This window comes from Salinicoccus sp. RF5, from assembly GCF_020786625.1.
Taxonomy (GTDB): Bacteria; Bacillota; Bacilli; order Staphylococcales; family Salinicoccaceae; genus Salinicoccus.
Genome location: NZ_JAJGRC010000004.1, coordinates 230,687 through 285,184, shown reverse-complemented (window position 1 = coordinate 285,184; position 54,498 = coordinate 230,687). Strand labels below are relative to the sequence as shown.

The following is a 54,498-nucleotide window of genomic DNA, read 5'->3' as shown; positions in this document are numbered from 1 at the left end:
GTTGTCGGCCAGCGTCACCAGTTGGATCGTTTCCGGATAGATTGTGAATACACCGCTGTAATTCTCAAGTGGCTCTTCGAACATGTTCGTACCTTCTGCACCATAATAGGCGATGTCATTCTGCACGAGTGCAAGCTGAGCTTCCCCGTTGTTGAGTTGTTCCGCATTGGATACGGAAGCACCGGAAGATACACCTGTTGCAGAAACATCCTCCAATTCGGAGTCAATGATATCCGCCATTGCTACACCCAGTGGGAAGTACACCCCTGCTTCTCCACCTGTCAGAATGGTAATGTTTTCAACCCAGTCTTCACCGGAAGCACCATCGCCGGAAGATTCACCTTCCTCAGTCGTTTCGTCTTCAGTCGTCTCTTCTCCGCCATCACCGCCGCTATCTCCACCGCATGCTGCAAGGACAAAGGACAACGTAAGCGTCAGTACCAGTAACCATGAAAATTTTTTCATACCCTACTCCCCTTTGTAAATTTCTTCTTTACTTACTGATTATTGTAACATAAAAACGCTTGCAATAAATTAAATATTAAAAATTATTGACTCATTAAAAAAAGCACCCGCTTTCCGGGGTGCTTCATTTGGATGTCGTCGTCCATTCCTTGCTGTTCCGATACCTTTTTGTATGGGCGTATATGTTATCCCCTGCGTAGTCCTCATTCGTATAGACCGTGATATCGAAATATTTTCCCTGCTCGGAGAAAGGCTCCTCCATATATACGTCCTTCAGATGGCTGAAGAGACTCTTCATCCCATCCATCTTCAGGCTCGGATATTCCCTCAGGACCCGCTTCTGGAGCTGGCCGTTGTGCTCGGTCACTTCCTGGACGACGATGACGAAAGTCTCATCCTCCCGGATCACATCATCAAAAATATTGGTCTGTCCGTAATCCCGCATATTATCATTCCCCCCTATAGTTCCGATCTCAGTTCCCATAGTTCCTTGAAGAAATAATCATCAATCACACGCTTCAGGTAATTGACACCGGAGCTGCCTCCAGTCCCCTTTTTGAAGCCGATGATGCGTTCGACCGTCTTCATGTGCCTGAACCGCCACTGGCTGTACAGATCTTCCACATCCACAAGTTTCTCCAACATCTCATAGAGCTCGAAATATTCATCGGTGTTCAGGTAGATCTGCTTGAACGCCTCCTTGACCGACGCGTTCGGCACATAGGACTCCGTCACATCACGCTCAAGCACTTCCTCGTCTATCACGAAGCCGGCCCTGGCGACAGCCCGGATGGCCTCATCATAGATGCTCGGTTTGTTGAGCTGTGCCTTCAGCATATCATGGACGATCGAATCCTTCTCATATATCTTCAGGGCGTGTGTCGTCTTATAGCCGAGACTGAACTCCATCATGCGGTTCTGGTACGACTGGAAACCTGATGCGTTGCCAAGGCTGTCGCGGAATTTCAGGTAGTCGCTCGGCGTCATGGTGGAGAGGACATCCCACGCTGAAATGATCTGCCTCTGGATGTTCGTCACCCGTGCCAGCTTTTTGAATGCCATCCTGAAGTCGTCGTCCTGAATATCGGATATTGCGGAGTTTATTTCATGGATGATCAGCTTCATCCATAGTTCCGATACCTGGTGGATGATGATGAAAAGCGTCTCATCATGCTGTTCAGTCATCGTATTCTGTGAAAATAGAATGCGGTCGAGGCTCAGATATTCGCTGTATGTCATATCCTTCAGGAAATCCGTCTTTACATCTTCCCCATTGATTGTATGGTCCTGATAGTCACTCATCGCCGAAACCCCCTCTATACCGCAGTGCTGCACGTACAGGTGACCCATCGGCGCCCTGGATCTTCAATGGCAGTGCCACAAAGTCATAATACCCCGGCTCTATCTCATCCAATACTGCATTCTCCAGAATCATGATATCCCGTTCATACAACAGATGGTGGATATCCAGCGTCTTCGAATCGATTGCGTCAACCGAAGTGACGTCAATGCCAAAGAGCTTGATGCCACAGGAAGCCATGTACTCGACCGCCCGCTTCTCAAGGACCGGAATCGATTCGGGAAAGACAGTACGCTCCGTCTGCTGTTTCGTTTTGAGCAGCAGCGTGGTCCCTTCAATCCTGTAGGGTTCAATGGCCTCCAAGGTGATGGCCTCCCCTTCGCCCACTTCAATTACGGTTGCCCCGCCGATATAACGGTTGATATCCAGCGCCTCGACCGTCGCACCTGCATCATCAAAATGGAACGGTGCATCAATGTGGGTCCCGATGTGGGTGCTCGCCTCAATCTTTCCTATATTGACTGACCCGCTCTCCGCCTTCGTCACCGTGCGTGCGTAACTGAACGGCGTATCCTCGGGCCAATGGGCGATCCTGTCATCGAGCGTCTGTGTAATGTCCTGCCACATCATGCAATCACCCCCCGTTTGTTATCAAATTGTTCGTACAGCCGGTCATCCATGATCTCCTTCAGGATCATCACGGTATGATGGACATCTTCAAATGAATTGTATAGCGCAACCGGCGCAATCCTCACGTAGCTTGGTGCCCTGAAATCGGGAATCACACCCTTCGACTTCAGTGCCGCATTGATGCCCGCTGCCTGCGGGTGGCCGATCAGTATGTGTCCGCCCCGGGCGTCATGACTCTTTGGCGTAACGATGTCGATATCATGATCCTTGAGGACGTCTTCAATCATTCCGATCATGAAATCCGTCAGTTCGAGGGACTTTTGTCGTATATTTTCGATTCCGGCTTCGTCGAACATTTCCAGTGCACCGAGAAGCGGCGCCATGGAAAATATATGCGGCGTGCCTACCTGGTATTGGCTGATGTCTGTGGCCTGGTCGAAAGTGTGCTTCATGTCAAATTGTGTCTCCTTGTTGTTGCCGAACCATCCCTTCAGGCTTACCGGATGGTGGTGATGTTTCTCATTCACGTACAGCCCGGCCACAGACCCGGGTCCGCCATTCAGATGCTTATATGTACACCATACAGCGAAATCCACATCCCATGCTTTCAGCTGGTGCGGGACGGAACCGATGGAGTGGCAGAGGTCGAACCCGATGACGATCCCTTTTTCATGTGCTTTCCGTGTCAGCTTTTCCATCTCCAATACTTGACCGCTGCGGTAGAGTACAGAGGGCAGCAGTATCAATGCGATGCTCTCGTCCATCATATCGATGATCCGGTCGGTGGCCAGCAGATGCCCATCGTCAGAAGGTACCTTCACCATGCCATCCCCGTATCCGTAGTCTTCAAGTATCGACTGCACCGCGTAGATGTCAGATGGAAAGTTCAGGTCGTCGACCAATATTCTATACCGTTCATCCGTCGGACGATAGAGGGTCCGGATGGTCTGATGGATATTCATCGTCGTGGAACTGGTTGCCAGAACCTCCTGGCTTTCAGCTCCAACAAGGTCCGCCATCATCGCCCCGATCCTTTCACTCATGTAGAACCATGGCCGCTCCCCTCGGGTCCAGCCGTCAATCCCGTGATTCTTCCAGTCCGCCATCACATCAAGCATGCTCTGCTCCGAACGCCTGCTCATCAATCCGAGTGAATTCCCATCCATATAGTAGACAGCATCCCCCAGATAGAATTCCTCCTTGTACTTTGCCAGTGCATCCCGTTCATCCTTACGGCGCGCCTTTTCCAGCCATTGATTCATATAATACCTCCCAGTATCTTTAGCATGTAAGCCTTTTCTTTCATTATACAGTGATTTTATCACATGAAAAGCCTCATGAGTGCCTGCTTCCCATGTCTTTGATACAATGAAAACATAAAACTGTTGATAAGGAGAATCCATCTATGCAGGAAATCAAAGGGAAATATGCTGTAATCACAGGGGGCACACGAGGCATCGGCCTTGCCACCGCCCACGCGCTCGCCGAGGAAGGTGTAAACATTGCCGTGATCGGACGCAATCCGGACACACTGAAAGACGCTGTCGGCGAGCTCCAGAACCATGATGTCCAGGTCGTCGCCCTGAACGGGGATGTGTCGAACAAGGAAGATGTGGACCGCATGCTGGACGAAGTCGATGACGCGTTCGGACGCATCGACATTCTGATCAACAATGCAGGCATCATGAATCACACTACTTTCCTCGACAGTTCTGAAGAGGACCTCCGCAAAATGATGGATGTGAACGTGTTCGGCATCTATCATATGATGCATGGCATCCTGCCGATGATGAAGCAGCAGGGCCAGGGGGACGTCATCAACATATCCTCCATGTCGGGACTGAAAGGAACGAAGGGCAGCTCCCTCTATTCCGCCACTAAGTTCGCTGTCATCGGCATGACTGAAGGCGTCATGCAGGAAATGCGCCAGCATAACATCCGGGTCTCCTACCTGACGCCGTCCGCAGTCCTCACGGACCTGATCGGAGAGACGGGGCTGAAGGAAGAAACGATGACCCACGCGGAGGATATGGCGGACATCATCGTCAGCCAGCTCAAACTGAATCCGAGGACCTTCATCAAGACAAGCCAGATGTGGGCCACCAATCCCACACCGAAAGACCAATAGCAAATAATCTGTAAGGAAGTGATTGTATGGCAGGACCGGCACTCAGACAACTGCATGCACATAGAGCAATCCATGACGCAAGCCTGGGAGGTGCAGAAGACCACGTCGCCGATATGAAAATCCTATTGAATAAACTCGAGCACAAGGAACTTACTGAGGAGATGCAGTCGTTCATCGAATATGTCGAGCAGCGTATACTGACCCATGCAGACAGTGAAGAAGAAGACAACGGCCTATATGAGGAGGCAGTCAACAAGAACCCGGACCTCCATGATAAGGTGCAGCATCTGACACGCGACCATGACCTGATGCGCATCATGATCGAACGCATGAAGGAAGAACTGGCGAAGGACGAAGTCGATTTCCAGAAACTCATCGACTATTCCGTTTCCATCATCATCGTGGATGAAATCCATTCACGGGATGAGGAAACGGTCCTGCTCGCAGAATAGAAATAAGCCTGATCCAAATAAATGGATCAGGCTTATTTTTTGCTTTTTCTTCCCTACTGCTGCTTGCTCACATGCCATATTTCTGTTGCATACTCTTCGAGCGTCCTGTCGGAAGAGAATTTGCCTGCGTTGGCCATATTGATGAAACCTTTTCTATAGAATGCTTTCTGGTCCTTGAAATCACTGGCGATCTGGTTCTGAGCCTGGCGGTAGCTTTCGAAATCCTCCAGTATGAAGTACTGGTCTTCTCCGGTCAGGCTGTTGTAGAGATCCTGGAACATGCCAGTATTATTGTCGTTGAAAGTACCATCGACGAGGGACTCCACCACCTGTTCCAAGCCTTCTGTCCGCTTCATCGCTGCAATAGGGTCATAGTTGCCCCGTTTTGCCACGACTTCATCCACTTCCATGCCGAAGATGTAGTTGTTCTCTTTCCCTGCCTCTTCAACGATTTCAACATTGGCTCCATCCATCGTGCCTACTGTAACGGCGCCATTCAACATGAACTTCATATTGCCTGTGCCTGAAGCTTCTTTCCCTGCAAGGGAGATCTGTTCAGATACATCTGCCGCCGGGAACAGCCTCTCAGCATAAGATACACCATAGTTTTCGACAAAGACGACCTTGATGATGCCGTTCACATCCGGATCGGTATTCACCTTGCCGGCAAGCTCATTGATGTACTTGATGATCGCTTTGGCGATGTAGTATCCGGGAGCCGCTTTTGCACCAAAGATGAATGTGCGTTTCGTCCACTCCCCATCCGGGTCCGCCTTGATGCGGTTGTACAGATCTGCAATATAGAATGCCATCATCAGCTGGCGTTTATATTCATGCAGGCGTTTGATCTGGATGTCGAAAATGGAGTCCGGATCGATGTCCACTTCTTCATGGAACTGGATGTACTCGGAAAGCTCCTGTTTCTTTTCCCGTTTGATGTCGATGAAGCGCTCCAGCACTGCCTCATCGTCCTGCATCGGTTCAAGGCCCTTCAGCTGTTCGAGTGATGTCACCCACTCCTTCGAACCAAGAAGGTCGGTGATCATACCGCTCAGTTGGGGGTTGGACTGGAGCAGCCATCTCCTCTGTGTGATACCGTTGGTCTTATTGAGTATCCGGTCCGGGAACATGTCATGCCATGATTTCAGGACATCCGTCTTGAGCAGATCGGTATGGATCGCGGCCACACCATTCACTGCCCGCGTTGCATAGATCGACATGAAGGCCATGTGGATGGAGTTGCCCTGTATGATCAGGAAGTTGTGCCATTCATCCTTGTCGACCTGCCACTCCTTCAACTCCCTCACAAGACGGGCATTGATTTCTTCTATATATGGATAAAGGTTAGGAAGCACTGATGTGAAAAGTCCCTTATCCCATACTTCCAATGCTTCTGCAAGCAGCGTATGGTTTGTATACGCCATGGATTTCTGTGTGATGTCGAACGCCCTTTCAAAATCGACGCCTTCCTTTTCGAGCAGTCGTATGAGCTCCGGTATAGCGAGTGCCGGGTGTGTATCGTTCAGCTGAATCGAATGCAGTTTGGAGAAATCATCGAAGCTCTTATGACCTTCCGCCTTGAAGTTATCCATCAGATCCTGCAGGGATGCCGATGTGAAGAAATATTGCTGCTTCAGCCTCAGTTTCTTGCCTTCATTCGTCGAATCATTCGGATACAGTATACGTGAAATCGTCTCCGCTTCGTTCTGTGCCTTGACGGAGTCGATATACTTCCCTTCATCAAAAGCCTGGAAATCGAACTTGTGGATGGCTTCCGCCTTCCATAGGCGCAGTGTATTGATTGTGTCCCCGCCGTAGCCGACGATCGGCATGTCATAAGGGACAGCCTCCACCTTGTCATTGTCGCTGAATTCGACGATTACTGCATCGTTACTGTTCTTTATCAGCCATGGATTGTCGTGCTCGAGCCATGGATCGGCCTCTTCAACCTGGAATCCGTTCACAAAATTCTGCTTGAAGATTCCATACTGGTAGAGGATGCCATAGCCGGAGAGCGGATAGTCGAGTGTCGCTCCAGAATCAAGGAAACACGCAGCCAGACGGCCGAGCCCCCCATTGCCGAGTCCTGCATCGTCTTCCGCATCCTCCAGGGCATTATAGTCGACACCCATTTCTTCGAGCGTCTGCTTGACTTCGCCTTCTATGCCGAGGTTTACGAGGTTGTTGCTCAGCGCCCGGCCCATCAGGAATTCTGCAGACAAGTAGTAGGCCTGCTTCTTTTTGCCGAACTTCCTTTTCGATTCGATCCATTCAGGAACGAGATATTCCATAATTGCATTGCCGACCACATTGAACTGTTCTTTTTCATTCAGTTCATAAAATGACTGGCCGTGGCTTTCATAGGCTTTGCCTTCAATCCTATCCTTGAGTTGTAGTGATGTCATAGTGACCTCCCGTATCGTTCATTAAGATTTTTAAGTTCCTTCCTGTGCTCCTTCTTCAGTGCATCCTGCGTCAGGCGCCATTCCCAGTTGCCTCCAATGGTCGATGGCACATTGAAGCGGGACGAGTCATCAAGGCCCAGCAGATCCTGCACAGGGATGATTGCCAGATTGGACGAGGATGCAAAGACGCCCCGGATCAGTCCGTTGACATACCCTTCCTCTTCGGTGAGGTTCAGATAGCTGCGGGCTGCTTCAACAGCTTCTTCATCTGCACTGTCAAGCCATCCCTGCATCGTTTGGGTGTCATGGTTGCCCGTATAGGCGATGGTATGTCTTGTGTAGTTGTGGGGAAGATAGCCATCTTCACCACCGAAACCGAACTGCAGCACCTTCATGCCGGGATATCCCGTCTCTTCAATCAGATCACGCACTTCCTGGGTCAGGAAACCAAGGTCTTCAGCGAGGATTTCCTTGTCTCCCAGCGCTTCCCTGATGGCCCTGAAGAGGGACATGCCGGGTCCTTTGACCCATTCGCCATTCTCAGCGGTCTCATCTTCAGCCGGCACTTGCCAATATGCTTCGAAACCGCGGAAATGGTCGATGCGTACAGCATCATAAAGACGGAAACTTTCCTCCACGCGGCGGATCCACCAGTGATAGCCCTCCTTCTCCATCTGCTCCCAGTCGTAGATCGGGTTGCCCCAGAGCTGTCCTGTGTCACTCATCATATCAGGAGGGACGCCTGCGACGACGCTCGGCTTCAAGTTCTCCTTCAGCTTATAGAGGTCCGGGCGCGACCAGACATCCGCACTGTCTGCCGCGACATAGATCGGAATATCACCGATGATTCTTATGCCTTTCCGGTTGGCGTAACGTTTCAGGTCCCCCCAATGTTCAAAGAAAAGATACTGGGTGAAGATCCAGAAATGTATTTCCTTTCTGTTCCCTTCGTAAAAAGCTTCCAGTACTTCCCTTTTCCGAAGGCGGTAGCGCTCTGGCCATTCCGTCCAGGCGACATTTCCATGCGCCTTCTTGATGGCCATGAACGTCGCGAAGTCGGGCAGCCAATCTTCATGTTCGGCCGCAAAGCCCTCCAGCTCCTTCTCTACTTCAGGATAGGCACGCTCAAACGCCTTATCGAGCAATGCCATCTTCCCTTCATATAATTTCGCATAGTCCACGTATTCCTCATCTTCTCCCAAGTCTGTACGGACAATCTCCGACTGCTTCAGCCAGCCCGCTTCCACGAGCCGGTCCAAATCTATGAAGTATGGATTGCCGGCAAAGGCGGAGAAGCTCTGGTACGGTGAATCCCCAAAGCTCGTGATGCCGAGCGGCAGTATCTGCCAATACTTCGTGCCTGTCACGGAGAGGAAATCGACGAACGCGTAGGCATTTTCTCCAAAATCACCGATGCCATATTTCCCGGGTAATGATGACACATGCAGAAGCAGTCCGCTTGAACGATTTTCCATAAGGGTCCCTCCTTTTTATGCAAACGTTTGCATTTCTTTATTCCATTATAGCATATATACTGGGGATTAAATAACCTTACGATGGAATGACCCCCATCCCCTACAGGAGGAATGACAATTGGACCGATACCATACATTGCTTTTCGATTTGGATGATACGTTGCTTGACTTCGGAAGAGCCGAGCAGACTGCACTTCGAGAGGTATTGTCCCATTTTGGCATGGAGGCCACACCAGAACTGTTTCAACGCTACAGCGAAATCAATAGAGTACATTGGGAAATGCTTGAACGCAATGAGCTTTCCAAAAATGAAGTGCTCTCCTACAGGCATGAGCGATTTTTCGAGTCGCTCGGCAAGGAGGTCGACGGCAGCATGGTCGATCAGCTCTACAGAAACGCCATTGCAGAGCATGGACATCACCTTTTTGATGGCGCGCTTGAAGTCGTGGAAGAACTTTCCCGGACATACCATCTGTTCATCATCACTAACGGAGTTAAGGAGACACAGCAGAAACGTCTGCACCGCTCGGGACTGAGATCCTATTTCTCTGATGTTTTCGTCAGTGAGGATATAGGATATCAGAAACCGATGAAGGCGTTCTTCGATCATGTCGGCGCATGCATCGCGGATTTCGACAGCAGCAGGGCATTGATCATCGGGGATTCGCTCACCTCGGATATAAAAGGCGGGCACAACAGCAATATCGATACATGCTGGTACAATCCGCTTGGTAAACCCAATCCCTTTTCTTTTTCCCCTCACTACGAAATTAAACAATTAAATGAAATAAATCAGATCTTAACGAACCGGTCATTCTAGCCCGGTTCTTTTTAGGGTTGACTAAATCGATTCTTTAGGGTACCCTAAATAAAAATGTCAGGAGGGATACCATGAAGAAAATTCAGCCGTTCTTCATTCTGGCTGCGTCCTTGATGCTGCTCATGGGATGCAGTGAAGCCGAAAGCAGTGAAGACAGCCGACCTGATGTCGTCGTGACGACCACGTTCATCTACGATATGGTCCAGGTCATCAGTGAAGACACTGATGCATTCGATACTTCCCTGGTCATTCCTGCTGGGGAAGATCCGCACATCTACCAGCCGAAGGCCAGTGACCTGAAGCTTATTCTTGAAGCCGATACACTGCTCTATCAGGGGCTCAACTTCGAAGGCCGCATGGTCGATGTGCTGGATGAAGGTGTATCCGTCACAAGAAACTTCAGTGAAGACAATCTGATGTTTGAAGGTGAAGGCGAAGCAGACCCTCATTTCTGGTTTGACATCGACCTCTATAAATCGGCCACAGACACCGTCTATGAAACACTGGCGGAAGCATATCCCGAACACAGGGACACGTTCCTTCGCAACAGGGAGACATACTTCGAAGAGCTTGATGCCCTCGATGCCTATGTGGAGGACCGAATCGAAGAGATCCCGCCGTCATCCCGGCTGGTCATCACACCGCATGACGCCTTCGGGTATCTGGCATCCAACTACGATCTTGAAGTCCACGCACCCCAGGGCATCTCCACCGACTCCGAAGTATCGAACAGTACGATAGAAGAAACAGCCAACCTCATCATGTCCCGGGACATCAAAGCCATATTCGTAGAAACCACTACAAATCCGGATCAGATGAGACGGCTCCAGGAAATCATCCACTCCAGAGGGGGCGCCGTGGAAGTCGTCGGAAGCGAAGGAGAAGCACTGCTTTCCGACTCGCTCGCCCAGGAAGGGGACAGCGGTGATACGTACATCAGCATGTTCAGACATAACATCGATACGATCACGGAACATCTGAAATAGAGGAGGAAAACATATGACACCACTCATCACTGTAAAAGATTTGAATGTCGCCTATCATGAGAAACCGGCACTATGGCACGTCAACATGTCGATACAGGAAAACAGCAGAACCGCCATAGTCGGCCCCAACGGGGCAGGCAAATCGACACTCATCAAATCGATCATGAAGTTGATTCGTCCTGTATCCGGAAAGATTGAAATCGAGGGCAGGGATGCCAGACATGCGCTGAAGCGCGTGGCGTATGTGCCCCAGAAAGGCGAAGTGAACTGGGATTTTCCAGCCACTGTCCTGGATGTCGTTCTGATGGGCCGCTACGTCCATAAAGGATGGATCAAGCGACCGAACAGAAAGGATGAAAGCATCGCCCTGTCCGCGCTGGAAACGATGAAGATGGAGGGCTTCAGAAACCGTCAGATATCCGAGCTTTCGGGCGGCCAGAAACAGCGTGTATTCATTGCACGCGCCATCGCCCAGGATGCAGATATATACATCATGGATGAACCGCTGCAGGGAATCGACATCACCACTGAAAAACTGATCATCGATATAATGAAGCAGCTCCAGCAGGAAGGCAAGACATTCATCGTCGTCCACCATCATCTGGATACGGTGGAGGAATACTTCGACCATGTCGTCATACTTAACAAGACCGTCATTGCAGAAGGCACTATCGGTTCTGTATGGAGCGAGGAAAATATCAACAAGGCCTACTATGAGATGAGTGGCTCCCATGATTGATATCTTATCCGGCTATACCTTCCTCATCGTCGCATTCGGCACAGTCATACTTGCCTTTGCCTCGGGCATCATCGGAACCGTGAGTGTCATCAAGGGCCAAAGCCTGATCGGGGATGCCGTTGGACATGCCACCTTCCCCGGCATAGTGATTGCCTTCATGCTCGTCGGCATCCGGGATACACTTGCGCTCGCACTCGGCGCCCTGATACTCGGCATCGTTGCATTCCTTACCATTCAGGTCATTACAGAGCACTCCAAAATCACACTGGATAGTGCACTTGCACTTGTACTGTCCTCATTCTTTGGACTTGGTATGGCATTGATGAGCTTCGTTCAGGGGAATCCTGATTTCGACGGGACGCAGGGACTTTCGGATTATATATTCGGCCAGGCTGCCTATATGCTGAGGAGTGATGTGTATCTCATAATCGCTGCCTCCATCCTGAGCCTGCTTATATTTTTACTATTCTACCAACAGGTTAAAATATATATATTCGATCCCACCTATAGCCGAAGCATCGGAATCAGCAATCCCCTCATGAATTTCATGGTGTTGGCCATCACAATCACACTGATTGCCGTGGGACTGAAGGCTGTAGGTGCCATCCTCATCGTAAACCTGCTGATTGCCCCTGCGGTGATCGGCCAACTGTGGTCGGACCGCTTTTCCCATGTACTGCTCATTGCCGGCACTACAGGTGCCATCGCAGCCTTCATCGGCACCTATATCAGCACAGCCGGGGATGATATCGCCACAGGACCTGCAATCATCCTTGTATTATCAGCCTTCGTCGTCTTTTCCATGCTCTTTTCAAGGAAAGGATTGCTCAGGCGCAGCATCCAAGGAAGGAAGTTTGGTGAACGCACATGATGATTGAAGTCCTTTTTGTACTCATCGTAACAGCGATGGCGACCAGCCTGCTCGGTGTATTCCTTGTACTGCGCGGCATGGCCATGGTGACGGACGCGATCAGCCATACGATACTGCTCGGCATCGTCCTTGCATTCTTCATCACGAATGACATCCGTTCGCCGTGGCTCATCATTGCAGCAAGCCTCGTCGGTGTGCTCACCGTCTATATCATAGAACTGGTCTCGCAGACCCGGCTGCTCCGCCAGGACGCCGCCATCGGGTTCGTTTTCACCGCCCTGTTTGCATTCGCCATCATACTCGTTTCAAAATATGCCGGTGATGTCCATCTGGATCTGGATGTCGTACTCATGGGCGAAGTCATCTTTGCACCATTCAACCGCATCGAAATCTTCGGCTTCAGCATTCCGAATGCGCTGTGGCAGCTCTCGATCATACTGCTCATCAATATCGCATTCGTCCTGCTGTTCTACAAGGAGTTGAAGATTACAAGCTTTGATCCGAAATTTGCATATATTGCCGGCTTCTCAGTCGCATTCATCCACTATGCATTGATGACACTCGTATCCGTCACCGCCGTCGCTGCCTTTGACGCAGTAGGGTCGATCCTCGTCATCAATTTCTTCGTAGCCCCTGCGCTTACCGCCTATCTTCTTGTCAGGCGAATGGGGACGATGATCATGCTCACCCTGTCTTTTGCGCTCCTGAACAGCGTCGCCGGCTACTATATCAGCCTCTACTTTGATCTATCCGTAGCAGGCACCACATCCTTCATCGCACTGATCACATTCATGATCGTGTTCCTGTTCAACCCCAACGGCTGGGTCAGCAACTTTGTCCAGAAGACACGCCAAAAAAAGCAGTTCAACCGTGCTATGATATTGATGCTTTTGAATGAAAAGTCCCATGAATCTCTGACACAGGAAGAGATCATGTCACATTTCAACCTGACGCCAAAGCGTTTCAACCGTCATATCAATCATCTGCTGATGAATGAATACATTAAAAAACATAATAAGCACTACAGGCTGACACAGCGGGGTGTCGAATTCACCCACTATACGCGCAGCAAGTATGAATTGCCGGAAATGAGTGACCACTATTGAGGAATGGAGGGGTGGATGTGAGTCCCACTAAAGAAGACTACTTGAAGATACTATTCGAACTCGGCGGAAGGACCGAACAGGTCCCCAACAAGGAGATAGCCAACCGCTTGAACATTTCTCCACCCACCGTGACGGAGATGATGCACAGTCTCGTCAAGGCGGGATGGGTCGCCTACACTCCCTATAAAGGCAGCAAGCTGACCAGGGAAGGGACCGAATACGCGAAGAAACTGATACGGAAGCACCGTCTGTGGGAAGTGTTCCTTGTGAAACATCTCGGCTTCCCCATCAATGAAGTCCATACGGAAGCTGAACTGCTGGAACATGCAACAAGTTCTGCTCTTGCCGACAGGCTTGAAGACTACCTCGGCCATCCTTCTCATTGCCCCCATGGGGGTGCAATCCCGATCGATCATATGGATGACCAGGAAACGAGCACGATACATCTGACGGAAGCGGAAATCGGTGCCTCTGTCCGCATCTCCCGCATCGTCGATGATGAGAAGCTGCTTCACTACTTTAAAAATCATGACTTGAAGATCGGCGACCCGATTACAGTCACAGAAAGGGATAGTGGACTCGACCTCCTTACACTACAACATGGAACGACCGGTAAGGAAATCCAGATCAGCCAGACGGTAGCCCAGTATCTTTTTGTTGAAAACATATAATATAAAAGCCTTCTTTCCAGCAGGAAAGAAGGCCTTTATAATTTTCATCCATCTATTTCTTATCTTCAAACGGTGGCGTGTTATGCATATAGCCTGGTGCCGGCTTCAGCATAGGGATGTCGCCATAGGCTTTCGGTGTGCTTTCGTACTGGAATTCTGCTGCTCCATCGGGTGTCACACCATCCATCCAGGCCAGTTGTGAACTTTCTTCGCCTTCCGAGAAGTTGATGAGGCGATGAGAGAACTCTGTCGCTTCCATATCGTTTGTGACCGTGGATGGTGTCACTACACCTTCCTTCTCTTCCAGGTCCTTGATGGCTGCAATCCATTGGTTCTGGTGCATGGTATCCCTCGCCAGAAGGAAGGACAGCAGCTTCTTGACACCCTGGTCTTCCGTCATTTCATACAGACGGGCCACCTGAAGGCGTCCCTGGGACTCTGCATTCAAGTTCGCCCTCATGTCGGCCAGCAGGTTGCCGCTCGCTACGATGTACCCTCCACTCCATGGCACACCAGCGCTGTCTTCCGGTCCAGCACCGAGTCCTGTAACAATTGCATGGTGCGGATTCATACCACTCATTATTGCACCAATTGCAGGATCCTTCATCGCCTTCTCCTGTTCATCAATCGGAGCGCCGTCGAGCAGTCTCGCTACCATTGTCGCCAGCATTTCAATGTGTCCAAGTTCTTCAGTGCCTGTATCCATCACGAGGTCCTTGTACTTCTCGTTCCCGCGTGTATTCCAGCCCTGGAATAAGTATTGCATCGCTACTGACATTTCACCATACTGCCCCCCGATGACTTCCTGCAGCATTTTTGCATACATCGGATTCGGTTTTTCCGGCTTCGCCTCAAACTGCAATTCTTTTCTGTGGTAGAACATAATATCCCATCCTTTGATTGTATGTTTTACACATATAAATTACCCCTTAAATACATCTGCAAACATTTAATGAAATATAAAAGACAACCGGGATGCCCTCCCGGTTGTCTCAGTACGCCTTAATATCTTTTACTTTCCCTGTCCGTCCTTGATCCATTTGGCGGTTTCAACAGTACGTTTCGCCTGATGCTTCACCGCTTCTTCAATATCTTCCACGATGCCGTCTTCACCTGCTGTTGCAGACACACCGTAAGGGTTCCCGCCGGATGCAAACTGTACAGGGTCTGTGTAACCCGGTGGAACGATGATTGCACCCCAATGTGCCATCGTCTTATAGATGGACAGTACTGTCGCTTCCTGTCCCCCGTGGGAGTTCTGTGCGGAGGACATGGCACTGACCACTTTATTGACCAGTTTGCCCTGACCCCAAAGTCCACCGGTCGTATCGATGAATGCACGGAATTGGGAAGCTTCCACGCCAAAGCGCGTCGGTGCACTGAAGATGATGGCATCTGCCCAGTCCAGATCTTCAGTCGTCGCCTCTTCCACATCCTGCGTCTTCTCGTAGTGCTCTTTCCAAGCAGGGTTCTGCTCTATCGCTTCCATCGGTGCCGTCTCAGGCACTCTGCGCAATCTTACATTCGCACCAACACTCTTACCTGCTTCTTCGGCCCATTGGGCCATCTGATGATTGGTACCAGTCGAACTATAATAGACTATTGCCAGATTCAGTTCTGCCATGATATCTCTCCTTTGTAAGAATGGTGTCACGGATAAGATACGCTAAAGCGAGACATTCTTCCCCAACTTCTTGAGCAGTTCAATCAATTGTGCCTTCTCTTTTGAATCGAGGCCGTCTGCTGCCTGTTCCAGGCGCTCGGCATGCTCAGGGAATATCTTATCCATCAACGCTTGTCCTCTACCCGTGAGGGAAACGTACGAAACACGGCGGTCCGCTTCGTACTGCTCCTTTTTGACGTAGTCCTCCTTCTCGAGGTTATTGACCACGTAGGTGATCGAACTGGAGGATATCAACACTTTCTCCCCGATGTGCTGTACCTGTTGCGGTCCTTTGCTGTATAAGAGTTCCAATACAGCGAAGGCGGTCGGATTGAGGCCATGTGTGCGCATATCTTTGAACGCTTCTGTCTGGAAAGCATTGAACGCATGGTGGAGGACGACATAGAGTTTCAGGGAGAGCTCCCTGTTATTCGACGCTTTCATTTCTTCACTTCTCCATTCATCTAAAATTCCATCCAAATCGAATGATTGAACCTTCATATTATTGTACTATACCCAAATCTTCATACAGTATATAAATTCCATGTTTTAATATGTTAGCATAGTGTATATGTAAATTGAATTTAAAAAATATAATATGTTAGGAGAATATCTATGTCGAACAAACCGAAACGGAAAGAGTTCAAGGCGATAGACTGGAAAATTTTCCTGCCCTCTGTACTTTTCATCCTGGCGCTCAGTATTCCATTCTCCCTCTATGAATCGGAATCACTGGAACTGCTCAATGGTATCTTCGACCAGATCGTTTCTTCCTTCGGTTGGGGGTACATCTGGTACGCGACCATTCTGCTTGCCGCAGGACTCTATCTGTCCTTTTCAAAATATGGACAGGTTGTGCTTGGCGAGCCTGACGAGCAACCCCGGTTTTCATTATTTTCATATGCATCCATCCTGATTGCCATGGGGCTCGGCTCCACGATCATGAGGACTGGTATGGTGCAATGGGCTGAAGTGGCGAACAATCCGCCATTTGGCATCGAACCGGGATCCGGGGAGTCTTTCCTCTGGGGAAACGCCTACGCGATGTATATGTGGAGTTTCCAGATCTTTTCAATATTCGTAATGACGGCCCCAGCCATCGCATACATCATCCACGTAAAGAAACGTCCGATGATGCGCATATCCGAGGCGACGCGGGTGATTTTCGGTGATCGGTTCACAGACGGCATCGGAGGCATCTTCATTGATATCCTATTCCTTGTAAGCATCCTCTCAGGCGCCGCAGTAACACTTGGACTCGGGACACCGATCATTACATCCAACCTTGCCGCACTGCTGGACATTGAAGTGACATTTACAATGACCATGATCGTGACATTCATCTGGGTCGCACTATTTTCGTTAAGTGCCTATCTCGGGATAGAAAAGGGGATACGGCGCCTCAGTCTGTTGAACATGTACCTGGCTGCATTTCTGGCCATCTTCATACTTATCGTCGGTCCTGGAATCTTCATCATGGACTTCTTCACCGATACCATCGGCCATCTCCTGAACAACTATCTCACATACTCGTTCTTCACCGATTCCGTCGCAGTGGAGCAGACAGCCCATATGAGAAGCCATATGATCTTCTGGATTGCCTATAGTGCCACGTGGGCCATGCTTCACAGTGTGTTTGCAGCCAAGATTTCACGTGGCCGGACGATAAAGGAAATGATCCTGACCTATCTCCTCGCACCGACTGCACTTTCCTGGGTCGCTACTGGAATCCTCGGCGGCATCGGGGTCCACAGGCAGAAGAATGGTGAGCTTGATGTCTTGGCACTCGCCCGGGAAGAGGAAGCTGTACAGATGATACCAGACATCCTGCAGACCCTTCCGGTAGCCGGGCTCGTCATGGTACTCTATATCATCATGGCGATGATCTTCCTGACCACGACACTCGACTCCACCACATTCACCATTGCCGCCTACACCAGCAGGGAGGATATGAGTGAACAGGATCCATCGAAGTTCCTGAGGATATTCGTCGCTTTCGTCATCACAGGTTTGGCACTTGTACTCATGCAGATAGGTGGACTGGCACCGCTTGAAGTCGTCTCAGGCATGATGGGACTGCCGATCATCATCCTGCAGTTCCTGACCATCTATGCCGTCAAGAAGATGATTGACGAAGACGAAGCATGGAAATACAATATCAGAAAGCCGACAAGCGACAATGTCGATGTCTACGGATATAAGAAATAGTACAAAAAAAGCGCGGACCTGCATTGCAGGTTCGCGCTTTTCAATGTGCCGCTACTGGCTGACTTCTTTTCCGAGGAAGGATTTCAGCATCCAGTTGTTCTTCTCGATATCGGTGATCATGCCGATGAAGATGTCTGCCGTACGATCATCCCCGGCATCTTCTGCGACTTTTTTACCTTCATCCAGTTCCTTGATGACAGTATCATAATCCTGGGCAAGCTGCCTTACCATCTCATTTGCGTCAATATCGTACTCCGCTTCCTTGACGCTTGCCTTCTCGATGGCATCGGACTGCTTCCCGATTGGCTCCCCGCCGATTGCAAGCAGCCTTTCAGCCAGCTCATCCACATAAGTGGACGCGGTGTCATAGAGCTCTTCGAATTTGTCATGCAGGGAGAAGAAGTTGTGCCCTTTTACATACCAATGATAGTTATGAAGTTTCGTCCATAGTACTGTAAAGTTGGCGACCTGCAGATTGAGTGCATCCCTTACTTCCTGCTTCTTGTCTGAATTAGCCATCCATTATCACCTATCCTTTAATGTAATCATGATAACTATACCCTGGGCAGAATTATTCAAACGCCTGCTCCACAGCTTCACATATTCGTCACAGTATGGAATAATCCAGCACCTGATAAGTCCGGTTGTCGATTTTTGCAATCACCCCATCCGCTTCAAGCTTCTTGAAAATACGGGTCAATGTCTCCGGCTGCATGCTCAAGTACGAAGAGAGGTCCTTTTTCGTCATTTTGAGCCTCAGGAAGTCTTCATCATCGACATGGGTGCGTATATATTCGACCAGACGCTCCTCACTGTTCATCAATGCAATGTTCGTCGCCTGCTGCTCTACTTCATGCAGCCGCGTTGAGAACCGTTCGATGATCTTGATGCCGATATCGGGGTATTCCTTGAGCAGGCCATAGAGGTCTGCCTTCCTGATTTCGCACACCCTCGAATCATGCACTATCTCCGCATAGGAATCATGCAGCTTCTCGCCTCCGAAAAGCGCCAGTTCACCCGTAAAGTCACCCGGCAGCAGCACCCTGATGAGCTGCTCCTTCCCTTCCTCATTCAGCCGGTATATCCTGACTTTCCCCCGATGGAGGACGAACAGCGAATCTTTCGGGTCTCCTGCCATGTATAGGTGATCATCCTTTTCGTAAGACCGGGATTCCACTTTCTCAAATACTTCATTCATTTCCTCTTCAGTCAGATGATTGAAGATCGGCACGTTCCTGACGCACATCTTATGGTTCCCTTGACTTTTTGCCAAATTATCTCCTCCCCGTTCAACACTCTCTTTTCTTACTGCTTATTCTGCTGTTCCAATATCCCATCCACTTCCCATTATAAACCAAGGGGACAGTTTAAAAATTGATGACAGTCAATGATTCCTGAAAACAAAAAAGAACCGCCATATATGCGGTTCCCTGATGATGCTTGAGCGGTTCTCCTGTAATACGCTATTTGATCAGCCCGGCCATCTGCAGACCATGCAGAATGCCGTCTTCATCCACGTCTTTGGTGACATATTTTGCATGGGACTTCACCTTGTCCGCTGCATTGCCCATGGCGAAACTGTGATGGACGGTACTCAGCATTTCAAGGTCGTTCGGTCCGTCCCCGAATGCATACTGCCTGTCGGCAGGCAATCCGAGGCGGTCGATCACCTTCTCAATCCCATTGGCCTTCGATCCGCCCTTAGGCAGCACATCCACAGACACAGGGTGCCATCTGATGAAGTCGAAGGCATCGTAGGCCGCTTCGTACTGCTGCTCTTCCCCTTCCGGACAGAACAATAGTGTCTGGTACAGCTCCTTCACTTCATGATAGCTGGGATCATGTCCCGGCATCATATCAAGCTTCAAGGTCGAGATGCCTTCCGTAATGTACTCGTGTTCCGGAACATTGGACATCATGTCATCTTCGTTCAGATAGACGACCGGATGGTCGTTCCCGAGCGCTTCCTCAGTCATCCTATCCAATGCCTTTGCATCCAGAGGATTCTTGTAGATGACCTCTCCTTCCAGCACTACATACTGGCCGTTGAAGCTGACGTATGTTTCTATGCCGAGCGATTCCCTGAGCTCCTTGAACATGAACGGTGCCCGTCCCGTCGCGATCGCTACTATATGACCGGCATCCTGCAACTCCCCTACTGCACGCCTTGTCGATTCCGGCAGTTTCTTTTCCCGGTTCAGCAATGTGCCATCAATATCAAAGAAAATTATGCTTTTGTCCTTCATCCACTGCACCTCATCCTGAATTTTTTATAATTTTAGATCACTCTCATCATACATTATGAAAAGCCTTCCATGTCAAAGGATGGCTCTATTCTATTCTCTCTTTCAGAGTTTCATGCCACTCATTCGTTGTAGAACCATTCCGGTCATTGATGTAGGTGTGGATATTCCCGGTTACAACGACAAGCATGTCACTGGTACGATCCTCGATGTTCATGTCATATAATGCTTCTTCACCCTCTATGAACCCATGGAGCTGGCGGTGGGTGCCGAAGAGATTATGGTTGAATGGAATCTCTGGTGCTTCCGATGCCATTTCGACACGATCGATATCATCAAAAGAAATTGGCGTTTCATCGTTTATTGCGATACCGTCTGTTTCGAACTCGACCTCCACCTCATTTACGCTCTGGCTCCAAAAAGCGACCAGACCACCAATGATGATCACCAGCCAGAACCCGGCCATGAGCAGGTGGCTCTTCGAATATGTAACTGTATAGAGTTTCAGATCAACAATGACATTAAGAAGCAGCAGCATAGCGACCACGGATGCAATCGCCCATATCGACAGTACCGGATCGAAGAACAGATGAATGGATAATGCGACGAGGGATAACACGAGCATAATAATGAGAAAAATGCGTTCTATCTTACCGATTCCAAGGTCCTGCACCTTAAGATAATCATCATCTGTAAAACGACGATCGTCGAAGCTGAAGTAGTTTCTTTTTTCGGAAAAGAAATGCGTGTAGAAGTTCTGGATCAGGATACCGGCCAATAGAATATAAGTTAAAGTGAATATCATCTTCATACCTCCTTAGGAAATTATGCCATACCGGGGGAGGAATGACAAAAAGAGCATGGCTAGGCCATGCTCTTTTAAACTTTGTCCTTCAGTCCTCTATTTCATTAGATCGACGCCACTTGTCCAGCGTCTGCTCATGAAATTCTCCGAGGCTCCTGTATTCGCATTGATGTAATGTGTTTCCCTGCCGGATGGCCCCTCCATCTGGACTTCCCAAAGCGGCAGATGGACGAGTCTCGGCTCTGATTGTTCATGGTCGGGCTTCTTGAGCACATAGGAACGGTCGATCTGATTGCTCTGCACATCCTTGATGTATCGTCCGACCGACTGCACGTCGATGATAGGAGTGATGACCTTATCCTTCTCCACTTTAGTTTCTGATATGGATGGGACGGTGGAGAGCAGTCCCCGGTATCCGGATACGGCATCGACGAATATCATATTCGGTATGCGCTTCGGTTTGAAGGGGCGCCGCGTGGCGACGACTGTATTCCGTACAATCCACATGGGGTGATAGATCAACTCCGCAGTATGGATGCCGGCTTTGATGGCATCTTCACTCACTCCAGAGATCAACTTCATGCCAAAGGATTTCCTGATGAAGCCGGGGAGCTCGTGTGCTTCCACGGTCTGTTCCCCGAGCTGTTCAATATATTTCTCCTGCCTACCGATCAGTGTCATATCCATACCCCTCTGGCTGGATGGCAGCTTCTGCTTCTGCCTCCGCTTCAATATGTGTATGGTAGCGGTCGACCTGGTCCTGTATTTCCCTGGACGGTGGCGCAGTCATCAGGCTGACACCGACGGTGAGCAGCAGGGATATGGGTGCAGCGATGATCGGTTCGGCGTTCGTCGGCAGAATCTGCAGTGACACGAGTATGAGGAATACGACTGCGCCGCCGAGCATACCGGCAAATGCACCCTGTTTGTTGGCACGTTTCCACCAGATGCCGAGCACAAATGGAATGCCGAACGAGGATAACAGGAATCCGCCGACCCAGCCGACCATGATTGCGATGAGCTGGGGCGGGTTGATGGCGATGAGTATGCCTGCCACACTGGCCACCAGCATGACGATCAGGCTGAGCAGGGTGATCAGGCGCTCACTGGCATCTTTGTTGATGTTCTTCTTATATATATCATATGCAACACCTGCGGATACGGCGAGCAGCATCGCATCGGCGGATGACATGATGGAAGCAAGGAGCCCCGCCAGCATGATTCCGCCTATAATCGGCGGTAGGTAGTGTTCGATGACCGATACAAATATCATATCGGCATTGTCCAGCTGGTCTGCAATGCCGAGGCTGGCCCCGGCCATTGCCACGACCATGCCACTCAGGAAGAGCAGCAGGTAGATGAGCGTACCCCACATGGATGAACGGCGTGCCGTCTTCGCGTCCCTTGATGCAAAGTTACGCATGACGACAGATGGCGAGATGATGCCGAACCATAGGAATGCAATGAAGAGGCCGAAGTATGCCATCCATGGCTGTGTGACATCACCGAAATTCGGATCGACTGCAAGCGCGTCGCTCAGCAGTGCGAATACACCGCTGTGATCGAACAGTATGAACATGGCGAGCACCATGACACCAAGCAGCATGATCGCACCTTGGAACAGATCCGTGTAGGTGATTGCCCACATGCCCCCGAGTGCCGCATAGATTGTGAACCCGAGGCCAAGGATGATGACGGCCCATATATAATCAATACCAAGAACATAAGACCCGATCAGTCCTGAAGCCGTCAGCTGGGGTACCATATAGAATGTCATCGCCAACACGACGATGATGGCGGAAAGAATCTGCACAGAGCGTCCGAACCTCTGGTCGAAGAAGTCCGGCATCGTCTTGACGCCTGCCCTTCTCACCTGACCTGAAATGAGGAACATCGCAAAAGGCAGGATACCGATTGCACCGAATGCATAGGCAAAGAAATACGGCAGGCCGAGCGTCACGCCGGAGCCGACCGCCCCCATCAGTGAACTTGAACTGGCGACGGCAGCTGCGATGGCAAACGCCCCGACGAATGTATTGATGTTGGAGCCTGCGGTGTAGTAGTCGGATGAGGAGGATCGTGCCCTTCTATAGAAGTAGAGTCCGATTCCAATCATGAATAGAAGATACAGCAGTACGATGATCGCTTCAGTTATTCTCATGCATCTCTCTCCTCTCCGTTTCTTCCTTCACCGATTTCTCAACATATTCAATCCAGAAAACATAGACGACTGCGAGTATGAACCATAGAATAATTCCGACCAGCATGAGCCAGGCAGTAAGCGCCACTCCTGCCACATATGTTTCGTGCGGCCACCATACCCATACAATTGCCGAATACAGAAGTACGACAATCGCAAGGATGAACCCCGGGTCCTTGAATTTTGACCGTTGTGCCATTTCCATCCCCTCCGTAATGATATTTCACTCCCCCTTATTGATACTATGCCGCCCTCCTTTTCCAAATTTTCAAACACTTATGCTTCATTAAAATTATCATAAGCCTTTAGTGGGTTCAAGACACATAAAAATAGACACTTCCTTTAAGTAAGTGTCTATTTGATGATCATCACCGGTATTTTGGCATGCTTCGCCACCTTATGGCTGACGCTGCCGAGCACCATCTCCTGAAACATGTTCAGACCCCTGCTGCCGATGACCAGCACCTCATAGTTGCCGGAATTCGCTTCTTCAATGATCTTAAGGGAAGGGAGCCCCCGTCTTGTCAGGTATTTATGATCTATGTCTGCTTCATCAAAATGGCGGATGATGGAAGACAGCATATCCTTCTTCTGCTTGTCCCAGTTCCTTTCTGTACTTGAGCGTACAACATCCTTTTGTGTATCATCCGGATCCAGTACATGCAGGACAGTGATATTCGTATCCCCTCCCGCCAGCCTTGCGGTTTCGTATGCGGCCCTCCTGCTGTTTTCCGAGCCGTCTATTGCCAGAAGTATGTTTTTATAATGCATCCGTTCATCCTCTCATCAATCCATTTTAACCCTTTTTATCCCAATTTGTCGTTTCCGGATCTTCTTCTCCTCCACCCCCGTTGCTCCTGCGTGCCTCCCTCTTTACAAAAAAGGCGTGCATCAGCTTAAGGATCGGGCGGCCAAGAAGCTGCAGACTGCCGAGCAGAAACAGCAATGTCCCGATTGTCTGGGTCGTACTCCAGAAGAACATGATGCTGCCGATCGTAAACCATATCCCAAGGGACAGGTCATTTATGATTGAAAGCAGTTTATAGCGCTTCCTGAAGAAAATTTCAAAACGTCCGACGTCCAACTCGTATACGTTCTTTTCATTTTTGAGCCTCGGCATTCAAGTCATCCCCTGTTGATGTCTTATGAATCACTTGGTTTTAACAATACCCGCTCGGTAATGAACCTAACCGTAGGCCACGTGTGCCTCTTGCTAACCCCAAAAAAGTGGACACGAAATGCCAAGTCATGTCCACCACGTCTTACTTCTGCCTATTCTTCGATTGTAAATGCAATTTTGCCCATCATATCCGCACTCTCCAAATATTTGAAGGCTTCTTCATACCCGGACAATGGATGTGCCTGATCGATGATCGGTCTGATCTGATGTTGCTCCGAGAATTCGAGCATCTGATGCAGCTCTTCTGTGCTTGCCATCGTGGAGCCGAGGAGGTTGAACTGACCATAGAAGAATTTCCTCAAGTTCAATTCCACTGTGTCTCCTGTAGAAGCACCGAACGCAACGAGAGTCCCGCCACGTTTGAGCTGATCAAGCGCCTTGTTGAATGTGGAGGCACCGACGCTTTCGATGACCACATCGACCTTCTTGCCGTCCATTTCCTCATTCCAGTCGCCTTCGCTGTCGATGGCAAAATCCGCACCGAGCTCCAAGGCTTTTCTGCGCTTTTCTTCGGAGCGTGAAGTGATGTAGACCGTCGCGCCCTTGGCTTTTGCGAATTGGATGAGGTATATCCCGGCGCCGCCCGTGCCCCCTGGAATCAGAACGCTCATCCCTGCTTCCAAACCACCGCGGGTGAAGAGTGCACGATAGGCCGTCATGGCGGATAAGGCGAATGCCCCCGCTTCCTCCCATGATAGATATTCAGGCTTCGGCACAGCATTCTCCTCCGGGACGACGATATATTCTGCAAAGGTGCCATGTCCCGGCAGGCCTACAATGTCAAACCCTTCAGGCGGCACATCGCTGTTCTTCTGCCATCCCAGGGCCGGATTGACGATGACTGCATCGCCCGCTTCAACCTTCTCGACACCGGTGCCAACCGCATCGATTACGCCTGCACCATCCGATCCCAGGATGAGGGCAGGGTCTTCCGGCTTATGCCTTTCGGGCACAAACAGATCCCTATGGTTCAGTCCTGCCGAACGGAGTCTGATCCTGACCTCTCCTTTCCCCGGCTCAGGCAACTCCATCTCTCCGTAGTTCAAACCTTCCAGACCTTTCTTCTTTTCATGAAACACTGCTTTCATCTATGCTCCTCCTCATTCTTTCTACTCCCATCAATCATAAGACGCTTACATCATCCTCGGCAAATGAAGTGCTTGTATTTTTGTAAAATTGCGAGTTTTTCATGCTGATGTATAATGGTGAGAAAAGGAGGGATCGCATGACATTAACCTTGGAAATGGTCAAAGGCGCACAATCGAGGATCGGATCCCATATCATAAAGACACCATTGCTCAGAGCCCACGCACTTGATGCGCTTTTTGGATGTGAAGTCCATCTCAAACTCGAAAACATGCAGGTGACCGGTGCCTTCAAATACCGGGGGGCGATCAATAAGATACTCAAACTCTCCAACGAAGAAAAACAGAGGGGCATCGTCACCGCCTCATCGGGAAACCATGGCAAGGCAGTCGCCCACGGCGCCCGTGAGCTTGGAATCCAGGCGACCGTCGTCATTCCCGATACTGCACCGCCATTCAAGGTGGCGGCCATTGAACAGCTCGGTGCAGAGATTGTATACTCCACCGTCACAGAGCGCTTCGACGCCAGCGAAAGGATGGCCGAAGAGAATGGATACACACTTTTTCATCCCTATGATGATGATGACATCATGGCGGGACAGGGGACCATGGGACTGGAAATCATGGATCAGCACCCTTCCCTCGACACCGTCATTGTACCCACAAGCGGCGGCGGAATGCTTGGCGGGATTCTGACCGCCATGAAGGAAAGCAGCTCCTGCATCAGCATCCTCGGCGCGGAACCTGCAGCAATCCCCCGGTACAGTGAAAGCCTGGAACACGGGGAGCGGGTGAAGGTGGAAAGCCGCCGGACAATTGCCGATGCACTGGTTTCCGCACAGCCCGGCGGCCGCAATTTCCCGGTGGTACAGAAATATGTGGATGGCATGCTCAAGGCTGAAGATGCCTCGATTCTGAAGGCGATGAAGACGCTGCTGATGGAAGGCAGAATCCTTGCGGAACCTTCCGCAGCAGTGGGTCTGGCTGCAGTACTTGAGGAAACCTATACCCCGAATAGGGACGAGAAGGTCTGCTTTGTCATCTCCGGAGGCAATGTCGGCTTCGATCAGTTGAAACAACTGGATGATGTCAGCTATGGCATATAATGAAAATGAAGCCGCCTGGGCCAGGCGGCTTCATTTTTCATCCAGTTTTTCTGCTATATACCGATACGAATTCCTTTTATCCTCCGGCGAGAAGGTGATGGTGATGATCATGAACTCATCCACCCCGGAGGCCTCCTGGATGCGTTTGAGCTCATCCACGACTTCATCGGGGTTGCCGATGATCATCCGGTCCCGCATGGCTTGAAGCTTCTCTTCATCCTCCTTTGTCAATTCGCAGGCTTTCGCCTCTTCGATCGACGGGATCCCCCGGGTTTCACCGTGGAACTGCTGGACCTGCCAGATGAGCCAGCTGTATGCGATATCGTGGGCAGCTTCCGTCGTTTCTCCACAGACGACGGAGACCCCCATGATCGTCTCCGGACTCTGGCCTTTACTGCGTGGTGTGAAGTTTTCACGGTAATGCGCAAGAATCTCCTTGCCGTCCTCCTCACTCATGAACTGCCCAAAACAGTAGGAGAGTCCCTTCTCCGCTGCAAATGCGGCACTTTTTCTGCTTGTGCCGAGCATCCAGAGCGCAGGTTTGACCGGCGGCTCCGGGTTGGCGGCGAGGTCCGCCTCCCCATCGATATAGCCAGCCAGTTCATCGACCAGTTCGGGCATTTTGAACACCTGCTGCAGAAACCCGTCAGATAGTGCTTCGGACGCTTCTGCCGGGCCGCCCGGTGCCCTGCCGATGCCGATATCCACCCGATCCTTGAAAAGCGATGCAAGCATATTGAAACTCTCTGCCACTTTATACGGTTTGTAGTAGGGCAGCAATACAGCTCCCGAGCCGATCCTGATCCGTTTCGTATGGGCACCGACATAGCCCAGCATCACTTCCGGGGCGCTCGAGGCGAGATTCGGCAACGCATGGTGCTCAGCCACCCAGAACCTGGTATAGCCGTACCTGTCCCCCAACTCGGCCAATTGCCTGGAGGCCTCCAGTGCTTCATTCGGCGTCTGGCCCTTGGATATTGGCGCCTGATCCAAAATACTCAGTTTCATATCTCCTGCTCCTTATACTTCCTGTAGTGTGACCCTGAACTCGCCGGTCTGCCCCTCTTCGTAGAGGTTGTCGAGGGAAGTTGAATAATTGATGATCGTTCCTCTGAAATCCAGTCCCTCCTCCGGAATCCTGATATCGAATGTGCCTTTATATAGAAGGACCGTAACATCGTGGTATTCTTCACTCGTCACCTCGAAGATGAAGGATACTACCTGATGTCCTTCCTCAGTCTTTCTTTCATAATGCTTCACTTTAATTTCCGTATCATTCAGAACTATATTACGAACCATATTCTCATCCTTTTCCCCAAGAATAACACAGCCATCCTCCCCATATGGATGGAGGTGCTCAAAATGAATGCCCCACCATATCCAAAGCTTGGAATGGCGGGGCGGAAGCTATTCGCTCTTCTTTCTTTTTTCCAGCTGTCGTGTTGTCCATTCAATCCCTCCTTTACGGGCTATCCTGCTGAAGTCTTCCAAGGACGACTTCACCCAGGGTTTTTGCTGACATCAGAAGTGCACCTTCATTGGCTTCAAATTTAGGATGATGGTTCATATACGGCTCGTCCACGCCTTCAGGCTTGGCGCCGATATAGTAGAAGGCGCCCGGTGTCTTTTCAAGATAATAGGCGAAATCCTCAGACCCTGACAACGGCTTGCCGAATTCTACACCTTTAAGATATCCACCGACATTCGGCTTCAGAATGTCTTCTACAGCATGGGCAAGTTCAGGTGTATTGAAGAGCACAGGGTAATCGTACTTGTAGTCGAGGTCGACCGTTACTCCAAATGCACTTTCCAGGGATTCGGCAATGCCCTTGATGGCTTCGTATGCCGGCACTTTGTTCTTCTCGCTCATGTATCTTACTGTCCCCCTCAGCTTCACCGAATCCTGGATGACATTATAGCCGCCTGGTGCATCGAATGAAGCTACGGTGACGACCACCAGGTCCGCCGGATCCATCCTTCTGGAGACGACCGTCTGAACCTGTGTGACGAAATGGGCGCCGGCCACCAGGGCATCCTTGGCTGTGCTCGGCATCGCCGCATGGCCGCCTTTTCCTTGGATGGTAAGGTCGAAGTTGGATCGTCCCGCCATAGATTCACCCTCTGCCAGGACGACTTCACCCACTTCAAAGTTCGGGAAGATATGGATACCGTAAACTTCATCCAGGTCATCAAGTATCCCGGACTCGACGATGCCCTTGGCCCCGCCTGGAGGCACTTCCTCAGCATGCTGGTGGATCACCTTTATTGTTCCACTCCATTCATCTTTGAGCTCATAGAGGGATTCCGCAAGAATCAAAATATAGGCCGTATGCATATCATGTCCACATGCGTGCATGACGCCTTCCTTTTTGGACTTGAATGGCACATCCGCTTCCTCCTCGATCGGCAATGCATCGAAGTCGGCACGGATCCCGATCACCTTTCCGGCTGAAGCACCTTCAATTTTCACAATGACCCCATGGCCGCCCCCGGCGCCCGTCGTCACTGTGACATCCTTGCCGTCATAGAAGTCTGCGATGTACTTCGCCGTATTCTCCTCCTCGAAAGACAACTCCGGATTTTCGTGAAGATGGCGCCTGATTTCAATCATTCTCTCTTCTTTCTCTTCAAGCTTCTGCAACAACTTTTCTTTAACAGACATAAAATCCCTCCATATAAAATATCTAAAAATTACTTCTTTTCAGTCATTGTAGCACTATCAATTTTATGGATGAATACCGGCAAGGGATATATTTACACATTAGAGTATGTTTATGGCATTATTTCAGCAGATTGTCACAAAATGACAGCGCGGCCATTATTCATAATGGCATTCGAAATGTTCAAATCCTTTATTCTCTCCAATATCGGGTAAGTGAAATATAACTTAATCGACAGGAGAGGATACAATGGCAAGAAAACAGGAAACCCGCCAGGCCACTCCGGCCATGAACATCTGGTCCGGAGTTCTGTTCGGCATCGGGCTGATGGCGCTGATCGACGAAATCATCTTCCACCAGCTGCTGCAATGGCATCATTTCTACGACCTTTCCACACCATTCATCGGCATATTGTCCGATGGTCTGTTGAATGCTTTTGCACTGTTTGCGCTGGTTGCCGGCCTGTTCATGTTCGCAGACATACAGCGGCGGCATATTGCCCACGTGCGGATGTGGACTGCATCATTATTCCTTGGGCTTGGAGGATTCCAGGTATTTGATGGGATTGTAAACCATAAGCTGCTGCAGATCCACCAGGTACGATACGGGGTCGAAATATTGCCATACGACCTGGCTTGGAACATTTCCGGCCTCATTCTGCTGATCATCGGCACTGTTCTGTTCACTCAGGCCAAGAAGCGTATGAAACCAAGTGAGGCCCGATGATATGGCACACGCAAACTTCCTCCCCATCGAAATAGCTGTCGCCTTAATTGCACTTGCTGCTCTGATCCTGTATCCGGCTGGCATGTATATATCGGGTAAGAAGCACAAAAAATGGCCCTTCCACCGTTTTATATTATGGTCGGCCGGGGTTGTTCTGGCTGCTTCGGCCCTCACCGGGCCGCTCGCCCAACTGTCCCATACGAATTTCACTGCACATATGATGGGACATCTGCTGCTGGGCATGCTGGCTCCGCTTCTCCTCGCATTCGGCAAGCCGATGACATTGCTCATGCGCACTCTAAATGTCCGAACGGCGAGAAAATTGAGCCGTCTGCTCAACAGCCGCTATATCAGTTTCATCACCAATCCGCTGGTTGCAGCCACTCTGAACATCGGCGGGCTGTTCCTGATCTATATGACCGGGCTGTTCACGATGATGCACATGTCGGCATGGCTCTATGCCCTGATTCACTTGCATGTATTCCTGGCAGGATATCTATTCACAATCTCACTCATCTACATCGATATCACAACGCATAGATACAGCTACATGTACCGGGCCATTGTACTCATACTTGCACTCGGTTTCCATAAAGTATTATCCAAGCTCATCTACGCAGCACCTCCTGAGGGCGTCTCGAAGGCTGCAGGGGAAAGCGGTGCACTATTGATGTACTATGGCGGTGATATCATCGATATCGGATTGATCGTCATACTGTGTTGGCAGTGGTATCGGGCACGGTCTCCAAAAATGCAGAAGACAGCAGGTTCCGCCTAGCGGACCTGCTGTCTTTTTTTGTTATCTTTATATTTCCCGGGAAATTATCCTGTTGTCTTCCTTTCCATCTATTCTGCATTAGGGTTGGAGACATATTTCGCATACTGTGAATCCAGCATGTTTGCAAGCAAGCGTGTTTCAAACCCGAAAGCCTTCATGACCAGCAGGTGGATTTTCGCCTGCGTAACAGTATAGAGGATCCATGGAAGCGTCGGTTCGTACTCGTGGATGGCAATCAATACTTCATCCGTATCCAGCACACGGCGGAACTCGAGGCGCGCCCGGCCGTCCTCCCTAGTCTGGGAGAACTTTCCTCCTTTAATGTAGTAGAGGATCCGGTCTTCATATGAACGCTCCTCCGATTTCTCCAGAATTAGGATCGGCGATTTGAACAGAGGCAGTGCAATTGATGTCTCCTTGTCCTTCACACGCGTACTTATGAATTTCCCTCCGATTCGGGACAACCAGTTCACATAGTAGTCGGCTGTATCATCTATCGTCCATTGCTTTGGAATTCTTATACGCTGGACGGATTTCACATCGTTCTTCTCTATGTCGCTTTTCTGTATGATTTCAATGCCTTTTTTGGTGCTTGAATCTATTTCATCATCCAGCGCGATACGGACACTGTCCTTGAAGCTCGTTGGTGCATCTGATATGCCCTCTACACAGTTCTCATCCCTCATCACCATGTTGTGGGTAAGGCTTTCAAGCAATGGGTAGACCATCTCTTTCGGCTTCTGTGCAATCAGGCTGACCCAGAGCTTGGAAAGCGTGATCGGGATAATCGGCACATCGATCATCGGCAGCTTTTTGTCCATGACTTCCGCCGTCTCCTCAAACAATTGCCTGTAGGACTTTTCCTCGGGCCCTCCGATATCGATGGATTCATTTCGGCTGGACTCCCTTTCGATTACCCGAGTCAAACCTGTAATGACATCCTTCAGTGCCACCGGATGGGTCCTATTGTATGCCCAGGATGGGAGCAGAAGTCCGGGCAGGCGCTTCACCAGATTGTGGAGGATCGGGAAGGAAGACCCCTTCGGTCCCACAATCAGTCCAGCACGCAGTGTGGTCACGGGGATCCCGTAGGAACCAAGTATCCTTTCACATTCCAGTCGGCTTGCCAGGTGTTCCGAGAGCGTATCATCATCTGGAATGATTCCACTCAGATAAACGATCCGCTTCACGCCCTTCTGCTTGGCAGCCCATGCAAAATTGTCCGCTAGTATCGCATCCATGTCCTCGAACTTTGCCTGTGAAAGCTTTGATGAAGGCTGCATGGAATGGACGAGGTACACTGCAATGTCTATATCCTCCATTACATTCTCGATATCTATCTGTGAATAGAGATCCGCCTCCTTCCATGTGACATTCTCTTCGTCTTCCTTATCATCCGCATGTCTGGAGATCGCTATGATCTCATGATTTTCTTTGAGCTTCTCCAGAAGATTTCCGCCAATATATCCGGACGCACCGGTCAGTAATATTCTCATCAACATTCATCCCCTTTTCTTCTTTTCAATACGTACTTATACCCTGAAATGAAATATTTAGACCAGCCACTAGAAATCTGCATTAAAAATGGTACCCCACTCCCATCGGGTACCATTCCATCAATATTTCCATATTACTCCGCCCTGTTCAACGCTTCACTCAAACGGACTTGCCTCTCATTGATATATTTGTAATCAATGTCATACAATACATCCTCATCGAAACCATCATATACATAGCGGCTGAACGCTTCTATATCCTGCTTCACATCATCTGTACTATTCAGGGCGATATTCTCGAGAGCTTCAATGAGCGTCCTGAGGATCGTCACATCCTGCCTCCCATAGAAGCTGATCTGCGACAGCATCTTATAGAGTTTATCTTCCACACTGCTTCTTCTGACCACCAGTCGTCCCAGGTGCTTTTCATCATTGTATATGACGTACGTACCGGTATATTTGAAATTCTTTATGAGCGCTTCGGAAAGGTAGTGGATGCACTGGACAGCGGTGTTGGGGTCATTGATCCCGGGGGATAGCGCACGTATCGCAACATCCACAATCTTCTGCAGGCCATAGTCGACATCCTGATATACGCTCCGTTCCTTGCCGAGCTCAATATTCCTGATCAGACTGTCCGGAATTTCAGTCCCTTCATCGTGATGGATGGTGATAAGGATGGTAGAGGTCGTCACAAACTCCCCCACCAGCTGCTCGACATGGATGACAGCCTCATTCTCCTCCGCCCATTCAAACAGCCTGTCGTGGTTCATGAACTGGATGAAACCGAAGTCTTCGGACTGGAGTGCAGTCGTCGTGTCATACGACTCCACCATCTCGGGTTTCAGACCGCTTACTGCAACATGATCCTGATCGATCCTCTTTTCTTCCTTTTCTATCTCTTCCTTCACGTCCTCGACGAGAGAATTGATGAGGTTGCTGACCTGTATGCTCGAAGCGACGAAATGGATGAAGTATGCAAAGAAGAAAAGACAGAGTACGGCAAGCATGACCGCCACAATCGCCGAAATGACTTCCCCTTCGAATGTGGCCTGCTGCATGAAGGCCAGTGATAGGATCGAATACAGAAAACCGCCCATGAATACACCAAGGACCCGCATCGTCCTCCTGTCATTCACAAAGTTGGTGAGCACCCGTGGTGAGAACTGGGATGAATATGTAGTCAGCACTACCATGATGGTGGAGAACGTAATCGTTGTCATCGTCAACAGTGCCCCGGAAATCGAACCGAGGATCTCTTTGGCCAGATCGACCGATGTCGCCAGGAAAAACGCCAGTTCGAAGTTGAGCAGCGGCAGTATCTTCATGTCTATGTAGACGACAATCAGAGCCAAAGCAAGTGCCATCAGACAATAGATCACAGGAATGACCCATATGCTGTTTCTTATCGTTTTCAGGAATTTCATCATCATCCCCCATTTTCCTAGTCTGTAAGCCAATCATAACCGGGATGGGATGAATACTCAATAGAAGGCCGGGAACGACCCACATAAGAAGACGCAGCAAAAGACCCGTCTCCATTATGGAACCGGGTCTTTGATGAAACAAGAGCTATTCAGTCACTTCGCGCTTTCTCATCGGGAACTTGAATCTGCGGGATGTGCCATCTTCATTCTCACGATACAGGAAGTGGTCCACTCCGAGGCTTCCCGCCTTGTGCCCTCCAGCAAGTATGGCCAGGCCGATGAGGATGTACAATGGGTTTACTGATACTGTGCCTGCAAACAGGAATGCGAAGTTCATCATCAGTCCGAAGAATGCAGCATATGCGGTCAGTCCCCCAAGAAGCAACCCGAGTCCAACAAACACTTCACCCCATGGAATCATGATGTTGACGATCGGCGCCATCGGCAGAAAGACATTTTCCACAAGGAATGTATACCACGGGTAGACTGCGCTGCCGTCCGGGCCGACTACAGGATTCTGGACTGCATTCTGCAGATATCCTGAAGCATCAAAGCCATTCATCACTTTGCCCAAACCACTCGTAAACCAGCCAAACCCGAGGAATATCCTCAAAATAAGTAATACATATTTGCTCGCCTTATTTTCCCTAAACCATCTGATCATTTGTATTTCTCCTCTCTGATTATCCGTTCTTTTCTATAGGTTCATTATATGTGAATATTATCACATATGCAATAGTTTTTGTTAATTTTTTCACATTAATTTACGTAATTAAGGAAAATAAAAAAAGCACAGCCGGAGGCTGTGCAGAATGATGGTCAGCTTATGATTTGAGAAGCGGTTTTGTTCAGAAAGCGGAGGAGCTGATCATTGACGAATTCAGGCTGTTCCTGATGAACCCAATGTGTCGCATTCTCGACCCAGATTACAGCATCGCTGTCGATGAGCTTAAGGCTCTCCTCTGCCAGCTTACTGGACAGGAACTGGTCGCCTTTCCCCCATATGATCTTTACGGGCACTTCGATATCGTCCTTCCGCACACTCTTCATGCTGGAGGGCATTGCACGATACCAGTTCAGCATGCTCGTCAGCGTCTTGGGCCTTGCCCAAGCAATCTTATATGCACCAAGCTCCTCTTCTGTGAATGTCCCTTTTCTACTCGTCATCTTAAGGGCCTGCTCCATATACCGGTAATCGTTGCTGCTCATGATCTTCTCCGGTACTTTCGGAATCTGGAAGAACAGCATGTATGAGCTCCTCAGCCATTGCAAGGGCGTCTTAAGCATGACTATAGGGACTACTGCCGGATGCGGCACATTGATCGCCACAAAGCCCCGGACCAGTTCAGGATGCGTGCTCACCAGATGCCAGCCTACCACACCGCCCCAATCGTGGCCGATGATGGCTGCATCCTTATGTCCAAAGTAGTGGATGAGCCCGATGATATCATTCCTGAGCGTATCGATGTGGTAAGCCCCGACCCCATCCGGCTTGTCACTTTTATTATATCCACGCTGGTCGGGGGCGACGACCCTATATCCCGCTTCGGCCAACTCACGGATCTGTCTTCTCCAGCTGAACCAGAACTCGGGGAAACCATGGAGCAATATCACCAGATCTCCCTCCTCGGGGCCGGAAACTGCAACATGGAGCTCCACTCCATTCGTCTCGATATGCTCGAAATCGATGTTCATCATGATAACCTCCATTCCGTAGTATGAAGCTGTTTGCCAATCACTTAATAATTCCCGGCTTCAAACCTCTTTAACCACACTTTGGAAATCAGGCGATGATCAGGACATTCGATTCCATCATTTCGATAATGCAATTTTTATATGTTCCAAGTGATGCTCTTCATGCCATGCGAGTTTCGCCACTTTTGTTGCTACAGTGATCTTACCGTTCGTCTCATGGATGAAATATCGGTCCAACTGCGCCTCCGTCAGGTTGCGCGCCACTTCTGTGATGCGTGCGTTCATCCCTTCGAGCATTCTGATGGACGCCTCTACAGGAAGTTCAGTATCCGGCTGCACCGCCCATTCCCCCTGGAGAAAGCCGGGCACCGTCGGTGCATCGTCCGTAAGTGCCAGTTTCAGGCGCTGATACATATTCAATTGAGAATCCGCAATATGGTGAACAAGCTGCCTTACCGTCCAACTCCCTTCACGATAGGTTTTTGATAGATCCTCTTCACCCAGATCATCAACTACTGCCCTCAGCCGACCTGTATAGGACTCGATCTGATCCGCCCACTCCTGTACATTTTCAAGCGTTGGTGTTTCTGGTACATCCAGTTTACCTATTGGAAACTTAACATCCATTAAAATTCTCCTCCCATAACAATGTCTTCCATTTCAATATACTATACATCCAGCTTCGATTTCGATTGTACGCTCAAAGCGATGAATAAAAAAACTATCCTTTATCCACTGTACTCCCGATCTTCTGGCGGAACAGCTTGAGGAAAGCTTCCTTGTCATCCTTGGAGAATGGCTTCGGCCCTTTCGTCCTCCCGCCGCCTTTGCGGATCATGCTGCCCATATAACGCGTCTCAAGCAGATGATCGATATTCCTGGCGTCATATTCAAATCCTTTATGATGGAGTACTGTGCACCCCTTCGGCAGAAGCAGGGAAGCAAGCCCGTAGTCCTGGGTCACCACCATATCATCCGCTGCTACGAGCTGCACCACTTTAAAGTCCGCAGCATCCGGACCCGCTTCCACATACACAGCCCGGACATGCTCGGGCAATTCCTGGGTGGAATAGTGCGACAGACTCGACACCAATACGACCGGCACCTGTCTGTCCCCTGTTTCTTTTATGATGATATCCTTCACCGGACATGCATCCGCATCAACAACCACTTTCATCCAATCACCTTTCCTTAATGACCTCTTCCACACAAAAGCAAAAATGGAAGATACATCACCTCATCCGTACTTCTTCTGATGCGCCTTCTTCAGCTTGAGGTAATCTTCATCCTCCCGCACCGTCTTCCATTTCTCTTCAAAGATCGCAGCCGATTCCGCCTTCTCCTCATCAATATCCCGTTCGTTCACTTCACCGTTCTTGTCGTACTTCCTTCCACCTTTATAATTGGCATAACGGCGGGAGCGCGTATATCCCATCTGGAGGAATTTCCTCGCCATGTCCATCCCTACAAAGTCGTCCTCTTCCTTATAGTCCAGATACATCTGATAGATCTTATCCGAGGATTCCCGGGCAATCTCAGGTGTCTTGAAGCGCCAGTGCGGGAGTATTTCACTTTTATAGGGTTCCACCATCAGCACACCCTGCTCGCCTCTTCCCACTCTGTAGAGTTCAGGCTGTTCACGAAAATCGATGTTGTCAAAATCCAAATCGTAGTCGAAAGCCATTTTTATCCCTCCAACTCCATTTATTATCAGTAAAAATAATGGCTTCTTGACATATACCCTCGAGCTTACCGTTATGAATCCTTTTCCAACCTGTCTATTTTAACGTCCAAGCCGAAATATTCATTTAAATATTTTTGATAGTTGCCTCTAGTCACTTCAAGCTTTTCTTTCTCGCCATCCATCGTGATCGTGAGATTGTTCTCCGTCATCGATACACGGCCATAGCTCTTCGGCATCGTGATTATCAGATGCCTCGTAAAGATTGAATCCGGATGGTGTTGATTATAGTCCATATTGTCGTTGAAGTCCTCTGGCCTACGCGGTTCGAAATATCCTTTATACAGTGTTTCAAAAACACCTGCATTTTCTTTCTGGACTTCAAACCCATCGTTTACTTCAACTGCACGGTACCGGCCATTCACATCATCGATTGTGATTTCCTGACCAATTGGACGAATCGGCATGGCTTTCACGGGCAGGTCGCCAAATCCGACATCAGCGACATACAGTGCGTCCGCCTTCACCAATGTCGACATATGACTGCCTTCCCGTGTCCATCCATCTGGATTTTTCACAGTGGCAGCAACATTATATGCCTCATATCCCTTTTCATTTAGGTAATATCTGAATAAAGTGTTCATCTCATAACAGAATCCCCCTCGGCCCCGTGTGATTATCTTCTCGGATAGATTGTCCAGTTCCACTGAAACAGGTACTTCATTCTGCACATCTATATTCTCAAAAGGCACCCGTTTCATATAACTCGAGATATAATCATCCAGTCTGCCGGATGGATGGCCCAAAAAACGATCCATCTCCTCAATCATAAGTCCATCTCCCTAAATGTGGTGCATCCTATTTGAATATCATCACAAACATCTATATGCCTATAAGCTTTGTGATGCCGTCAGGCAGCATCTCTGCAATATAGATATCACCGTGGACATCTACAGCGACTCCATGCCCAAAGGTGCCCAGTGTCCGGCACCTGCCGATAAATGCATCATCAGAATTGAAAACGTGCAAGGACGGCACCTGGTCTGTAACATAAATGAATCCCTCCCTGTCCTGGCATATATCCATTGGGTGAAATACATTCGATAGTTCTTTTAAATAGCTGCCACTCTGATCGAATATTTGAACCCGATTGTTTTCACGATCCGCGACCAATACCCTTTCGTTTCGATCTAGCATTACTGCGTGGGGGGTACTGAGACTCCCTTCTCCTGTTCCAAGCCCACCCCAGGTGTTGATCCACTCACCATCTCTATTAAAGTGATGGATATGTGCATTGCCGTAGCCATCCGAAACAAAGAAGTCCCCTCTTCTGGAAAAGGCGATATCAGTCGGATGATTGAAAGGTTCCCCTGTATTTCCTGGGTTATGCTGATTGCCCACCATACGGAGGACCTCTCCCTGCCTATTGAAAACGATGATCCTGTGATGGTCCCGCTCCACCACATACACTTCGCCTTCCCGATTGATTTCTAGATAGTGCCCATCCTTGATTTCAACATCGCTCCATTGATCCACAAGTTCGCCATTGGAATTGAAAACGAGCATGAATGGATCACTTCTCTGCAGCACGTATATATAGCCTTCCTCATCACTCGAAACAGCCGAGACATTATTGATATACTGTCTTGAAGAATCTTCAGCCCAGTCGCTCTCCACCCTATACTTCTTCTCACCCAATCTGAATATCATGTCAGACATACCTTCATCCACTCCTCATCTGTACTTGGTTTTATTTCCATATTTTTGAGCAACTTCTTCTATAGAGCATCTGTAAGTATTGACTTAACTTCATACTATCATAATGTGTAGAGGTGTTATCCATATACGCCCCTTGTTCAATCCCTCTGTAAAATTATAAACAAAAAAGCACTCCCCAATCTTTGGGAAGTGCTTTCCAATATATAAATATATTAACGTTTTGAGAACTGTGGAGAACGACGGGCTTTCTTGAGTCCGTATTTCTTACGTTCTTTCATACGTGGGTCACGTGTAAGGAGTCCAGCTCTCTTAAGCACGCCACGGTTTTCCGGATCTGCTTCCAGAAGTGCTCTTGCGATACCATGACGGATTGCCTGAGCTTGTCCTGTGAAGCCGCCACCTTTAACGTTTACCAGTACATCGTAGTTACCTTGTGTTTCTGTAACTGCGAATGGCTGATTCAAGTCAAGGATGAGACTTTCGAATGGGAGATAGTCCCTCATGTCACGTCCGTTGACTGTAACATTGCCTTCACCTGGTACGAGACGTACACGCGCTACTGCATTTTTACGACGACCTGTTCCTGTATATTCTACTTTAGCCAATGAATTAACCTCCTATCCTTAACCGCGAAGTTCGTAGTTTTCTGGTTTTTGTGCTTCATGCTTGTGTTCGCTTCCAGCGTATACATGAAGTTTCTTGCCTTGTGCGCGACCGAGTCTGTTCTTTGGAAGCATGCCTTTGATGGAGTTCTCCAACAGACGGACAGGGTTCTTCCTTTTCAGTTCACCAGCTGAGATGGATCTGATTCCACCTGGGTGGCCAGTGTGTCTGTAGTACATTTTGTCCTGTTCTTTGTTGCCGGTCATTTGGATCTTTTCAGCATTGATGATGATTACGTTATCACCTGTATCAACGTGTGGTGTATAAGTCGGTTTGTTCTTGCCGCGAAGTATTGATGCAACTTCAGAAGAAAGACGACCAAGTGTCTGTCCTTCTGCGTCGACAACATACCATTTACGTTCAATATTGGCTTCGTTTGCCATAAATGTTTGACGCATTTCCAGTCCTCCTAAATATATGAGTGGTGCTCTCATTCATGCTCTCTAAAATAAAAAAGCTTCGTTTGCTTTATATCGTTTTGCACAATAAGTTTCCGGGGCTTATCGTGGGTGATATAAAATTATACCGTTGTCTATGATAACCTTAAAAGGGTATTTTGTCAATGTTTCAGTGGATTAAATTATATTTTTCCAATGCCTCATTCCGTGATGTTTCATCGAGGAATACACGTTCCAGGTAAAGGCCTTCTGGTGGAGCCGTCTTGGGCACGAGTGTCCTGTCCCTTGCCTCTATGATCTGAGGTGTGCGGGAAGCTTCCCACCGGCCCTGGCCGACCTCAAGCACATAGGCGACGAGGATTCTGACCATGTTGTAGAGGAATCCGGAACCGATGATCAGGAAGTCATAGCCGTTCTCCGTCTTTATCAGGTCGAAACGATAGATGTGGCGCACCTTGTTTTCGATCGGCGACTTTGCACTGGAGAAGCTTGTGAAGTCATGGGTGCCGACGAAATGCTGCATCGCCTCCCGCATCTTTTCTTCATCCAACTTATACGGATAATAGGTCTTCAGGCCTCTTTCGAAAGGATCCCGGATTTCCCCCTGATAGATCCGGTACCGATAGGCCTTGCCGGCCGAATGATGGCGTATATGATAGTCCGGACTGATCCGTCTGACTTCGTGGATCGCTATGTCCCCTGGCATTGCACTGTTCAATGCATGCTGCCATTTCGGTTCAGGGATGTTCAGATCCGTATCGAAATGGAAATACTGCTCCCGTGCATGGACCCCGCTGTCGGTACGTCCTGCAGGGTGGATTCTGACGGGGACCTTATGCATCCGCTGAAGTATCTTTTCTATCTCCCCCTGGACTGTACGCCCCTCCATCTGGTACTGGAAACCGTTGAATCCGGCACCATTATAGCTTGTTCTTACTAGATAACGCATTCCTCTACTCCTTACTGTCTGATCATCCACAGGATGATGCCGAATATGATCATAAGAATCAGTGCGAAAGTGTCCTTCCACTGCCAGTTGAGCACACGGTAGTGTGTTCTGCCTTCCTCTCCCTGATACCCTCTCACTTCCATGGCAATGGCCATCTCCTCCGCCCTTTTGAAGGATGAAATGAAAAGTGGGATGAAGATTGGTGTCAGTGCCTGCAGTCTGGACATCAGGTTTCCGGTCATGAATGTCGATCCCCTGGCACTCTGGGCCTTGATGATCTTCTCCGTCTCATCCATCAGTGTCGGAATGAACCGGAGGCTGATGGACATCATCAGCGCAATTTCATGCACGGGCACCCTGAAGACCTTCAGTGGCTTCGCGATGCGTTCAATCGCATCCGTCAGCTGCAGCGGGCTTGTGGTCAGCGTCAGTATCGTCGTAATCAGGACAAGCATTGCGAGCCGTATGGTAATGTAGATACCCCGCACGACACCTTCCGATTCTATTGTGAAGAAGCCGGCATCTACAAGCACAGTCCCCCCCTTGGTGAAGAAGAGGTGCATGAAGAACGTGAACAGCAGCAGTATGAGTATCAGCTTCAATCCATTGAAGAGGAAGCGGATGGACAGTCCTGCAGTCTTGGTCAGTACAGTGATGAAGACGATCAGCAGTGTGTAGCCGGTCCAGTGGTTGGCAAAGAATACAATGGCCATGAAAAGGACGACCGCCAGTATCTTTGCACGTGGATCCAGCTGGTGGATGATGCTGGACCCCGGTATATATCTGCCAAGCAGCATTTTACTGAGCATAGCCCGCCCTCCATTCCCTATAGAGTTCGGTGAAATGCTCGACATTCCTTGGCATGCTGTCGAAGACGACACCTTTGTCTTCCAGGTCATGGACCAGCCTGACGATGTCCGGCGGTTCGAGTGCAAAACGTCCAAGCAATGCTTCATCAGTGAGCAGGTCGAGGGTTCTGCCTTCCCTCACAAGATGGCCGCTGCTCAGTACCTTTACATAGTCGGTATACTCGAAGACATCGTCCATATCGTGTGTAACAAGGATGACGGTGATGCCCATCTCCTGGTGGACCCGCTTAAAAAGCGCCATCGTCTCAATATGACTTTTCGGATCCAGCCCTGCCGTCGGTTCATCCAGAATGAGTACTTCCGGTTCCATGGCGAGTATGCCCGCGATGGCTACCTTGCGCATCTGTCCGCCTGACAGATCGAAAGGCGATGATTGGAACAGGGACGCATCAATGTTCAGCAGATCCAGATAATATTCTGCTTTCTCCTGTGCTACAGTTTCATCCATTCCCATGTTCTTCGGTCCAAACATGACATCTTTGAGTACCGTTTCTTCGAAAAGCTGATGCTCAGGAAACTGGAATACCATGCCCACATGCTTTTTTACCCGGTGGATATCCTTCTGCTTCGACTTCCTCTTCAGCAGAATATCACCGACACGCACCTCCCCCCTATTTGGAAGGAGCAGGCCATTCATCGTCTGGATCATCGTCGATTTGCCGCTGCCCGTATGGCCGATGATGCCATAGTATACACCTTCCTCGAAGGTTGTACTGATGTCGTTCAGTGCAAGATGTTCAAAGGGGGTGTTCTGGTGATAGATGCTCGTCATATTCTTGAATGTGATCCTCATAGGCGTTCCACCAATTCATCGTATGACATGAAAGAACCGTCAAGGAGCTGCCTGGACAGCTTCATATGGAAAGGCAGCACCAGACGGCTGGCCACCAGCGCATCCGTGTCCTGATATATCTCCTCCACCGTACCTTCACTGATGACACGACCATCCTTCATGATGACGGCATGGTCGCTCTCTTCAATCTCTGACAGGTCATGTGTGATGAAGACGAGCGTTGTCTTTCCCTGATGGTGGATGGTTCTCAGTATATCGAGGACCTCCTGCCTGCCTTCCGGATCTATCATGGAAGTCGCTTCATCCAGAATGAGCACTTCAGGTGTCATTGCCAAAGCCCCTGCGATGGCTACACGCTGCTTCTGTCCCCCCGACAGCCTGGAGGGCTCATGGTCGCGGAATTCAAGCATATTGACCGCCTTGAGCGCCTCCTCGGTGCGCCTTACCATCTCTTCCCTCTCGATGCCATTGTTCTCAAGGCCGAAGGCCACATCATCTTCAACCGTCGCACCGACAAACTGGTTGTCGGGGTTCTGGAAGACGATGGCAAACTTCTTCCTCAGTTCTGCACGGTTTTCATCATCCAGCACTTCTCCATCGACAGTGATGGTGCCTTCATAGTCATTCAGTATACCCATGAGTATTTTGACGAGTGTACTCTTGCCAGAGCCGTTATGTCCGATGATGGAGACCCATTCCCCACGCCGAAAGGTCAGGGAGATATGATCCAAAGCTCTATATTCACCTGTCCGATAACTATAGGTTATATCTTCAAGACCAATCATAACTCCACCACCATTTTTATGTAATAAAAAAGCGCGTACCCTGCACATGGGAGTCGCGCGATGATTCAGTATTGCCTGCAGGGTACGTTGAGCTAGACAATATGGCCCTCAGGCCACATTATCGTAACACTCATTCTGCTTTTATAAGAGATTACGCTTCTTCAGTCGCAGCAGTGCCTTGTACGAATTCGATGATTACGAGTTCAGCACCGTCTCCACGGCGTTCACCAAGCTTCTTGATGCTTGTGTAGCCGCCCTGGCGGTCCTCAAAACGTGGTGCAATATCATCAAAAAGCTTTTGAAGTGCGTACTGTGTAGTACCATCTTCATTTGCGATTTCGACATTGCGTACTGTCTGTCCTGCACGACGTCTAGACGCGAGGTCTCCACGCTTGCCAAGTGTAACCAGTTTGTCTACCACTCTGCGAAGTTCCTTCGCTCTCTGTTCAGTTGTTGTAATGCGTTCGCTCACGATGAGGGATGTTGCCAGATCACGGAGCATCGCTTTTCTTTGGTCGGACGTGCGTCCTAGTTTTCTGTAGCCCATTGCAATTTACCTCCTTTATCAGTCTTCTTTACGGAGCCCCAGACCGAGGTCCTCAAGTTTAAACTTAACTTCTTCAAGAGACTTGCGTCCCAGATTCCTTACCTTCATCATGTCTGCTTCACTCTTATCAGTCAGTTCCTGTACTGAGTTGATGCCTGCACGCTTCAGACAGTTGTATGAACGTACTGACAGGTCGAGTTCCTCGATGGACATTTCAAGCACTTTCTCTTTCTGGTCCTCTTCTTTCTCGATCATGATTTCTGCATTCTGAGCTTCATCAGTCAGACCGACGAAGATGTTCAGGTGCTCTGTCATGATTTTGGCAGCAAGGGAAATGCCTTCCTGCGGGGAGATGGAACCATCTGTCCATACATCCAGGGTGAGTTTGTCGAAATTCGTCTTCTGGCCAACACGCGTGTTTTCAACTGTATAGTTGACACGTTCGATTGGTGTATAGATCGAATCCACCGGAATCACACCGATTGACATATCACTCTTGTTATTGCCCTCTGCAAGGGTATAACCTCTGCCACGATTTGCGATCATGCGGATCTTCAACTGACCACCATTGGATACTGTTGCAATCTTCAGGTCGCGGTTCAAAATCTCAACGTCGCTGTCGTGGGTGATGTCGCCGGCTGTGACGATGCCTTCACCACTGAAGTCGATTTCCAGAACTTTTTCATCTTCGGAATAGATCTTGAGTGCAAGCTTTTTGATGTTTGTGATGATTGTTGTAACATCTTCCACAACATTTTCAATTGTAGAAAATTCATGCAGTACATTTTCTATTTCTATCGTTTTGACTGCCGCACCAGGTAATGATGATAAAAGAATGCGACGCAAGGAGTTTCCAAGTGTTGTTCCATATCCTCTTTCCAGAGGTTCAACAACAAACTTACCAAACTTAGAATCTTCCGATACTTCGACTGTTTCAATTCTAGGTTTTTCGATTTCTATCATTTGTCTACTTATCCTCCCTCTAAACGCCGGAAATATTATGCAGCCATGTGTTTTACATTACACTCGGAATTGTCCTGTGACCAGTAATTATACACGGCGACGTTTAGGCGGACGGCAGCCATTGTGTGGTACAGGAGTGACATCTTTGATTGCTGTAATTTCAAGACCTGCAGATTGGAGTGCGCGGATTGCTGATTCACGACCTGCCCCTGGACCTTTTACTGTAACTTCGACAGTTTTGAGTCCGTGTTCCATTGCCGCTTTGGAAGCTGTTTCTGAAGCCATCTGTGCAGCGAATGGTGTAGATTTCTTAGAACCTCTGAAACCAAGTGCACCTGCTGATGACCATGACAGTGCGTTACCAAAATCGTCAGTGATAGTTACAATTGTGTTGTTGAATGTTGAACGGATATGCGCGATACCGGAGTCAATATTCTTTTTCACTTTACGTTTACGTGTTTGTTGTCTACGAGCCATTTTTTCTCCTCCTTTTCCCTAATTATTTCTTCTTGTTCGCAACTGTTTTAACTGGACCTTTACGTGTACGGGCATTGTTTTTGGTATGCTGTCCACGAACTGGCAGTCCACGACGGTGACGGATTCCCCTGTAGGAAGCAATCTCCATCAGACGCTTGATATTAAGGTTCTGCTCACGACGGAGGTCACCTTCAATCTTGTACGTGTCGACGACTTCACGGATTTTGTTCAGTTCGTCTTCAGTAAGATCCCTTACACGTGTACTTTCAGATACACCTGCTTTTTCAAGGATTTCTGCCGCTCTTGAGCTGCCGATACCGTAAATATAAGTGAGAGAGATTACGACACGTTTTTCACGTGGTACGTCTACTCCTGCAATACGAGCCATATGTTACACCTCCGATTTTATAATTTAGCCTTGCTTCTGTTTGTGCTTAGGGTTTTCACAGATTACCATTACTTTGCCGTTTCTGCGGATGACTTTGCATTTTTCACAGATCGGCTTGACTGATGGTCTTACTTTCATGTGTTTTACCTCCTTAGAATGTGGAGTCCATTATTTAAAACGATAAGTGATTCTGCCACGTGTTAGATCATATGGTGACATTTCGACTGTTACTTTATCGCCAGGAAGAATACGTATATAGTTCATACGGATTTTCCCTGAAACATGGGCGAGAATCTCATGCCCATTTTCAAGTTCCACTTTGAACATAGCATTCGGCAATGTGTCAAGCACTGTGCCTTCCAGCTCGATAACATCTTGTTTACTCATTTCAAATTCCCCCTTTACAGCATTCTAATCTATATTAGAAATCCACTTCAGGTGAAGATAGACTACACTTAACGTCAAAATATGAACTTGGATATTTTTCGTTATAATACAAGCAACATTCACTCAGAAGTGTCTGAAGAGGTGAATATACTTATATATTTTGCAGAATCGCATCAACATCGCTGAACACTTCATCAATGTCCTGGGAACCGTCCACTTTGACAAGCACTCCCTGATCTTCATAGAAGTCAAGCATCGGTGTTGTCTGCTGGATGTTTACTTCCAGACGATTTGCAACTGTTTCAGGGTTGTCATCTTCCCTCTGATACAACTTACCGCCATCAAGATCACAAACGCCCTCCTGCTTCGGTGGGTTAAACACAAGATGATAGGTAGTGCCGCAGACTTCACAGATGCGGCGGCCAGTCAGACGATTCATCAGTTCTTCTTCTGTAACTTCAACATAGATCGTTTTATCGATCTTTGTTCCAAGTTCCTTCATGATGCCGTTCAGTGCTTCCGCCTGCTCCACAGTGCGTGGGAAACCATCCAATAGGAAGCCATCTTTCGCATCACTTTGGCTCAAGCGTTCCTTGACGATGCCGATTGTCACTTCATCTGGGACAAGTTCACCTTTATCCATATAGGATTTGGCTTCCTTGCCGAGTTCCGTGCCATTCTTGATGGCAAGACGGAACATGTCGCCAGTTGAAATATGAGGGATCGGGTATTTCTTTATAATCTTGGATGCCTGTGTGCCTTTACCTGCACCAGGTAGTCCCATCAATATAATATTCATACGCTTTTCCTCCTACCTACGCTTTCTAAAACCGCGGTATTCTCTTTGGTTTGCTTGTGCTTCCAACTGTTTCATGGTTTCAAGTGCAACACCAATGACAATCAGAAGACTCGTACCTCCAATTTGAATCGCTTGCGGCAGATCCATGAACTTCGTAATAAGAAGTGGCAGGATGGAAATGCCGGCCAGGAAGAGTGAGCCTACAAATACGAGCCTATATAATACAGACGTAATGTAGTCTTGGGTGTTCCTACCCGGACGGATGCCAGGTACGTAACTTCCCTGCTTCTTAAGGTTGTCTGCCATCTTTTCAGGATTGACCTGGACAAATGAATAGAAGTACGTAAATGCAATGATCAGGGCAACATAAAAGATCATTCCTATCCAATCGGACGGATCAGCGAATCTTGCGATCGTCTGGGCCCAGTTGGCATCAGGGAAGAATAGTGTCAGCGTCTGCGGGAGCATGAAAAATGCCATCGCAAAGATGACCGGAATTACCCCTGCCGGGTTGACCTTGAGCGGCAGGAATGTCGATTGTGGTGCCAATTGTGATGAAGTTCGTTGACGTTTGGCATATTGTACCGGAATTTTACGCACAGCCTGCAGTATGAATACAGCAAAGGCTGTAATCAGTATGAGCATGATGATGAGTCCAACCATCTGCAGCACTGCCATCGTCGTATCATCTGCACCGACGAATTTCTGCTGGTAGAGCTGAATGATTGCGCTTGGCAGAACGCTGAGTATACCTGCAAAGATGATGATTGAGATACCATTTCCGACACCATGTGTCGTAATCTGTTCTCCCAGCCACATCAGGAAGGCTGTTCCTGTTGTGAGCACGAGTGCAATGAGCAGGTAGGAGCCAATATTACTATTATCCAGGAGCATACCTTCGAACATCTGGTTGAAAGCAAAGGACATTCCCAACGATTGTATGAACGCAAGTATGATCGTGAAATACCGTGTAAATTGACTGAGCTTGCGTCTTCCGACTTCACCCTGCTTTGCCCATTCAGCAAACTTCGGTACAACATCCATCTGCAGGAGCTGCACCACGATTGATGCTGTAATGTAGGGCATGATGCCCATGGCAAGAATGGAGAAGTTCATCAGTGCGCCACCACCGAAGGTGTTCATAAGATCCAGCACGCCCTGTTGGCCTGCCCCCATGTCGAACACACTCGGATCCACACCTGGAACCGGTATATATGTGCCGATCTTGAAAATGACGAGCATTGCCAAAGTAAAAAGAATTTTACTGCGGATTTCTTTAATTCTAAAGAAATTGGATAACGTGCCGAGCATTAGATCACCTCGTAGCTTCCGCCCTGTTCCTCAATTGCTTTAGCAGCTGAACCAGAAAACTTATGAGCTTTGATTGTTAATTTCTTCTCAAGAGTACCATTGCCGAGTACTTTGATTCCAGATTTTGCATTCTTAACAATACCATTTTCTTTCAGCATTTCAGGTGTAACTTCAGTGCCGTCTTCGAAACGATTCAGATCGTCCAGGTTAAGCACTGCGTATTCTTTACGGTTAATGTTCGTAAATCCACGTTTTGGGATACGACGGAAAAGTGGAAGCTGTCCACCTTCGAATGTTGGTCCAACTCCGCCACCGGAACGTGAATTCTGACCATTATGACCGCGTGCAGATGTCTTACCGTTACCAGAAGACATACCACGACCTACACGATTGCGGTTCTTACGCGCACCTTCTACTGGTTTCATTTCATGTAATTTCATCCTTGCACCTCCTATATCATAATATCATTATTTTTCTTCTACTGAAACTAAGTGGCTGACTTTCTCAACCTGACCTCTGAGCTGAGGTGTATCTTCAAGCTCGACCGATTGTTGGAGCTTTCTGAGTCCGAGGGAAGCAACTGTTCTTCTCTGCGTCTCAGATCTCCCGATCAAGCTTTTTTTGAGGGTGATTTTAACTTTAGCCATGTCTGTAAATCCCTCCTTAATTTTGTAGCTCTTCTACTGATTTGCCGCGCAATTTAGCAACTTCTTCTGCGCTTTTAAGTTCAGTAAGGCCTGTCATTGTTGCACGAACAACATTGATCGGAGTGTTAGCACCAAGAGACTTGCTCAAGATGTCGGAAACTCCTGCAAGTTCGAGTACGGCACGGACCGGTCCACCAGCGATAACACCTGTACCAGGGGCTGCAGGTTTCATGAATACTCTGCCGGAGCTGAAACGTCCAATGATTTCGTGTGGGATAGTACCGTCTACGAGTGGTACTTCGATAAGGTCTTTCTTAGCAGCTTCGATTGCTTTTTTGATTGCTTCAGGCACCTCTTGGGCTTTACCTGTACCAAAGCCTACACGTCCTTTTTTGTCTCCTACTACAACAAGTGCAGAGAAACGGAAACGACGTCCACCTTTTACAACTTTAGCGATACGGTTGATTGTAACAACGCGCTCTTCGAATTCCTGTACTTTCTCTTCTCTACGAGCCATAAATGTTATTCCCTCCTTCTATTAGAATTGCAGACCGTTTTCACGTGCAGCTTCTGCGAGTGCTTTCACACGTCCGTGATATAGATAACCACCGCGGTCGAATACTACGCTTTCTACGCCTTTTTCTTTGGCACGTTTAGCTATCAGTGCGCCTACTTCAGCAGCTGCGTCTACATTGGATCCAATTTCATTCTTGAAATCAGCATCTTGTGTAGAAGCACTTGCCAATGTCGTCTGCTGACTGTCATCAATCACTTGAGCATAGATATGCTTGTTAGAGCGATAGACATTAAGACGTGGTCTTTCTGATGTGCCAGAAAGTCTGCTGCGCACGCGCTGATGTCTTTTTTGACGCACTTTATTTTTATCAATCCTAGCGATCATTGATGTTCACTCCTCACTTTAATTAATTATTTACCAGTTTTTCCTTCTTTACGGCGTACTTGTTCGCCTTTGTAACGGATACCTTTCCCTTTGTACGGTTCAGGTGGACGTACGGAACGGATCTTGGAAGCAAGAGCTCCAACACTTTCTTTGTTGATGCCTTCAACTTTGACGTTCGTATTGCCATCCACTGAGATGGAAAGGTCCTCGGAAGGTTCGAATTCAACCGGGTGAGAAAGCCCAACATTGAGTACCAATTTCTTACCCTGCATCTGCGCACGGTAACCGACACCAACAAGCTCAAGCTCTCTGGAGAATCCTTGGGATACTCCGACAACCATATTGTTGATCAATGCACGTGTTGTACCATGGTTTGTGCGATGATCCTTGGAATCACTTGGCCTTACGACCTGAAGTGTGTTGTCTTCCAATTCATAAGTCATTTCTTCGTTAAACGTGTTTACCAGTTCACCTTTAGGTCCTTTGACTGTAACTGTGGATCCATCAATATCAACTGTAACATCACTTGGTATTTCAATAATACGTTTACCTACACGGCTCATTTGTTTACACCTCCTGTTAATTCATTACCAAACGTATGCGAGAACTTCCCCGCCGATATTTCTCTTGCGTGCTTCTTTATCCGTAAGCACACCTTCTGATGTTGAGATCAGTGCGATACCCAGGCCATTGAGGACCTTCGGCAGCTCTTCTCTTCTTGCGTATACCCTAAGGCCAGGCTTGGAGATACGCTTCAAACCAGTGATGACTCTTTCGTTCTTGCTACCATATTTAAGGAATACACGGATGACGCCTTGTTTGTCGTCTTCGATATATTCTACATTTTTTACAAAACCTTCTGTTTTAAGAATCTCTGCAATTTCCTTTTTGATGTTGGATGCAGGAATCTCCAGTGTTTCATGCCTCACGATATTCGCATTCCTAATGCGCGTCAGCATATCTGCAATTGGATCTGAGATTGTCATTACTAATTGCCTCCTTTCAATTTATGGCGATTACCAGCTTGCTTTTTTGACGCCAGGAATCTGACCTTTGTAAGCAAGTTCACGGAAACATATACGGCAGAGCTTGAATTTGCGAATGACTGAATGTGGTCTTCCGCAACGTTCGCAGCGTGTATATTCTCTAACTTTGAATTTCTGTTTCTTTTGCTGTTTAGCAATCATTGATTTTTTAGCCACAATTTCGCCTCCTTATAGCTTACTTTTGAAATGGCATTCCGAACTGAGTGAGCAGCTCGCGTGCTTCTTCATCTGTGTTCGCTGTTGTAACGACAACAATATCCATACCTCTTACTTTGGATACTTTGTCATAGTCGATCTCAGGGAAGATGAGCTGTTCTTTTACACCGAGTGTGTAGTTGCCGCGTCCATCAAACGCCTTCTTGGAAATACCTCTGAAGTCTCTTACGCGTGGGAGGGATACTGAAACCAGTTTGTCCAGGAAATCGTACATTCTTTCCCCACGAAGAGTAACTTTGGCTCCAATCGGCATACCTTCACGAAGTCTGAATGTCGCGATAGATTTCTTAGCTTTTGTGATTACCGGCTTCTGACCTGTAATTGCTTCCAATTCTTCTACTGCAGTATCAAGAACTTTAGCGTTTTGAACTGCTTCGCCAACACCCATGTTGACTACGATCTTTTCGATCCTAGGCACTTCCATGACGGAAGAGTAGTTGAATTTATTAACAAGTTCATTTTTGATTTCTTCATTGTATCTTTCTTTTAAACGTGCCACTGTATGGACCTCCTTCCATTGCTAATTAATTTTTGTCGTATTGTACAGTTGGAATTTCTTTTCCTGACTTTACAGCAACTCTCACTTTAGTTCCGTCTTCTTTGATTTCATGACGGATACGAGTGCGTTCTCCTGATTCAGGGTCAACGTGCATTACGTTGGATACGTGGATAGCCGCCTCTGTTTCGAGGATGCCGCCTTCAGGGTTCATCTGTGAAGGTTTGAGATGTTTCTTCATCATATTGACACCTTCAACGACTACGCGGTCTTTGGAAGGGATGGCTTTGAGCACAGTGCCCTCTTTACCTTTATCTTTACCGCTGATTACAACGACTTTGTCTCCAGATCTTACGTGCATGGGAATCGCACCTCCTTGTTTAAATGTGGATTAAAGTACTTCTGGTGCAAGTGAAACGATCTTCATGAAGTTGCCTTCACGGAGTTCACGTGCTACTGGACCAAAGATACGAGTACCTCTTGGGCCTTTATCATCACGGATGATTACGCATGCGTTCTCATCAAATTTGATGTATGAACCATCTTCACGGCGTACACCGGATTTAGTTCTAACTATAACAGCTCTTACTACTTCACCTTTTTTAACAACGCCACCAGGTGTTGCATTTTTTACGGTTGCGACAATGACGTCGCCGATATTTGCTGTCTTGCGGCCTGTTCCACCCAAGACTTTAATAGTCAGCACTTCACGTGCACCTGAGTTATCTGCCACTTTTAAGCGGGATTCCTGTTGGATCATGCGAATAGACCTCCTTTATCTTCAATTGTTTAGATGATAACTGATTCTTCAACAATTTCCACGAGGCGGAAACGTTTAGTTGCAGACAATGGACGTGTTTCTTCGATTCTTACGATATCGCCCATCTTTGCACTGTTGTTCTCATCATGCGCTTTGTATTTTTTAGAGTATTTTACACGTTTGCCAATGATCGGATGTCTCTTTTGTGTTTCGACAACCACTGTAATCGTCTTATCCATCTTGTCGGATACTACGCGACCCTGGTAAACTTTACGTTCGTTTTTACCTTCCACTATGTGAGCCTCCCTCTAATATTATTGGTTTGCTTTCGCTTCGCTGAGCTCTCTCTCGCGGATAGTTGTTTTCATTCTTGCGATAGTTTTTCTAACCTCTTTGATACGAGAAGTGTTCTCTAGCTGACCAGTAGCTAGTTGAAAGCGTAGGTTGAAGAGTTCTTCCTTCAGTTCTTTGACGTTATTTTCTATTTCAGATGTTGTCAGATCACGGATTTCATTAGCTTTCATTCGTATCACCACCTAATTCTTCACGTTTAACGATTTTAGTCTTTACTGGAAGTTTGTGGCTCGCAAGACGAAGCGCTTCTCTAGCAACCTCTTCCGGGACACCTGCAACTTCAAACATTACACGGCCAGGTTTCACTACAGCCATCCAGCCTTCTACAGCACCTTTACCTGAACCCATACGTACTTCCAATGGCTTTTTAGTATATGGTGTGTGCGGGAAGATGTTGATCCATACTTTACCGCCACGCTTCATATAACGTGTCATGGCGATACGCGCTGCTTCAATCTGTCTGGATGTAACCCAGGCAGTCGTTGTCGCCTGCAGGCCGTATTCACCGAAACTCACTTCAGTTCCGCCTTTAGCGCGTCCTTTTGTGTCCGGACGGTGTTGACGACGGTATTTTACTCTTTTAGGTAATAGCATTGTTAATTTCCTCCTTTACTTTTTGTCATTCTTGACAGGAAGAACTTCTCCACGGTAGATCCATACTTTAACACCGAGTTTACCGTATGTTGTATCTGCTTCTTCATGTGCATAGTCTATGTCTGCACGAAGAGTATGCAGTGGAACTGTTCCTTCACTGTATCCTTCAGAACGTGCGATATCTGCGCCACCGAGACGGCCTGAAACTTGAGTTTTAATACCTTTAGCTCCAGCTCTCATCGCTCTTTGAAGTACTTGTTTTTGTGCTCTACGGAAAGATACACGGTTTTCGAGTTGACGTGCAATATTCTCAGCAACAAGCTTCGCATCCATGTCGACTTTCTTGACTTCTACGACATTGATGTGGATTTTTTTGCCTGTAAGGTTTGTCAGGGCAGTACGGAGCTTGTCGATTTCGCTACCGCCTTTACCGATTACCATTCCTGGTTTGCCAGTATGAAGCGCAATGTTCACACGGTTGGCCGCACGCTCGATTTCCACTTTGGAAATAGCTGCGTCTTTAAGATTTTTTTCGATATATTCACGAACTTTGAGGTCTTCGTGCAGCAGGTCTGCAAAGTCTTTCTCTGCGTACCATTTCGCCTCCCAATCACGGATGATGCCTGTACGAAGCCCAATAGGATTTATCTTCTGACCCAAATTAATTCCCTCCTTGTGATTTTATGCGTTCTCTTCTACTTTTGTTTCTTCTGTTTCCTGAACCTCTTCTTCAGCAGGCTCTGAAACTACAATAGTGATATGACTTGTACGTTTATTGATCTTTGTCGCACGGCCTTGTGCACGTGGACGGAAACGTTTCAATGTCGGGCCTTCGTTAGCATACGCTTCAGAAATATATAGGCTGTCGATATCCATGTCATAGTTATGTTCAGCATTGGCTACAGCTGATTTGATCAACTTTTCAACTACTGGCGAAGTTCTTTTATTCGTTAGTTTAAGAATTGCGATTGCTTCTCCGACTTCTTTACCGCGAATGAGGTCAAGAACCATTCTCGCTTTACGAGGAGCAATTCTAACTGTTTTTGCGACTGCTTTCGCTTGCATCTTTCGTTCCTCCTTTATTCCGTCTTATCCCTTATCGTCTAGTTTTCTTGTCGTCGTTTCCGTGCCCTTTGAACGTTCTTGTTGGAGCGAATTCTCCAAGTTTATGACCGACCATATCTTCTGTAACATAGACCGGCACATGCTTGCGTCCGTCATATACAGCGATTGTATGACCGATGAAATTAGGGAAGATTGTGGAGCGACGTGACCAAGTTTTGATTACACTTTTTTTGTTATCTTCGTTGAGCTTTTCTACCTTCTTCATGAGGTGATCGTCAACAAAAGGTCCTTTTTTAAGACTGCGAGCCATTTTGGCGCCTCCTTCCAATAATGCGTGCGGATGTAGCATCCGCACACTTTGGTTTCATTT

At 48.4% G+C, this 54,498-nt stretch carries 75 protein-coding genes (2 of these 75 only partly in view); 12 read left to right on the top strand and 63 right to left on the bottom strand.

Going from position 1 to position 54,498, the window contains the following annotated elements:
• From LLU09_RS12385 to kynU, 5 genes are all read right to left on the bottom strand, one after another.
• Positions 1 to 465, bottom strand: partial view of a TAXI family TRAP transporter solute-binding subunit gene (locus tag LLU09_RS12385; protein ID WP_228311999.1) — the 5' portion only. Its footprint begins 564 nt before the window's first position; 465 of the gene's 1,029 nt are visible here — the first part of the coding sequence; it begins with the start codon at positions 463 to 465; its stop codon lies off the left edge, out of view.
• A gap of 124 nt (positions 466 to 589) precedes the next feature.
• Positions 590 to 910: a hypothetical protein gene (locus tag LLU09_RS12380; protein WP_228311997.1), complete on the bottom strand. Its 321-nt coding sequence runs from the start codon at positions 908 to 910 to the stop codon at positions 590 to 592.
• A 14-nt stretch (positions 911 to 924) separates the two neighbouring features.
• Entirely contained in the window at positions 925 to 1,767 is an 843-nt protein-coding gene (locus LLU09_RS12375) for a tryptophan 2,3-dioxygenase (protein ID WP_228311996.1), read from the bottom strand.
• The gene (locus LLU09_RS12370) at positions 1,760 to 2,395 is read right to left on the bottom strand and encodes a cyclase family protein (RefSeq protein WP_228311995.1); all 636 of its coding nucleotides are present in this window, start codon (positions 2,393 to 2,395) and stop codon (positions 1,760 to 1,762) included. The genes LLU09_RS12375 and LLU09_RS12370 overlap by 8 nt, the downstream gene beginning before the upstream one ends.
• Positions 2,392 to 3,657 carry a kynureninase gene (kynU, locus tag LLU09_RS12365; RefSeq protein ID WP_228311994.1) on the bottom strand — a complete coding sequence of 422 codons (1,266 nt, stop codon included), beginning with the start codon at positions 3,655 to 3,657 and terminating at the stop codon, positions 2,392 to 2,394. The genes LLU09_RS12370 and kynU overlap by 4 nt, the downstream gene beginning before the upstream one ends.
• Before the next feature lie 143 nt (positions 3,658 to 3,800).
• Here kynU and LLU09_RS12360 point away from each other — a divergent pair, with 143 nt between their 5' ends.
• Positions 3,801 to 4,523: an SDR family NAD(P)-dependent oxidoreductase gene (locus tag LLU09_RS12360; protein WP_228311992.1), complete on the top strand. Its 723-nt coding sequence runs from the start codon at positions 3,801 to 3,803 to the stop codon at positions 4,521 to 4,523.
• 26 nt (positions 4,524 to 4,549) lie between these two features.
• The gene (locus tag LLU09_RS12355) at positions 4,550 to 4,975 is read left to right on the top strand and encodes a hypothetical protein (RefSeq protein WP_228311990.1); all 426 of its coding nucleotides are present in this window, start codon (positions 4,550 to 4,552) and stop codon (positions 4,973 to 4,975) included.
• 53 nt (positions 4,976 to 5,028) lie between these two features.
• Here LLU09_RS12355 and LLU09_RS12350 read toward each other — a convergent pair whose 3' ends face one another.
• Together LLU09_RS12350 and malQ are read right to left on the bottom strand one after the other, a co-directional pair.
• The gene (locus LLU09_RS12350) at positions 5,029 to 7,380 is read right to left on the bottom strand and encodes a glycogen/starch/alpha-glucan phosphorylase (protein ID WP_228311988.1); all 2,352 of its coding nucleotides are present in this window, start codon (positions 7,378 to 7,380) and stop codon (positions 5,029 to 5,031) included.
• Positions 7,377 to 8,855, bottom strand: coding sequence for a 4-alpha-glucanotransferase (gene malQ / locus LLU09_RS12345; protein WP_228311986.1), 1,479 nt, complete (start codon positions 8,853 to 8,855; stop codon positions 7,377 to 7,379). The genes LLU09_RS12350 and malQ overlap by 4 nt, the downstream gene beginning before the upstream one ends.
• Before the next feature lie 118 nt (positions 8,856 to 8,973).
• On the opposite strand from malQ, the gene LLU09_RS12340 reads away from it, so the two are divergent.
• The 6 genes from LLU09_RS12340 to LLU09_RS12315 all read left to right on the top strand — a co-directional run bounded on the left by LLU09_RS12340 (position 8,974) and on the right by LLU09_RS12315 (position 14,048).
• Positions 8,974 to 9,675 (top strand): YjjG family noncanonical pyrimidine nucleotidase, encoded by a 702-nt coding sequence (locus LLU09_RS12340; RefSeq protein WP_228311985.1) that lies wholly within the window; start codon positions 8,974 to 8,976, stop codon positions 9,673 to 9,675.
• Between the two features lie 71 nt (positions 9,676 to 9,746).
• Entirely contained in the window at positions 9,747 to 10,661 is a 915-nt protein-coding gene (locus LLU09_RS12335) for a metal ABC transporter solute-binding protein, Zn/Mn family (RefSeq protein ID WP_228311984.1), read from the top strand.
• A gap of 13 nt (positions 10,662 to 10,674) precedes the next feature.
• Positions 10,675 to 11,400 (top strand): metal ABC transporter ATP-binding protein, encoded by a 726-nt coding sequence (locus tag LLU09_RS12330; protein WP_228311983.1) that lies wholly within the window; start codon positions 10,675 to 10,677, stop codon positions 11,398 to 11,400.
• On the top strand, positions 11,393 to 12,271 hold the full coding sequence (locus tag LLU09_RS12325) for a metal ABC transporter permease (RefSeq protein ID WP_228311982.1): 879 nt from the start codon (positions 11,393 to 11,395) through the stop codon (positions 12,269 to 12,271). Before LLU09_RS12330 ends, LLU09_RS12325 begins: the two co-directional genes overlap by 8 nt.
• Positions 12,268 to 13,377 (top strand): metal ABC transporter permease, encoded by a 1,110-nt coding sequence (locus tag LLU09_RS12320; RefSeq protein WP_228311981.1) that lies wholly within the window; start codon positions 12,268 to 12,270, stop codon positions 13,375 to 13,377. The genes LLU09_RS12325 and LLU09_RS12320 overlap by 4 nt, the downstream gene beginning before the upstream one ends.
• Positions 13,378 to 13,394: 17 nt before the next feature.
• Complete coding sequence (locus LLU09_RS12315) at positions 13,395 to 14,048, top strand: metal-dependent transcriptional regulator (protein WP_228311980.1); 654 nt, start codon at positions 13,395 to 13,397, stop codon at positions 14,046 to 14,048.
• 52 nt (positions 14,049 to 14,100) lie between these two features.
• Here LLU09_RS12315 and LLU09_RS12310 read toward each other — a convergent pair whose 3' ends face one another.
• From LLU09_RS12310 to LLU09_RS12300, 3 genes are all read right to left on the bottom strand, one after another.
• A complete protein-coding gene (locus tag LLU09_RS12310; protein ID WP_228311978.1) occupies positions 14,101 to 14,931 on the bottom strand; it encodes a manganese catalase in 831 nt (276 codons plus the stop codon).
• A gap of 129 nt (positions 14,932 to 15,060) precedes the next feature.
• On the bottom strand, positions 15,061 to 15,672 hold the full coding sequence (gene wrbA, locus LLU09_RS12305) for an NAD(P)H:quinone oxidoreductase (protein ID WP_040105304.1): 612 nt from the start codon (positions 15,670 to 15,672) through the stop codon (positions 15,061 to 15,063).
• Positions 15,673 to 15,714: 42 nt separating this feature from the next.
• Positions 15,715 to 16,155, bottom strand: a complete 441-nt coding sequence (locus tag LLU09_RS12300; protein WP_228311976.1) for a MarR family winged helix-turn-helix transcriptional regulator — start codon at positions 16,153 to 16,155, stop codon at positions 15,715 to 15,717.
• A gap of 171 nt (positions 16,156 to 16,326) precedes the next feature.
• Between LLU09_RS12300 and LLU09_RS12295 the strand changes: the two genes are divergently transcribed.
• A complete protein-coding gene (locus LLU09_RS12295; RefSeq protein WP_228311974.1) occupies positions 16,327 to 17,919 on the top strand; it encodes a BCCT family transporter in 1,593 nt (530 codons plus the stop codon).
• Between the two features lie 51 nt (positions 17,920 to 17,970).
• Here LLU09_RS12295 and LLU09_RS12290 read toward each other — a convergent pair whose 3' ends face one another.
• The 10 genes from LLU09_RS12290 to LLU09_RS12245 form a co-directional block, all read right to left on the bottom strand.
• Entirely contained in the window at positions 17,971 to 18,438 is a 468-nt protein-coding gene (locus LLU09_RS12290) for a Dps family protein (RefSeq protein WP_228311972.1), read from the bottom strand.
• 88 nt (positions 18,439 to 18,526) lie between these two features.
• Positions 18,527 to 19,192, bottom strand: a complete 666-nt coding sequence (locus tag LLU09_RS12285) for a Crp/Fnr family transcriptional regulator (RefSeq protein WP_228311971.1) — start codon at positions 19,190 to 19,192, stop codon at positions 18,527 to 18,529.
• Positions 19,193 to 19,382: 190 nt separating this feature from the next.
• A complete protein-coding gene (locus LLU09_RS12280; RefSeq protein WP_228311969.1) occupies positions 19,383 to 20,165 on the bottom strand; it encodes a Cof-type HAD-IIB family hydrolase in 783 nt (260 codons plus the stop codon).
• Positions 20,166 to 20,250: 85 nt separating this feature from the next.
• Complete coding sequence (locus LLU09_RS12275; protein WP_228311968.1) at positions 20,251 to 20,967, bottom strand: hypothetical protein; 717 nt, start codon at positions 20,965 to 20,967, stop codon at positions 20,251 to 20,253.
• Between the two features lie 96 nt (positions 20,968 to 21,063).
• Positions 21,064 to 21,648, bottom strand: coding sequence for a hypothetical protein (locus LLU09_RS12270; RefSeq protein WP_228311966.1), 585 nt, complete (start codon positions 21,646 to 21,648; stop codon positions 21,064 to 21,066).
• Positions 21,632 to 23,128 carry a sodium:solute symporter family protein gene (locus LLU09_RS12265; protein ID WP_228311964.1) on the bottom strand — a complete coding sequence of 499 codons (1,497 nt, stop codon included), beginning with the start codon at positions 23,126 to 23,128 and terminating at the stop codon, positions 21,632 to 21,634. Before LLU09_RS12265 ends, LLU09_RS12270 begins: the two co-directional genes overlap by 17 nt.
• Entirely contained in the window at positions 23,115 to 23,366 is a 252-nt protein-coding gene (locus LLU09_RS12260) for a hypothetical protein (RefSeq protein ID WP_228311962.1), read from the bottom strand. The genes LLU09_RS12265 and LLU09_RS12260 overlap by 14 nt, the downstream gene beginning before the upstream one ends.
• A 155-nt stretch (positions 23,367 to 23,521) precedes the next feature.
• Positions 23,522 to 23,938, bottom strand: coding sequence for a universal stress protein (locus LLU09_RS12255; RefSeq protein ID WP_228311961.1), 417 nt, complete (start codon positions 23,936 to 23,938; stop codon positions 23,522 to 23,524).
• 25 nt (positions 23,939 to 23,963) lie between these two features.
• Positions 23,964 to 24,287 carry a YrhK family protein gene (locus LLU09_RS12250; RefSeq protein ID WP_228311960.1) on the bottom strand — a complete coding sequence of 108 codons (324 nt, stop codon included), beginning with the start codon at positions 24,285 to 24,287 and terminating at the stop codon, positions 23,964 to 23,966.
• Between the two features lie 152 nt (positions 24,288 to 24,439).
• Positions 24,440 to 25,435 carry a zinc-binding dehydrogenase gene (locus LLU09_RS12245; protein ID WP_228311959.1) on the bottom strand — a complete coding sequence of 332 codons (996 nt, stop codon included), beginning with the start codon at positions 25,433 to 25,435 and terminating at the stop codon, positions 24,440 to 24,442.
• A 137-nt stretch (positions 25,436 to 25,572) separates the two neighbouring features.
• Between LLU09_RS12245 and LLU09_RS12240 the strand changes: the two genes are divergently transcribed.
• Positions 25,573 to 26,538, top strand: a complete 966-nt coding sequence (locus LLU09_RS12240) for a threonine ammonia-lyase (RefSeq protein WP_228311958.1) — start codon at positions 25,573 to 25,575, stop codon at positions 26,536 to 26,538.
• Between the two features lie 30 nt (positions 26,539 to 26,568).
• Here LLU09_RS12240 and LLU09_RS12235 read toward each other — a convergent pair whose 3' ends face one another.
• The 3 genes from LLU09_RS12235 to LLU09_RS12225 form a co-directional block, all read right to left on the bottom strand.
• Complete coding sequence (locus LLU09_RS12235; protein WP_228311956.1) at positions 26,569 to 27,546, bottom strand: LLM class flavin-dependent oxidoreductase; 978 nt, start codon at positions 27,544 to 27,546, stop codon at positions 26,569 to 26,571.
• A gap of 12 nt (positions 27,547 to 27,558) precedes the next feature.
• Positions 27,559 to 27,837, bottom strand: a complete 279-nt coding sequence (locus LLU09_RS12230) for a DUF3219 family protein (protein WP_228311955.1) — start codon at positions 27,835 to 27,837, stop codon at positions 27,559 to 27,561.
• A gap of 163 nt (positions 27,838 to 28,000) precedes the next feature.
• Positions 28,001 to 29,200 (bottom strand): amidohydrolase, encoded by a 1,200-nt coding sequence (locus LLU09_RS12225; RefSeq protein ID WP_228311953.1) that lies wholly within the window; start codon positions 29,198 to 29,200, stop codon positions 28,001 to 28,003.
• Positions 29,201 to 29,447: 247 nt separating this feature from the next.
• On the opposite strand from LLU09_RS12225, the gene LLU09_RS12220 reads away from it, so the two are divergent.
• Entirely contained in the window at positions 29,448 to 29,924 is a 477-nt protein-coding gene (locus tag LLU09_RS12220; protein WP_228311951.1) for a DUF2243 domain-containing protein, read from the top strand.
• Position 29,925: 1 nt separating this feature from the next.
• On the top strand, positions 29,926 to 30,702 hold the full coding sequence (locus LLU09_RS12215) for a cytochrome c oxidase assembly protein (RefSeq protein ID WP_228311949.1): 777 nt from the start codon (positions 29,926 to 29,928) through the stop codon (positions 30,700 to 30,702).
• Positions 30,703 to 30,770: 68 nt separating this feature from the next.
• Here the strand turns inward: LLU09_RS12215 and LLU09_RS12210 are convergent, their stop codons facing one another.
• The 40 genes from LLU09_RS12210 to rplB all read right to left on the bottom strand — a co-directional run.
• Positions 30,771 to 32,201, bottom strand: a complete 1,431-nt coding sequence (locus LLU09_RS12210; RefSeq protein WP_483314032.1) for an NAD(P)H-binding protein — start codon at positions 32,199 to 32,201, stop codon at positions 30,771 to 30,773.
• A 131-nt stretch (positions 32,202 to 32,332) separates the two neighbouring features.
• Positions 32,333 to 33,625 (bottom strand): DUF2254 domain-containing protein, encoded by a 1,293-nt coding sequence (locus tag LLU09_RS12205; protein ID WP_228311946.1) that lies wholly within the window; start codon positions 33,623 to 33,625, stop codon positions 32,333 to 32,335.
• A 145-nt stretch (positions 33,626 to 33,770) separates the two neighbouring features.
• Positions 33,771 to 34,289: a DoxX family membrane protein gene (locus LLU09_RS12200; RefSeq protein ID WP_228311943.1), complete on the bottom strand. Its 519-nt coding sequence runs from the start codon at positions 34,287 to 34,289 to the stop codon at positions 33,771 to 33,773.
• A gap of 155 nt (positions 34,290 to 34,444) precedes the next feature.
• A complete protein-coding gene (locus LLU09_RS12195; protein ID WP_228311942.1) occupies positions 34,445 to 35,323 on the bottom strand; it encodes an alpha/beta fold hydrolase in 879 nt (292 codons plus the stop codon).
• A gap of 114 nt (positions 35,324 to 35,437) precedes the next feature.
• Entirely contained in the window at positions 35,438 to 35,947 is a 510-nt protein-coding gene (locus LLU09_RS12190; protein ID WP_228311941.1) for a YfiT family bacillithiol transferase, read from the bottom strand.
• Positions 35,948 to 36,041: 94 nt separating this feature from the next.
• On the bottom strand, positions 36,042 to 36,497 hold the full coding sequence (locus tag LLU09_RS12185) for a YaiI/YqxD family protein (RefSeq protein ID WP_228311940.1): 456 nt from the start codon (positions 36,495 to 36,497) through the stop codon (positions 36,042 to 36,044).
• Positions 36,498 to 36,557: 60 nt separating this feature from the next.
• Positions 36,558 to 37,004 (bottom strand): DUF4385 domain-containing protein, encoded by a 447-nt coding sequence (locus LLU09_RS12180; RefSeq protein ID WP_228311939.1) that lies wholly within the window; start codon positions 37,002 to 37,004, stop codon positions 36,558 to 36,560.
• 71 nt (positions 37,005 to 37,075) lie between these two features.
• On the bottom strand, positions 37,076 to 37,831 hold the full coding sequence (locus tag LLU09_RS12175; RefSeq protein WP_228311938.1) for an arylamine N-acetyltransferase family protein: 756 nt from the start codon (positions 37,829 to 37,831) through the stop codon (positions 37,076 to 37,078).
• A 52-nt stretch (positions 37,832 to 37,883) separates the two neighbouring features.
• The gene (locus tag LLU09_RS12170) at positions 37,884 to 38,720 is read right to left on the bottom strand and encodes an NHL repeat-containing protein (RefSeq protein ID WP_228311937.1); all 837 of its coding nucleotides are present in this window, start codon (positions 38,718 to 38,720) and stop codon (positions 37,884 to 37,886) included.
• Positions 38,721 to 38,932: 212 nt separating this feature from the next.
• Positions 38,933 to 39,325 carry a 30S ribosomal protein S9 gene (gene rpsI / locus LLU09_RS12165; RefSeq protein WP_031547085.1) on the bottom strand — a complete coding sequence of 131 codons (393 nt, stop codon included), beginning with the start codon at positions 39,323 to 39,325 and terminating at the stop codon, positions 38,933 to 38,935.
• Positions 39,326 to 39,343: 18 nt separating this feature from the next.
• Entirely contained in the window at positions 39,344 to 39,781 is a 438-nt protein-coding gene (gene rplM / locus LLU09_RS12160) for a 50S ribosomal protein L13 (RefSeq protein ID WP_228311936.1), read from the bottom strand.
• Between the two features lie 169 nt (positions 39,782 to 39,950).
• Positions 39,951 to 40,730, bottom strand: coding sequence for a tRNA pseudouridine(38-40) synthase TruA (truA, locus tag LLU09_RS12155; protein ID WP_228311934.1), 780 nt, complete (start codon positions 40,728 to 40,730; stop codon positions 39,951 to 39,953).
• 11 nt (positions 40,731 to 40,741) lie between these two features.
• Positions 40,742 to 41,539: an energy-coupling factor transporter transmembrane component T family protein gene (locus LLU09_RS12150; protein ID WP_228311933.1), complete on the bottom strand. Its 798-nt coding sequence runs from the start codon at positions 41,537 to 41,539 to the stop codon at positions 40,742 to 40,744.
• The gene (locus LLU09_RS12145) at positions 41,529 to 42,392 is read right to left on the bottom strand and encodes an energy-coupling factor transporter ATPase (RefSeq protein ID WP_228311932.1); all 864 of its coding nucleotides are present in this window, start codon (positions 42,390 to 42,392) and stop codon (positions 41,529 to 41,531) included. Before LLU09_RS12145 ends, LLU09_RS12150 begins: the two co-directional genes overlap by 11 nt.
• Positions 42,389 to 43,177 carry an energy-coupling factor transporter ATPase gene (locus tag LLU09_RS12140; RefSeq protein WP_228311931.1) on the bottom strand — a complete coding sequence of 263 codons (789 nt, stop codon included), beginning with the start codon at positions 43,175 to 43,177 and terminating at the stop codon, positions 42,389 to 42,391. Before LLU09_RS12140 ends, LLU09_RS12145 begins: the two co-directional genes overlap by 4 nt.
• Positions 43,178 to 43,328: 151 nt before the next feature.
• A complete protein-coding gene (gene rplQ, locus LLU09_RS12135) occupies positions 43,329 to 43,724 on the bottom strand; it encodes a 50S ribosomal protein L17 (RefSeq protein ID WP_040105330.1) in 396 nt (131 codons plus the stop codon).
• An 18-nt stretch (positions 43,725 to 43,742) separates the two neighbouring features.
• Positions 43,743 to 44,687, bottom strand: coding sequence for a DNA-directed RNA polymerase subunit alpha (locus LLU09_RS12130; protein ID WP_040105331.1), 945 nt, complete (start codon positions 44,685 to 44,687; stop codon positions 43,743 to 43,745).
• An 87-nt stretch (positions 44,688 to 44,774) separates the two neighbouring features.
• Positions 44,775 to 45,164: a 30S ribosomal protein S11 gene (rpsK, locus tag LLU09_RS12125; RefSeq protein ID WP_031547075.1), complete on the bottom strand. Its 390-nt coding sequence runs from the start codon at positions 45,162 to 45,164 to the stop codon at positions 44,775 to 44,777.
• A gap of 22 nt (positions 45,165 to 45,186) precedes the next feature.
• Positions 45,187 to 45,552, bottom strand: a complete 366-nt coding sequence (gene rpsM, locus LLU09_RS12120; protein WP_040105332.1) for a 30S ribosomal protein S13 — start codon at positions 45,550 to 45,552, stop codon at positions 45,187 to 45,189.
• A gap of 24 nt (positions 45,553 to 45,576) precedes the next feature.
• Complete coding sequence (gene rpmJ / locus LLU09_RS12115) at positions 45,577 to 45,690, bottom strand: 50S ribosomal protein L36 (protein WP_017473641.1); 114 nt, start codon at positions 45,688 to 45,690, stop codon at positions 45,577 to 45,579.
• Positions 45,691 to 45,720: 30 nt separating this feature from the next.
• Positions 45,721 to 45,939, bottom strand: coding sequence for a translation initiation factor IF-1 (infA, locus tag LLU09_RS12110; RefSeq protein ID WP_017547668.1), 219 nt, complete (start codon positions 45,937 to 45,939; stop codon positions 45,721 to 45,723).
• Positions 45,940 to 46,090: 151 nt separating this feature from the next.
• Positions 46,091 to 46,738: an adenylate kinase gene (locus LLU09_RS12105; protein WP_040105333.1), complete on the bottom strand. Its 648-nt coding sequence runs from the start codon at positions 46,736 to 46,738 to the stop codon at positions 46,091 to 46,093.
• Positions 46,739 to 46,750: 12 nt separating this feature from the next.
• Positions 46,751 to 48,049 (bottom strand): preprotein translocase subunit SecY, encoded by a 1,299-nt coding sequence (gene secY / locus LLU09_RS12100; protein WP_094907276.1) that lies wholly within the window; start codon positions 48,047 to 48,049, stop codon positions 46,751 to 46,753.
• Positions 48,049 to 48,489 (bottom strand): 50S ribosomal protein L15, encoded by a 441-nt coding sequence (gene rplO, locus LLU09_RS12095; RefSeq protein ID WP_222998969.1) that lies wholly within the window; start codon positions 48,487 to 48,489, stop codon positions 48,049 to 48,051. Before rplO ends, secY begins: the two co-directional genes overlap by 1 nt.
• A 27-nt stretch (positions 48,490 to 48,516) precedes the next feature.
• Entirely contained in the window at positions 48,517 to 48,696 is a 180-nt protein-coding gene (rpmD, locus tag LLU09_RS12090; RefSeq protein WP_031547068.1) for a 50S ribosomal protein L30, read from the bottom strand.
• Positions 48,697 to 48,712: 16 nt separating this feature from the next.
• Positions 48,713 to 49,213, bottom strand: coding sequence for a 30S ribosomal protein S5 (gene rpsE / locus LLU09_RS12085; protein WP_031547067.1), 501 nt, complete (start codon positions 49,211 to 49,213; stop codon positions 48,713 to 48,715).
• A 21-nt stretch (positions 49,214 to 49,234) separates the two neighbouring features.
• Positions 49,235 to 49,597, bottom strand: coding sequence for a 50S ribosomal protein L18 (rplR, locus tag LLU09_RS12080; protein WP_222998968.1), 363 nt, complete (start codon positions 49,595 to 49,597; stop codon positions 49,235 to 49,237).
• A gap of 26 nt (positions 49,598 to 49,623) precedes the next feature.
• The gene (gene rplF / locus LLU09_RS12075) at positions 49,624 to 50,160 is read right to left on the bottom strand and encodes a 50S ribosomal protein L6 (RefSeq protein WP_040105337.1); all 537 of its coding nucleotides are present in this window, start codon (positions 50,158 to 50,160) and stop codon (positions 49,624 to 49,626) included.
• A 24-nt stretch (positions 50,161 to 50,184) separates the two neighbouring features.
• Positions 50,185 to 50,583, bottom strand: a complete 399-nt coding sequence (gene rpsH / locus LLU09_RS12070) for a 30S ribosomal protein S8 (RefSeq protein ID WP_040105338.1) — start codon at positions 50,581 to 50,583, stop codon at positions 50,185 to 50,187.
• A gap of 30 nt (positions 50,584 to 50,613) precedes the next feature.
• A complete protein-coding gene (locus LLU09_RS12065; RefSeq protein WP_084184968.1) occupies positions 50,614 to 50,799 on the bottom strand; it encodes a type Z 30S ribosomal protein S14 in 186 nt (61 codons plus the stop codon).
• Between the two features lie 19 nt (positions 50,800 to 50,818).
• Positions 50,819 to 51,358, bottom strand: coding sequence for a 50S ribosomal protein L5 (rplE, locus tag LLU09_RS12060; protein WP_040105340.1), 540 nt, complete (start codon positions 51,356 to 51,358; stop codon positions 50,819 to 50,821).
• Positions 51,359 to 51,383: 25 nt separating this feature from the next.
• On the bottom strand, positions 51,384 to 51,716 hold the full coding sequence (gene rplX, locus LLU09_RS12055) for a 50S ribosomal protein L24 (protein ID WP_228311930.1): 333 nt from the start codon (positions 51,714 to 51,716) through the stop codon (positions 51,384 to 51,386).
• A 30-nt stretch (positions 51,717 to 51,746) separates the two neighbouring features.
• Positions 51,747 to 52,115, bottom strand: coding sequence for a 50S ribosomal protein L14 (gene rplN / locus LLU09_RS12050; RefSeq protein ID WP_017547656.1), 369 nt, complete (start codon positions 52,113 to 52,115; stop codon positions 51,747 to 51,749).
• A 29-nt stretch (positions 52,116 to 52,144) separates the two neighbouring features.
• Entirely contained in the window at positions 52,145 to 52,408 is a 264-nt protein-coding gene (rpsQ, locus tag LLU09_RS12045) for a 30S ribosomal protein S17 (RefSeq protein ID WP_228311929.1), read from the bottom strand.
• Between the two features lie 21 nt (positions 52,409 to 52,429).
• Entirely contained in the window at positions 52,430 to 52,639 is a 210-nt protein-coding gene (rpmC, locus tag LLU09_RS12040; protein ID WP_228311928.1) for a 50S ribosomal protein L29, read from the bottom strand.
• Complete coding sequence (gene rplP, locus LLU09_RS12035) at positions 52,629 to 53,063, bottom strand: 50S ribosomal protein L16 (RefSeq protein WP_031547050.1); 435 nt, start codon at positions 53,061 to 53,063, stop codon at positions 52,629 to 52,631. Before rplP ends, rpmC begins: the two co-directional genes overlap by 11 nt.
• Before the next feature lie 15 nt (positions 53,064 to 53,078).
• A complete protein-coding gene (gene rpsC, locus LLU09_RS12030) occupies positions 53,079 to 53,723 on the bottom strand; it encodes a 30S ribosomal protein S3 (RefSeq protein ID WP_040105342.1) in 645 nt (214 codons plus the stop codon).
• 21 nt (positions 53,724 to 53,744) lie between these two features.
• On the bottom strand, positions 53,745 to 54,128 hold the full coding sequence (rplV, locus tag LLU09_RS12025; RefSeq protein WP_031547048.1) for a 50S ribosomal protein L22: 384 nt from the start codon (positions 54,126 to 54,128) through the stop codon (positions 53,745 to 53,747).
• Positions 54,129 to 54,159: 31 nt separating this feature from the next.
• Complete coding sequence (gene rpsS / locus LLU09_RS12020) at positions 54,160 to 54,438, bottom strand: 30S ribosomal protein S19 (RefSeq protein WP_031547047.1); 279 nt, start codon at positions 54,436 to 54,438, stop codon at positions 54,160 to 54,162.
• 58 nt (positions 54,439 to 54,496) lie between these two features.
• A protein-coding gene (gene rplB, locus LLU09_RS12015; protein WP_228311927.1) for a 50S ribosomal protein L2 crosses the window boundary here: on the bottom strand, positions 54,497 to 54,498 show a 2-nt sliver of it. 832 nt of this gene lie beyond the right edge of the window; just 2 of its 834 coding nucleotides fall inside the window; its start codon lies beyond the right edge, outside the window — the gene reads right to left on this strand; its stop codon straddles the right edge of the window (only 2 of its three bases are visible, at positions 54,497 to 54,498).

Coding starts and splice junctions, on each gene's coding strand:
- LLU09_RS12380 (WP_228311997.1), bottom strand. CDS start 910: ATGCGGGATTACGGACAGACCAATATTTTTGATGATGTGATCCGGGAG.
- LLU09_RS12375 (WP_228311996.1), bottom strand. CDS start 1,767: ATGAGTGACTATCAGGACCATACAATCAATGGGGAAGATGTAAAGACG.
- LLU09_RS12370 (WP_228311995.1), bottom strand. CDS start 2,395: ATGATGTGGCAGGACATTACACAGACGCTCGATGACAGGATCGCCCAT.
- kynU (WP_228311994.1), bottom strand. CDS start 3,657: ATGAATCAATGGCTGGAAAAGGCGCGCCGTAAGGATGAACGGGATGCA.
- LLU09_RS12360 (WP_228311992.1), top strand. CDS start 3,801: ATGCAGGAAATCAAAGGGAAATATGCTGTAATCACAGGGGGCACACGA.
- LLU09_RS12355 (WP_228311990.1), top strand. CDS start 4,550: ATGGCAGGACCGGCACTCAGACAACTGCATGCACATAGAGCAATCCAT.
- LLU09_RS12350 (WP_228311988.1), bottom strand. CDS start 7,380: ATGACATCACTACAACTCAAGGATAGGATTGAAGGCAAAGCCTATGAA.
- malQ (WP_228311986.1), bottom strand. CDS start 8,855: ATGGAAAATCGTTCAAGCGGACTGCTTCTGCATGTGTCATCATTACCC.
- LLU09_RS12335 (WP_228311984.1), top strand. CDS start 9,747: ATGAAGAAAATTCAGCCGTTCTTCATTCTGGCTGCGTCCTTGATGCTG.
- LLU09_RS12330 (WP_228311983.1), top strand. CDS start 10,675: ATGACACCACTCATCACTGTAAAAGATTTGAATGTCGCCTATCATGAG.
- LLU09_RS12325 (WP_228311982.1), top strand. CDS start 11,393: ATGATTGATATCTTATCCGGCTATACCTTCCTCATCGTCGCATTCGGC.
- LLU09_RS12320 (WP_228311981.1), top strand. CDS start 12,268: ATGATGATTGAAGTCCTTTTTGTACTCATCGTAACAGCGATGGCGACC.
- LLU09_RS12310 (WP_228311978.1), bottom strand. CDS start 14,931: ATGTTCTACCACAGAAAAGAATTGCAGTTTGAGGCGAAGCCGGAAAAA.
- wrbA (WP_040105304.1), bottom strand. CDS start 15,672: ATGGCAGAACTGAATCTGGCAATAGTCTATTATAGTTCGACTGGTACC.
- LLU09_RS12300 (WP_228311976.1), bottom strand. CDS start 16,155: ATGAAAGCGTCGAATAACAGGGAGCTCTCCCTGAAACTCTATGTCGTC.
- LLU09_RS12295 (WP_228311974.1), top strand. CDS start 16,327: ATGTCGAACAAACCGAAACGGAAAGAGTTCAAGGCGATAGACTGGAAA.
- LLU09_RS12290 (WP_228311972.1), bottom strand. CDS start 18,438: ATGGCTAATTCAGACAAGAAGCAGGAAGTAAGGGATGCACTCAATCTG.
- LLU09_RS12280 (WP_228311969.1), bottom strand. CDS start 20,165: ATGAAGGACAAAAGCATAATTTTCTTTGATATTGATGGCACATTGCTG.
- LLU09_RS12275 (WP_228311968.1), bottom strand. CDS start 20,967: ATGATATTCACTTTAACTTATATTCTATTGGCCGGTATCCTGATCCAG.
- LLU09_RS12270 (WP_228311966.1), bottom strand. CDS start 21,648: ATGACACTGATCGGTAGGCAGGAGAAATATATTGAACAGCTCGGGGAA.
- LLU09_RS12265 (WP_228311964.1), bottom strand. CDS start 23,128: ATGAGAATAACTGAAGCGATCATCGTACTGCTGTATCTTCTATTCATG.
- LLU09_RS12260 (WP_228311962.1), bottom strand. CDS start 23,366: ATGGCACAACGGTCAAAATTCAAGGACCCGGGGTTCATCCTTGCGATT.
- LLU09_RS12255 (WP_228311961.1), bottom strand. CDS start 23,938: ATGCATTATAAAAACATACTTCTGGCAATAGACGGCTCGGAAAACAGC.
- LLU09_RS12250 (WP_228311960.1), bottom strand. CDS start 24,287: ATGCCGAGGCTCAAAAATGAAAAGAACGTATACGAGTTGGACGTCGGA.
- LLU09_RS12245 (WP_228311959.1), bottom strand. CDS start 25,435: ATGAAAGCAGTGTTTCATGAAAAGAAGAAAGGTCTGGAAGGTTTGAAC.
- LLU09_RS12240 (WP_228311958.1), top strand. CDS start 25,573: ATGACATTAACCTTGGAAATGGTCAAAGGCGCACAATCGAGGATCGGA.
- LLU09_RS12235 (WP_228311956.1), bottom strand. CDS start 27,546: ATGAAACTGAGTATTTTGGATCAGGCGCCAATATCCAAGGGCCAGACG.
- LLU09_RS12230 (WP_228311955.1), bottom strand. CDS start 27,837: ATGGTTCGTAATATAGTTCTGAATGATACGGAAATTAAAGTGAAGCAT.
- LLU09_RS12225 (WP_228311953.1), bottom strand. CDS start 29,200: ATGTCTGTTAAAGAAAAGTTGTTGCAGAAGCTTGAAGAGAAAGAAGAG.
- LLU09_RS12220 (WP_228311951.1), top strand. CDS start 29,448: ATGGCAAGAAAACAGGAAACCCGCCAGGCCACTCCGGCCATGAACATC.
- LLU09_RS12215 (WP_228311949.1), top strand. CDS start 29,926: ATGGCACACGCAAACTTCCTCCCCATCGAAATAGCTGTCGCCTTAATT.
- LLU09_RS12205 (WP_228311946.1), bottom strand. CDS start 33,625: ATGAAATTCCTGAAAACGATAAGAAACAGCATATGGGTCATTCCTGTG.
- LLU09_RS12200 (WP_228311943.1), bottom strand. CDS start 34,289: ATGATCAGATGGTTTAGGGAAAATAAGGCGAGCAAATATGTATTACTT.
- LLU09_RS12195 (WP_228311942.1), bottom strand. CDS start 35,323: ATGATGAACATCGATTTCGAGCATATCGAGACGAATGGAGTGGAGCTC.
- LLU09_RS12190 (WP_228311941.1), bottom strand. CDS start 35,947: ATGGATGTTAAGTTTCCAATAGGTAAACTGGATGTACCAGAAACACCA.
- LLU09_RS12185 (WP_228311940.1), bottom strand. CDS start 36,497: ATGAAAGTGGTTGTTGATGCGGATGCATGTCCGGTGAAGGATATCATC.
- LLU09_RS12180 (WP_228311939.1), bottom strand. CDS start 37,004: ATGGCTTTCGACTACGATTTGGATTTTGACAACATCGATTTTCGTGAA.
- LLU09_RS12175 (WP_228311938.1), bottom strand. CDS start 37,831: ATGATTGAGGAGATGGATCGTTTTTTGGGCCATCCATCCGGCAGACTG.
- LLU09_RS12170 (WP_228311937.1), bottom strand. CDS start 38,720: ATGTCTGACATGATATTCAGATTGGGTGAGAAGAAGTATAGGGTGGAG.
- rplM (WP_228311936.1), bottom strand. CDS start 39,781: ATGCGTCAAACATTTATGGCAAACGAAGCCAATATTGAACGTAAATGG.
- truA (WP_228311934.1), bottom strand. CDS start 40,730: ATGCGTTATCTAGTAAGAACAAGCTATAATGGTGCCGGATTCAACGGT.
- LLU09_RS12150 (WP_228311933.1), bottom strand. CDS start 41,539: ATGCTCAGTAAAATGCTGCTTGGCAGATATATACCGGGGTCCAGCATC.
- LLU09_RS12145 (WP_228311932.1), bottom strand. CDS start 42,392: ATGAGGATCACATTCAAGAATATGACGAGCATCTATCACCAGAACACC.
- LLU09_RS12140 (WP_228311931.1), bottom strand. CDS start 43,177: ATGATTGGTCTTGAAGATATAACCTATAGTTATCGGACAGGTGAATAT.
- rplQ (WP_040105330.1), bottom strand. CDS start 43,724: ATGGGCTACAGAAAACTAGGACGCACGTCCGACCAAAGAAAAGCGATG.
- LLU09_RS12130 (WP_040105331.1), bottom strand. CDS start 44,687: ATGATAGAAATCGAAAAACCTAGAATTGAAACAGTCGAAGTATCGGAA.
- rpsK (WP_031547075.1), bottom strand. CDS start 45,164: ATGGCTCGTAGACAACAAACACGTAAACGTAAAGTGAAAAAGAATATT.
- rpsM (WP_040105332.1), bottom strand. CDS start 45,552: ATGGCTCGTATTGCAGGAGTAGACGTACCACGTGAAAAACGTGTCGTA.
- rpmJ (WP_017473641.1), bottom strand. CDS start 45,690: ATGAAAGTAAGACCATCAGTCAAGCCGATCTGTGAAAAATGCAAAGTC.
- infA (WP_017547668.1), bottom strand. CDS start 45,939: ATGAGTAAACAAGATGTTATCGAGCTGGAAGGCACAGTGCTTGACACA.
- LLU09_RS12105 (WP_040105333.1), bottom strand. CDS start 46,738: ATGAATATTATATTGATGGGACTACCTGGTGCAGGTAAAGGCACACAG.
- secY (WP_094907276.1), bottom strand. CDS start 48,049: ATGCTCGGCACGTTATCCAATTTCTTTAGAATTAAAGAAATCCGCAGT.
- rplO (WP_222998969.1), bottom strand. CDS start 48,489: ATGAAATTACATGAAATGAAACCAGTAGAAGGTGCGCGTAAGAACCGC.
- rpmD (WP_031547068.1), bottom strand. CDS start 48,696: ATGGCTAAAGTTAAAATCACCCTCAAAAAAAGCTTGATCGGGAGATCT.
- rpsE (WP_031547067.1), bottom strand. CDS start 49,213: ATGGCTCGTAGAGAAGAGAAAGTACAGGAATTCGAAGAGCGCGTTGTT.
- rplR (WP_222998968.1), bottom strand. CDS start 49,597: ATGATCGCTAGGATTGATAAAAATAAAGTGCGTCAAAAAAGACATCAG.
- rplF (WP_040105337.1), bottom strand. CDS start 50,160: ATGAGCCGTGTAGGTAAACGTATTATTGAAATACCAAGTGATGTTACA.
- rpsH (WP_040105338.1), bottom strand. CDS start 50,583: ATGACAATCTCAGATCCAATTGCAGATATGCTGACGCGCATTAGGAAT.
- rplX (WP_228311930.1), bottom strand. CDS start 51,716: ATGCACGTAAGATCTGGAGACAAAGTCGTTGTAATCAGCGGTAAAGAT.
- rplN (WP_017547656.1), bottom strand. CDS start 52,115: ATGATCCAACAGGAATCCCGCTTAAAAGTGGCAGATAACTCAGGTGCA.
- rpmC (WP_228311928.1), bottom strand. CDS start 52,639: ATGAAAGCTAATGAAATCCGTGATCTGACAACATCTGAAATAGAAAAT.
- rplP (WP_031547050.1), bottom strand. CDS start 53,063: ATGCTATTACCTAAAAGAGTAAAATACCGTCGTCAACACCGTCCGGAC.
- rplV (WP_031547048.1), bottom strand. CDS start 54,128: ATGCAAGCGAAAGCAGTCGCAAAAACAGTTAGAATTGCTCCTCGTAAA.
- rpsS (WP_031547047.1), bottom strand. CDS start 54,438: ATGGCTCGCAGTCTTAAAAAAGGACCTTTTGTTGACGATCACCTCATG.